Annotated in this window: 48 protein-coding genes (2 of these 48 running past the window's edge); 30 read left to right on the top strand and 18 right to left on the bottom strand. The window is 66.9% G+C overall.

Translation table 11 applies throughout. The annotated features are described in order from the left end of the window. Both BDW41_RS09695 and BDW41_RS09690 read left to right on the top strand, forming a co-directional pair. A protein-coding gene (locus BDW41_RS09695) for an LTA synthase family protein (RefSeq protein WP_074548286.1) crosses the window boundary here: on the top strand, positions 1 to 1,244 show its 3' portion. The gene continues 658 nt to the left of window position 1, outside the view; the window shows 1,244 of its 1,902 coding nt (coding positions 659-1,902); its start codon lies off the left edge, out of view; its stop codon occupies positions 1,242 to 1,244. Between the two features lie 243 nt (positions 1,245 to 1,487). Next, entirely contained in the window at positions 1,488 to 1,781 is a 294-nt protein-coding gene (locus BDW41_RS09690) for a hypothetical protein (protein WP_074548284.1), read from the top strand. 65 nt (positions 1,782 to 1,846) lie between these two features. Here BDW41_RS09690 and BDW41_RS09685 read toward each other — a convergent pair whose 3' ends face one another. From BDW41_RS09685 to groES, 6 genes are all read right to left on the bottom strand, one after another. Beyond that, positions 1,847 to 4,246, bottom strand: a complete 2,400-nt coding sequence (locus BDW41_RS09685) for a TonB-dependent receptor (protein ID WP_233496826.1) — start codon at positions 4,244 to 4,246, stop codon at positions 1,847 to 1,849. Positions 4,247 to 4,364: 118 nt separating this feature from the next. Continuing rightward, a complete protein-coding gene (locus tag BDW41_RS09680; protein ID WP_074548282.1) occupies positions 4,365 to 5,357 on the bottom strand; it encodes a FecR family protein in 993 nt (330 codons plus the stop codon). Then, on the bottom strand, positions 5,354 to 5,908 hold the full coding sequence (locus BDW41_RS09675) for a sigma-70 family RNA polymerase sigma factor (protein WP_233496825.1): 555 nt from the start codon (positions 5,906 to 5,908) through the stop codon (positions 5,354 to 5,356). Before BDW41_RS09675 ends, BDW41_RS09680 begins: the two co-directional genes overlap by 4 nt. After that, a complete protein-coding gene (locus BDW41_RS09670; protein WP_074548278.1) occupies positions 5,908 to 6,861 on the bottom strand; it encodes a DUF535 family protein in 954 nt (317 codons plus the stop codon). The genes BDW41_RS09675 and BDW41_RS09670 overlap by 1 nt, the downstream gene beginning before the upstream one ends. Before the next feature lie 352 nt (positions 6,862 to 7,213). Continuing rightward, the gene (gene groL / locus BDW41_RS09665) at positions 7,214 to 8,857 is read right to left on the bottom strand and encodes a chaperonin GroEL (protein WP_074548276.1); all 1,644 of its coding nucleotides are present in this window, start codon (positions 8,855 to 8,857) and stop codon (positions 7,214 to 7,216) included. A 96-nt stretch (positions 8,858 to 8,953) separates the two neighbouring features. Then, the gene (gene groES, locus BDW41_RS09660) at positions 8,954 to 9,247 is read right to left on the bottom strand and encodes a co-chaperone GroES (protein ID WP_019464457.1); all 294 of its coding nucleotides are present in this window, start codon (positions 9,245 to 9,247) and stop codon (positions 8,954 to 8,956) included. Positions 9,248 to 9,550: 303 nt separating this feature from the next. On the opposite strand from groES, the gene BDW41_RS09655 reads away from it, so the two are divergent. Then, positions 9,551 to 10,168 (top strand): class II aldolase/adducin family protein, encoded by a 618-nt coding sequence (locus tag BDW41_RS09655; protein ID WP_110301574.1) that lies wholly within the window; start codon positions 9,551 to 9,553, stop codon positions 10,166 to 10,168. Then, complete coding sequence (gene cutA, locus BDW41_RS09650; RefSeq protein WP_074548274.1) at positions 10,168 to 10,485, top strand: divalent-cation tolerance protein CutA; 318 nt, start codon at positions 10,168 to 10,170, stop codon at positions 10,483 to 10,485. The genes BDW41_RS09655 and cutA overlap by 1 nt, the downstream gene beginning before the upstream one ends. A 224-nt stretch (positions 10,486 to 10,709) precedes the next feature. On the opposite strand, the gene BDW41_RS09640 is transcribed toward cutA, so the two are convergent. From BDW41_RS09640 to BDW41_RS09630, 3 genes are all read right to left on the bottom strand, one after another. After that, positions 10,710 to 10,964: a hypothetical protein gene (locus tag BDW41_RS09640; RefSeq protein WP_074548272.1), complete on the bottom strand. Its 255-nt coding sequence runs from the start codon at positions 10,962 to 10,964 to the stop codon at positions 10,710 to 10,712. 2 nt (positions 10,965 to 10,966) lie between these two features. Further along, positions 10,967 to 11,977 (bottom strand): redoxin domain-containing protein, encoded by a 1,011-nt coding sequence (locus tag BDW41_RS09635; protein ID WP_083337627.1) that lies wholly within the window; start codon positions 11,975 to 11,977, stop codon positions 10,967 to 10,969. Between the two features lie 90 nt (positions 11,978 to 12,067). Further along, positions 12,068 to 13,516 carry a PLP-dependent aminotransferase family protein gene (locus BDW41_RS09630; protein WP_074548268.1) on the bottom strand — a complete coding sequence of 483 codons (1,449 nt, stop codon included), beginning with the start codon at positions 13,514 to 13,516 and terminating at the stop codon, positions 12,068 to 12,070. A gap of 107 nt (positions 13,517 to 13,623) precedes the next feature. Here BDW41_RS09630 and BDW41_RS09625 point away from each other — a divergent pair, with 107 nt between their 5' ends. The 14 genes from BDW41_RS09625 to purH all read left to right on the top strand — a co-directional run bounded on the left by BDW41_RS09625 (position 13,624) and on the right by purH (position 26,432). Continuing rightward, positions 13,624 to 14,322, top strand: coding sequence for a glutathione binding-like protein (locus BDW41_RS09625; protein WP_074548266.1), 699 nt, complete (start codon positions 13,624 to 13,626; stop codon positions 14,320 to 14,322). Between the two features lie 206 nt (positions 14,323 to 14,528). Beyond that, the gene (locus tag BDW41_RS09620) at positions 14,529 to 15,443 is read left to right on the top strand and encodes an EamA family transporter (protein WP_074548264.1); all 915 of its coding nucleotides are present in this window, start codon (positions 14,529 to 14,531) and stop codon (positions 15,441 to 15,443) included. 97 nt (positions 15,444 to 15,540) lie between these two features. Continuing rightward, entirely contained in the window at positions 15,541 to 17,730 is a 2,190-nt protein-coding gene (locus BDW41_RS09615; RefSeq protein WP_074548262.1) for a protein-disulfide reductase DsbD, read from the top strand. After that, positions 17,730 to 18,281 (top strand): TlpA disulfide reductase family protein, encoded by a 552-nt coding sequence (locus BDW41_RS09610; protein WP_233496824.1) that lies wholly within the window; start codon positions 17,730 to 17,732, stop codon positions 18,279 to 18,281. Before BDW41_RS09615 ends, BDW41_RS09610 begins: the two co-directional genes overlap by 1 nt. 151 nt (positions 18,282 to 18,432) lie before the next feature. Next, complete coding sequence (gene aroQ / locus BDW41_RS09605) at positions 18,433 to 18,894, top strand: type II 3-dehydroquinate dehydratase (protein ID WP_074548259.1); 462 nt, start codon at positions 18,433 to 18,435, stop codon at positions 18,892 to 18,894. A gap of 66 nt (positions 18,895 to 18,960) precedes the next feature. Next, positions 18,961 to 19,422, top strand: coding sequence for an acetyl-CoA carboxylase biotin carboxyl carrier protein (gene accB / locus BDW41_RS09600; protein ID WP_074548258.1), 462 nt, complete (start codon positions 18,961 to 18,963; stop codon positions 19,420 to 19,422). 18 nt (positions 19,423 to 19,440) lie between these two features. Continuing rightward, positions 19,441 to 19,824 carry a four helix bundle protein gene (locus tag BDW41_RS09595; RefSeq protein ID WP_074548256.1) on the top strand — a complete coding sequence of 128 codons (384 nt, stop codon included), beginning with the start codon at positions 19,441 to 19,443 and terminating at the stop codon, positions 19,822 to 19,824. 34 nt (positions 19,825 to 19,858) lie between these two features. Beyond that, the gene (accC, locus tag BDW41_RS09590) at positions 19,859 to 21,232 is read left to right on the top strand and encodes an acetyl-CoA carboxylase biotin carboxylase subunit (protein WP_074548254.1); all 1,374 of its coding nucleotides are present in this window, start codon (positions 19,859 to 19,861) and stop codon (positions 21,230 to 21,232) included. A gap of 46 nt (positions 21,233 to 21,278) precedes the next feature. Next, a complete protein-coding gene (locus BDW41_RS09585; RefSeq protein ID WP_146217337.1) occupies positions 21,279 to 21,644 on the top strand; it encodes a hypothetical protein in 366 nt (121 codons plus the stop codon). Between the two features lie 238 nt (positions 21,645 to 21,882). Beyond that, positions 21,883 to 22,782 carry a 50S ribosomal protein L11 methyltransferase gene (prmA, locus tag BDW41_RS09580; RefSeq protein WP_074548250.1) on the top strand — a complete coding sequence of 300 codons (900 nt, stop codon included), beginning with the start codon at positions 21,883 to 21,885 and terminating at the stop codon, positions 22,780 to 22,782. Positions 22,783 to 22,871: 89 nt separating this feature from the next. After that, entirely contained in the window at positions 22,872 to 23,672 is an 801-nt protein-coding gene (locus BDW41_RS09575; RefSeq protein ID WP_074548248.1) for a DUF3426 domain-containing protein, read from the top strand. A gap of 294 nt (positions 23,673 to 23,966) precedes the next feature. Beyond that, positions 23,967 to 24,254 (top strand): helix-turn-helix domain-containing protein, encoded by a 288-nt coding sequence (locus BDW41_RS09570; RefSeq protein WP_046970233.1) that lies wholly within the window; start codon positions 23,967 to 23,969, stop codon positions 24,252 to 24,254. A gap of 47 nt (positions 24,255 to 24,301) precedes the next feature. Continuing rightward, entirely contained in the window at positions 24,302 to 24,751 is a 450-nt protein-coding gene (locus BDW41_RS09565; protein WP_074548247.1) for a GNAT family N-acetyltransferase, read from the top strand. Positions 24,752 to 24,821: 70 nt separating this feature from the next. Beyond that, positions 24,822 to 26,432 carry a bifunctional phosphoribosylaminoimidazolecarboxamide formyltransferase/IMP cyclohydrolase gene (purH, locus tag BDW41_RS09560; RefSeq protein WP_074548245.1) on the top strand — a complete coding sequence of 537 codons (1,611 nt, stop codon included), beginning with the start codon at positions 24,822 to 24,824 and terminating at the stop codon, positions 26,430 to 26,432. Between the two features lie 771 nt (positions 26,433 to 27,203). Here the strand turns inward: purH and BDW41_RS09555 are convergent. Then, entirely contained in the window at positions 27,204 to 28,214 is a 1,011-nt protein-coding gene (locus BDW41_RS09555) for a bile acid:sodium symporter family protein (RefSeq protein ID WP_074548243.1), read from the bottom strand. Between the two features lie 96 nt (positions 28,215 to 28,310). Here BDW41_RS09555 and BDW41_RS09550 point away from each other — a divergent pair, with 96 nt between their 5' ends. Together BDW41_RS09550 and BDW41_RS09545 are read left to right on the top strand one after the other, a co-directional pair. Then, positions 28,311 to 29,201, top strand: a complete 891-nt coding sequence (locus BDW41_RS09550; RefSeq protein ID WP_074548241.1) for a LysR family transcriptional regulator — start codon at positions 28,311 to 28,313, stop codon at positions 29,199 to 29,201. Between the two features lie 80 nt (positions 29,202 to 29,281). Continuing rightward, complete coding sequence (locus BDW41_RS09545; RefSeq protein WP_074548508.1) at positions 29,282 to 29,992, top strand: glutathione S-transferase; 711 nt, start codon at positions 29,282 to 29,284, stop codon at positions 29,990 to 29,992. 3 nt (positions 29,993 to 29,995) lie between these two features. Here the strand turns inward: BDW41_RS09545 and BDW41_RS09540 are convergent, their stop codons facing one another. Both BDW41_RS09540 and BDW41_RS09535 read right to left on the bottom strand, forming a co-directional pair. After that, a complete protein-coding gene (locus BDW41_RS09540) occupies positions 29,996 to 30,427 on the bottom strand; it encodes an EamA family transporter (RefSeq protein WP_074548239.1) in 432 nt (143 codons plus the stop codon). 30 nt (positions 30,428 to 30,457) lie between these two features. After that, positions 30,458 to 30,985, bottom strand: a complete 528-nt coding sequence (locus BDW41_RS09535; RefSeq protein WP_074548506.1) for a DUF2782 domain-containing protein — start codon at positions 30,983 to 30,985, stop codon at positions 30,458 to 30,460. A 150-nt stretch (positions 30,986 to 31,135) separates the two neighbouring features. Between BDW41_RS09535 and polA the strand changes: the two genes are divergently transcribed. Both polA and BDW41_RS09525 read left to right on the top strand, forming a co-directional pair. Further along, positions 31,136 to 33,907 carry a DNA polymerase I gene (gene polA, locus BDW41_RS09530; RefSeq protein ID WP_074548237.1) on the top strand — a complete coding sequence of 924 codons (2,772 nt, stop codon included), beginning with the start codon at positions 31,136 to 31,138 and terminating at the stop codon, positions 33,905 to 33,907. 510 nt (positions 33,908 to 34,417) lie between these two features. Further along, a complete protein-coding gene (locus BDW41_RS09525; protein ID WP_074548504.1) occupies positions 34,418 to 35,449 on the top strand; it encodes a LacI family DNA-binding transcriptional regulator in 1,032 nt (343 codons plus the stop codon). A 60-nt stretch (positions 35,450 to 35,509) separates the two neighbouring features. On the opposite strand, the gene BDW41_RS09520 is transcribed toward BDW41_RS09525, so the two are convergent. The 5 genes from BDW41_RS09520 to BDW41_RS09500 form a co-directional block, all read right to left on the bottom strand. Next, complete coding sequence (locus tag BDW41_RS09520; protein WP_074548235.1) at positions 35,510 to 36,973, bottom strand: MFS transporter; 1,464 nt, start codon at positions 36,971 to 36,973, stop codon at positions 35,510 to 35,512. Next, positions 36,970 to 39,135 carry a Six-hairpin glycosidase-like protein gene (locus tag BDW41_RS09515; RefSeq protein WP_074548502.1) on the bottom strand — a complete coding sequence of 722 codons (2,166 nt, stop codon included), beginning with the start codon at positions 39,133 to 39,135 and terminating at the stop codon, positions 36,970 to 36,972. The genes BDW41_RS09520 and BDW41_RS09515 overlap by 4 nt, the downstream gene beginning before the upstream one ends. A 38-nt stretch (positions 39,136 to 39,173) precedes the next feature. Further along, the gene (locus BDW41_RS09510) at positions 39,174 to 41,504 is read right to left on the bottom strand and encodes a TIM-barrel domain-containing protein (protein ID WP_074548233.1); all 2,331 of its coding nucleotides are present in this window, start codon (positions 41,502 to 41,504) and stop codon (positions 39,174 to 39,176) included. Next, positions 41,504 to 43,078 carry an alpha-amylase family glycosyl hydrolase gene (locus tag BDW41_RS09505; RefSeq protein WP_074548231.1) on the bottom strand — a complete coding sequence of 525 codons (1,575 nt, stop codon included), beginning with the start codon at positions 43,076 to 43,078 and terminating at the stop codon, positions 41,504 to 41,506. The genes BDW41_RS09510 and BDW41_RS09505 overlap by 1 nt, the downstream gene beginning before the upstream one ends. A 178-nt stretch (positions 43,079 to 43,256) precedes the next feature. Further along, positions 43,257 to 46,172 (bottom strand): TonB-dependent receptor, encoded by a 2,916-nt coding sequence (locus tag BDW41_RS09500; protein WP_146217336.1) that lies wholly within the window; start codon positions 46,170 to 46,172, stop codon positions 43,257 to 43,259. A gap of 495 nt (positions 46,173 to 46,667) precedes the next feature. On the opposite strand from BDW41_RS09500, the gene BDW41_RS09495 reads away from it, so the two are divergent. The 8 genes from BDW41_RS09495 to BDW41_RS09460 all read left to right on the top strand — a co-directional run bounded on the left by BDW41_RS09495 (position 46,668) and on the right by BDW41_RS09460 (position 56,731). Further along, the gene (locus tag BDW41_RS09495; protein WP_074548229.1) at positions 46,668 to 48,281 is read left to right on the top strand and encodes an alpha-glucosidase family protein; all 1,614 of its coding nucleotides are present in this window, start codon (positions 46,668 to 46,670) and stop codon (positions 48,279 to 48,281) included. 110 nt (positions 48,282 to 48,391) lie between these two features. Continuing rightward, on the top strand, positions 48,392 to 48,610 hold the full coding sequence (locus BDW41_RS09490; RefSeq protein WP_074548227.1) for a hypothetical protein: 219 nt from the start codon (positions 48,392 to 48,394) through the stop codon (positions 48,608 to 48,610). Between the two features lie 192 nt (positions 48,611 to 48,802). Beyond that, positions 48,803 to 49,975 carry an FAD-dependent oxidoreductase gene (locus BDW41_RS09485; RefSeq protein ID WP_074548226.1) on the top strand — a complete coding sequence of 391 codons (1,173 nt, stop codon included), beginning with the start codon at positions 48,803 to 48,805 and terminating at the stop codon, positions 49,973 to 49,975. 131 nt (positions 49,976 to 50,106) lie between these two features. After that, positions 50,107 to 52,056: a serine hydrolase domain-containing protein gene (locus BDW41_RS09480; RefSeq protein ID WP_083337624.1), complete on the top strand. Its 1,950-nt coding sequence runs from the start codon at positions 50,107 to 50,109 to the stop codon at positions 52,054 to 52,056. Positions 52,057 to 52,116: 60 nt separating this feature from the next. Continuing rightward, positions 52,117 to 54,312, top strand: a complete 2,196-nt coding sequence (gene uvrD / locus BDW41_RS09475; RefSeq protein WP_074548224.1) for a DNA helicase II — start codon at positions 52,117 to 52,119, stop codon at positions 54,310 to 54,312. A 31-nt stretch (positions 54,313 to 54,343) separates the two neighbouring features. Beyond that, entirely contained in the window at positions 54,344 to 54,937 is a 594-nt protein-coding gene (locus tag BDW41_RS09470; RefSeq protein ID WP_074548222.1) for an FUSC family protein, read from the top strand. A gap of 79 nt (positions 54,938 to 55,016) precedes the next feature. Continuing rightward, positions 55,017 to 55,370 (top strand): hypothetical protein, encoded by a 354-nt coding sequence (locus tag BDW41_RS09465; RefSeq protein WP_074548220.1) that lies wholly within the window; start codon positions 55,017 to 55,019, stop codon positions 55,368 to 55,370. Positions 55,371 to 55,507: 137 nt separating this feature from the next. Continuing rightward, positions 55,508 to 56,731 carry a hypothetical protein gene (locus tag BDW41_RS09460; protein ID WP_074548218.1) on the top strand — a complete coding sequence of 408 codons (1,224 nt, stop codon included), beginning with the start codon at positions 55,508 to 55,510 and terminating at the stop codon, positions 56,729 to 56,731. Positions 56,732 to 56,935: 204 nt separating this feature from the next. Here the strand turns inward: BDW41_RS09460 and BDW41_RS09455 are convergent, their stop codons facing one another. Next, positions 56,936 to 57,671 carry the 3' portion of a heme biosynthesis HemY N-terminal domain-containing protein gene (locus tag BDW41_RS09455; protein WP_074548216.1) on the bottom strand. Its footprint extends 521 nt past the window's final position, so 736 of the gene's 1,257 nt are visible here — the last part of the coding sequence; the start codon falls outside the window, past its right edge; its stop codon occupies positions 56,936 to 56,938.

Below are 57,671 nucleotides of genomic sequence, written 5' to 3'. Positions count from 1 at the left end.
AGAACCATGCGCGCAAGAAACCCGATGCCGCGGCGGCACGGCAGTTGATAGCCCGCTCCGACGCGGCGCTGCGCGAACGCCTGCAGGCGCCCGCGCACGCCACCGGCGAAGCACCCGACATCGTGGTGGTGCAGAGCGAGTCGTTCTTCGACCCGTCGATCATGAAGGGTTACGAGCACGCCGACCTCACGCCGAACCTGCACCGCCTGGCCGCCCAGGGCGCCAGCGGTCCGCTGCATGTGCCGACCTATGGCGGCGGCACCATCCGCACCGAGTTCGAAGTGCTCACCGGCCTGTCGCTGCGCTATTTCGACGACCTGCAGTTTCCCTACCTGCAGTTGAACCACAAGGTGGTGCCGAGCATGGTGCGCGTGCTGCGCTCGCACGGCTACGAAACCATTGCGCTGCACGGCAACGATCCCGGCTTCTGGAATCGCACCACGGCCTTCCAGGCGATCGGCTTCGATCGTTTCGTGTCCCGCTCGTCCTTCCCGGCGCATGCGGCCATGGACGGTCAGTACATGGCCGACAGCGCGATGACCGACGAGATCATGGCCCAGCTGAAAAACGCCGGGCCGCCGCAGTTCCTGTTCGCCATCAGCATCGAGGCGCACGGCCCCTACGACGTGCCGCCCGCCAATACCGCCGAGCGCGACGCCATCCCCGTGCCCGAAGGCGTCACCGGCCAGAACAAGCTGGAACTGCAGAACTACCTCTACCACATGCGTCACGCGGACCAGGAACTGGGCCGGCTGGCCGAGCTGCTCGCGCATCGCGAGCGCCCCACCTTGCTGCTGTTCTATGGCGACCACCTGCCGGCGCTGACGGATACCTATCGCACCACCGGCTTCGTCGACGGCAAGGACATGCTCAGCCAGGCAGGCACCTGGCTGCTCGTCGACCCGCGCAACCCGACGCCGGCAAACACCGAATCGCTGGCGTCGTGGATGCTGCCCGGGCGCCTGCTGGAGCAGGCCGGCGTGCATGACGATGCGTACTTCGCGCTGACCCAGGTGATCGCCCCGCAGCTGGCCGCGCTCACCCGCGCGCCCGGCGCGCCGCTGGAAGCCGAGGATCACTCCGAACAGCAGGAAGACGACGACATGGCCAACGTCGCCCTGCTGCGCATGAAGGGCAAGCTGGATCCCATGTTGCCCAGGGCCACGCTGCAGACCGCAGGCGTTGTGGAAGACGCCCCGCTGCTACCTGCGGGCGAGAACGAATCGGCCGGCGCCCGGCAATAACGGCATCCTAACGGCGCTGACCGTATGGACGTCCAAACGAAATGAGCGTGGCGGCCGTTTCGCGAGCTTTTCAAGCGGTATGAAAGCGTTTTCCAACACGGTTCATAACGCGGATTCATCGATCTGTCTGCGCGCTAAAGGGAGCCGGTTCCGTTCAGGTTCGGTAGAGCGATCCGCGTCTAGCTTGGATCCCAGCCACGAAGCAACGCCTTCGCTGGCATTCCCACACTGGAGGTTTACCTCATGCGTAAGACCATGCTTGCCGCTCTCTTCGTCACCGCCGCTTCCGTCCTGACCGTTCCGGCATTCGCGCAGGACGCCGCTCCGGCCGCGAAGACCGAAGCCGCCGCGACCACCGCGGGTGCGGCAGCGAAGGACACGGCCAAGTCCACCACCGACGCCGCCACCACCAAGGCCACGGAAACCGGCCACAAGGCCAAGCACAGCGCCCACAAGGCGAAGTCGGCGGCCACCGACGCGACCAAGACCGAAGCCACCAAGGCCGAGGGCGGCGCACCGGCCACGCCGAAGCAGTAAGTCGTTCCGCACGAGTGAACCGAAAACCCCGGGAGGCGACTCCCGGGGTTTTTTCATGCTGCGAATCAGAAGTCGTAGGCGCCCGAGAGAACCACGCTGCGCCGCGTGCGCAAGGGCACAAAGGTTTCGTTGAAATCCGACGCGTACAGCGTGCGCGCGAACAGGTTCTTCACGCCCAGCGTCATGCGCCAGCGATCGGTGCGGTAGGAGACGTTGGCATCGACCTCGGCCTGCCCTGGCGACGGGAAGTAGGTGGAGTAATCCAGGCTTTGCCCCAGCGAGCGGCTGCGCGCCTGTACGCCGCCAGCGATGCCCCAGCCCTTCAGCGCGCCGCCCTGGAACCAGTAGCTGGCCCACAGATTGAAACGCTGCCGCGGCGCGCCGGTGGGTGCCGTGCCGTCGTGGTTGCTGATCTGGGCATTAGTGTAGCTGCCGGTGATGTCCAGCCCCGGCGCCACTCGTCCGGCGAACTCGATCTCCAGTCCGCGATTGGTCTGCCCCGGCCCGAAACTCGCGACGTTGGGCGTTTCCTCGAGAAACAGATAGCTGTGATCGAGCATGATGCGGTACAGCGACACCGCCAGCCACGCCTGCTCGTGAAAGAGGTTGAGCTTGGCGCCGACTTCCAGCTGGCGCGACAACGCCGGCACCAGCGGCCGGCCGTTTTCCCCGAGATACGACAGCGGCTGGAAACCGTTGCTCGTGCCACCGTAGAAGGCGATGTCCGGGGTGAGCTTGTAGACGATGCCCGCGTTGGGCACCCATTTGGTCCGTCGTGGCGTCCACGGATTGCCTTCCGAATCGGTGGACGACACTTCGTAGTACGAGCGGCGCGCCGCCACCAGCATGTCCCAGTGCTCGCCGAGCGAGAGCTGATCCTGCAGGAACAGGCCGCTGTTCACCGACCACGGCGAGCCGGCGATGGGCACGTTGTCGTCCGGCTGCATCACGGCGGACACGCGCGGCAAGGCGGGGTCGGCGAACAGGTTGTAGACGCCGTCGTACACGTGCACGGCATCGTCGGTGCGGCCCACGCGCGAACGCGAATAATCCATGCCCAGGGTCACCGTGTGCGTCACCGGCCCGGTGCCGAACACGCGGATGAAATCGTTCTGCATGGAGTAATACGCATCGCTGTACCGATAGGCTTCGGCATACGGCGACGTGTCGCCGAACAGCGTGGGGTTGTTCATTGTCCAGCCTTGCGAATCGTTGCGCTGCTGCACGTACTGCCCGCGACTGCGCCAGGTCCAGGCATGGCCCAGCTGCTGGTCAAGCAGGTAGTACAGGCGGTTGGTCTGGTAGTTGGCGTAGTCGTAGGCATTGCCCGTAAGCAGGCCGAACGGCGTCGTGCTGCCCGCCGTGTCGCCCAGCAGCACGGCGTGATCGGGCACCGGCAGGCGATTGAGGATGCGCTGCAAACCCACCACCAGCTGCGTGCTCGAGCTTGTCCAGCCGATGGATGGCGCGAGGTAGCCGCTGCGGCGGTTGCGATAGCCCTGCGGCGAGCGGTCGGCGTAGTCGCCGGAAACCACCAGCCGGTAGGTGAGCCGCGGGTCATGGCCCAGCGGGCCGGTGAGGTCCACCGCCGCCTGCACCTGTCCCCGCTCGCCCAGTGTGTAGCTGATCTCGTGCAGCGGCACGCTTTGCGGTTGCTTGGTGGTGACGTTGATCAGGCCGCCAAAACTGTTGCCATTGGAGTCGCCGAGGATCGACTGCGGCCCCTTGATCACCTCGACGCGATCCAGCGCGACCAGCGGCGGAAAATCACCCGAGCCCGCATTGCTGTTGGGCATGCCGTCGATGAGGCCGTTGCCGGTATAGAAGCCGCGGATCTGGAACAACGGCAGGCCGTCTGCGCCATCGACATAGGCCACGCCCGCCACGTTGCGCACCACGTCTTCCACGGTGACCGCCTGCTGCGAGGTCATCACGTCGCGCGTCACCACGCTGACCGACTGCGGCACGTCGATCAGGTCGGCGTCGTTGCGCGAGCCGATGCTGGTCAGCGACGCCTTGAAGCCGACGTCGCGCCCGATCAGCGCATTGGCTTCGACGGAGGTGAGTTCCCTCACCTCCGGCGGCTTGGCCGATGGCGATGCTTTCTTGCCCGGTGCTTCCGGCGCGGTGATCACCACGGTGCCCTGGCCGGTGAACTCGTAGACCAGGCCGGTGCCTTCCAGCAGCCTGGCGAGCGCCGCCTGCACAGTGAGGTTGCCCGTGGCGCCCAGCGAGCGGAAGCGCGCGACCGTGCAACCCGCCGTCAGCACCTGCACGTTGGCCTGCTTGCCAAAGGCCAGCAGCGCGGTGGCCAACGGTTGCGCAGGAATGGCGAAGTCGAGGCGGGATGCCTGGGACGAGGATTCCGCCGCGACGCGCGGAGCGCCGATGCAGCTGCCGGGCACGGCCAGGCAGACGCACATCGACAGGCTGCCCGACAGCAGCAGCGTCACAGCTTTCCTCATGGCCCCCGCTTCTAGGCAAGCGAAAGCTCCGAGTGTGACACGCGGCGGTCGCGTTGTGTCGTTACGACAAATGCATGAACGCTTTCTTTCGACGGGCTGTCACCCCGAGACGCGATCGTCAGTGCGGCTGCGCCTTGGGATGCGCATCGGAAAGCACGGTCTCGCCGCCGACCGTACCCACCCGCAACGGCAACACCTGCGGCAGGGCCTGCAGCCAATCGTCGATGGCGTCCGCCTTGACGGTGCCGGTGAAGGTCAGCGTGTTCAGGTCGGCATCGGCGATGCGCAATGGTTGTGCGCGATAGCGGTTGATGTTGGCCACCACCACCGACAGCGGCTCGTTGTCGAAGGCCAGGCGCTCGTTACGCCAGGCGGCCGCTTCGGCCGGGTCGCTGGCGGTGACGTTCATGGCGGCGTGCGCGGGGTCGTAGGTCACCGACTGGCCGGCCACGGCCTCCAGGCTGTTGTGCGAACCGCCGGTGGCGTCGGCCACGCGCACGCGGCCTTCGGCCATGGCGACGGTGACGTAGCTGCCCGTGCGGCGCACGTTGAACGCCGTGCCGATGTCCTCGATGGTCACGTCGCCCGCATGCACCACGAAGGGGCGGCGCGCGTTGTGCACGACCTCGAAGTACGCCTCGCCCGCGCTGAGCTCCACCTCGCGCCGTCCGCTGCTGAAGCGCGTGGTCAGTTTCGTGGCGCCGCCCAGCGTGATGCGCGTGCCGTCTTCCAGCGTCACGCTGCGCTGCGTGGCGATGGCGCTGGCGTAGTCCTGCGTGGCGACGCTGCCGGACATGGCCTGCCAGCCCATGACGCTGCCCAGCGCGAGCACCACGGCCGCCGCCGCGGCCGCGGGTATCCAACCGCGGCGCGGCGAAGCCTGCGGCGGGGCGAACTCCGCGATCAGGCGCTCGCGCGATACCTCGCCCAGCGCCTGCAGGCGCGCGGCCAGTTCGGTCACGCGCTCGAACGCGGTGAGGTGCGCGGGGTCTTCGTCGGTCCAGGCCAGCCACTGCTCGGTCGTCCGTTCCGTCGCAGCGGGGTCGCGCAGCCGCATCCACCAGTCGGCGGCGACACGCAGGTTTTGGTCGTGTGAGGTGTTGGCCATCATGGCATCTCCGGTTCGTCTACCCGCGCGCGGCAATGAGCCAGGGCGTTGGCGACGTGATAGCGCACCATGCGCTCGCTGATCTTCATGGCCCGTGCGATGGCGCTGATCTCGCGGCCCTCGATGACGTGCATGACGAAGGCACGTCCCGTCTTGGCCGGCAGTTCGCGCAACGCCTTGTAGAGCTCCTGCAATTGCCCGGTGGCGTGCACATGTCGCTCGGGAATGGGCGCCAGGTGCAGGTCATCGTCCGGCACCTCGATGGGGTTGTCCGCACGCACCTGGCGCGCGCGCAGCCGATCCACCGCCAGGTTCGAAGCCACGCGGAACAGGTAGGCGCGCAGCGAATCGACCTGTTCGGGACGCTCCATCGTCACCAGGCGCACATAGGCTTCCTGCGCCACCTCCTGGGCGTCGGACAGGGAATTCAGGCGGCACTGCAGGAACGCCACGAGCGCGCGGTTGTGCTCGCGGAACAGGTCGGTGATGCGCAGCGCGAACGCCGGATCGAGGTTCACGCCTGGGTGAGCAGGCGTGCTGTCGGGTTTGTCCACTAGGCTGCCCTGGTCACGTCCGGCAGCGGCGGCCACGACGCCATGGCCGCCGACGCCTCCGCCGCATCGCGCCACCATGCCACCGGGCGCAACGCGTCATTCAAGAGTTTCACCGCATCCCAGCGCAGTTCGGCGCGACGCCGGAACAAGGCGCGGCGCTTGCTTTCCAGTTCCGCTTCCGTGCGATGGTGCAAGGTGGGCGGCATCAGGAACCAGCCATCCTCGATGGCCACGCCGCCCTGCTCCAGCCAGTACGCATCGTAATCGGAGAACAGCCGCGTGCGCCCCTGCAGCGGATGCGCCAGATTCCCCACGGCGAGGATACGCCGCAGGCCGCACTGGCCGGCGAAGGCGTAGGCGAGCACCAGCATCAGCTGCTTGGGACGCATGCCATGCATGTTGCGCGTCAGCTCGCGCACCGACTCGCGTCCGTGCAGGCCCGCTGGTCCCTGGATGCAGCCGATGGCCAGCGTGTCGTCGTCGATGAGCGTGAGCACCAGGCGATAGAGCGTGCGGTCGTTGGCGTCGGTGAGCTCGATGACCAGCTCGCCCTCGCAGGCCATGTGCGCGGGAGGACGCAGGTGCAGCCGAGCCTCGCTGCCGTCCTTCAGCGTGAACGCGCCGAGCGTGGCGCGCCCCTGCACGTAGACCGATTCGAACAGCTCCGCCGGCCAGCGCTCGAGCAGTAGCCGGTAATGCGCCTGCAGCGCCTGCACGCGGTCCTCGCGATGCCACTGGCGGTTGACGAAACGATGCTGGTGGCGCTCCTGCAGGCGCGGATCGCAGGCCACGCAGGCGCGCAGCAAGGGGTGCGAGGCGAGGAAGGCCAGGTAACCGTGATGGCGCAGCGGCATGCTCATCGCGCGCACCACGTATTTGGCGGCCATCAGGGCGCGCTGGCCGGCATGCCCTTCCCAGTCGCTGCGCCCGCGCAACGAGCGCCACCAAAGCATGGGACCGGGTTGGCCGTCCGTGGCCTCCTGATCCCTGTGTCCAGTCGCCAGCGGGCTGGTTATCCCCGCCCACCGCAATTCGCGCTCCAGGGAGCGTTGCGCCGCGTAAGCGCAGCCGCTAGCGGCGAACACCAGATCGGCGTCCAGGGGTTCCTCCCCTGGCTGAAGATTCCGTTCGTTCAAGGCTCGCCAACCCGCTGATGACTGTGACAAGGGCTAAGACGTGCAAGCCCGCCGAAATGGAAATGGCCGGCGGAAAGTTTTTCGCCGCTTCGGCGACGCCTTGGGCGAGAAAAAGAAAACCCCGCCATGGCGGGGTTTTCCGGTGTTGCGATGCCTGGAAGGCCTGGACTTAGAAGTCCATGCCGCCCATGCCGCCCATGCCGCCGGCCGGGCCGTGCGAGTGGGCTTCTTCCTTCTTCGGCACTTCGGTCACGGCCGCTTCGGTCGTGATGATCGAGCCGGCCACCGAGGCGGCGAACTGCAGGGCCGAACGGGTCACCTTGGTCGGGTCCAGGATGCCGAAGGCAATCATGTCGCCGAATTCGCTGGTGGCGGCGTTGTAGCCAAAGTTGCCGTTGCCTTCCTTCACCTTGTTCAGGACGACGGACGGCTCGTCGCCGGCGTTGGCGACGATGGCGCGCAGCGGGGCTTCCAGGGCGCGACGGGTGATGGCGATGCCCAGGTCCTGGTCAGCGTTGGCGCCCTTCAGGCCTTCGATGGCCTTGAGCGAACGGATCAGGGCGACGCCGCCGCCCGGGACCACGCCTTCTTCAACGGCCGCACGGGTGGCGTGCAGGGCGTCTTCGACGCGGGCCTTCTTTTCCTTCATTTCCACTTCGGTGGCGGCGCCAACCTTGATGACGGCCACGCCGCCAGCCAGCTTGGCCACGCGCTCCTGCAGCTTCTCGCGGTCGTAGTCCGAAGAGGTCTCTTCGATCTGCGCCTTGATCTGCTTGATGCGCGCCTGGATGCGCTCGGCTTCGCCGGCGCCGTCGATGATGGTGGTGTTTTCCTTGGTGATCACCACGCGCTTGGCGCGGCCGAGATCCGTGATGGTGGCCTTGTCGAGGGCCAGGCCCACTTCTTCGGAGATCACCACGCCATTGGTGAGGATGGCGATGTCTTCCAGGATGGCCTTGCGGCGGTCACCGAAGCCCGGCGCCTTCACGGCGGCGACCTTGACGATGCCGCGGATGGTGTTGACCACCAGGGTGGCCAGCGCTTCGCCTTCCACTTCCTCGGCGACGATCAGCAGCGGCTTGCCCGCCTTGGCGACGGCTTCGAGCACCGGCAGCAGCTCGCGCACGTTGGAGATCTTCTTGTCGTGGATCAGGATGAACGGGTCGTCCAGTTCCACCTGCTGCGACTGCTGGTTGTTGATGAAGTACGGCGACAGATAGCCGCGGTCGAACTGCATGCCCTCGACCACGTCCAGCTCGTTCTCCAGGCCCGAGCCTTCCTCGACCGTGATCACGCCTTCCTTGCCGACTTTCTTCATCGCGGTGGCGATGATTTCGCCGATGGCGGAGTCGGAGTTGGCGGAGATGGTGCCGACCTGGGCAATGGCCTTGTCGTCAGCGGTCGGGTTGGAGAGCTTCTTCAGCTCGGCCACGGCGGCGGTGACGGCGTGGTCGATGCCGCGCTTGAGGTCCATCGGGTTCATGCCGGCGGCCACGGCCTTGAGGCCTTCCTGGATGAACGCCTGGGCCAGCACGGTGGCGGTGGTGGTGCCGTCGCCGGCCACGTCGGAGGTCTTGGAAGCGGCTTCCTTGACGATCTGCGCGCCGATGTTCTCGTACTTGTCGGCCAGTTCGATTTCCTTGGCGACGGAGACGCCGTCCTTGGTGACGGTCGGGGCGCCGAAGCTCTTCTCGAGCACCACGTTGCGGCCCTTCGGACCCAGGGTGACCTTCACCGCGTTCGCCAGGGTGTTCACACCCTTGAGCATGCGGGCGCGGACGTCTTCGCCGAAGCGGACTTCTTTAGCTGCCATAATTTTTTTGCCTCAAAAAAATTGAATTAGGAATGGGAACGCTGGCGACGGGGTGGCTACAAAGCGCGGATCTCGCGCTGGACCCCATCAAGCCAATCAGCCTTCAATCACAGCCACGATGTCGTCTTCCTTCAGGAAGACCAGCTCTTCGCCGTCGATCTTGATTTCCTGGCCGGCGTACTTGCCGAACAGCACGGTGTCGCCTTCCTTCACGGACATCGGGCGGACCTTGCCGTCTTCCAGGATGCGGCCGGTGCCGGCAGCGATGACCTTGCCGCGGGTCGGCTTTTCGGTGGCGCTGTCGGGGATGACGATGCCGCCAGCGGAGACGCGCTCTTCTTCGAGGCGCTTGACGATGACGCGATCGTGCAGCGGACGCAGTTTGCTCATGGTATGGGCTCCAGCTTCGGTTGGTTGAACAGGATTCGGTACCCCGGAGTGGCGCCTGTGCCGGCGCTGTTAGCACTCCCCGGAGGTGAGTGCTAATAATAACGACGCAAAAGCCCCCTGCAAGAGGCGCCCGTCCGATGGCTGGGTTCTCCAATGGGGGAGCCCCGGGGGCCTTTCAAGTCGCTTCGAGGGGAAATCTGCCGGCTTTTTGCTATCGACAGGGCCGGCGGGACCGACGACCATGCCGGCCTGCCCCCGAGAGACCCGCCCGTGAGCGATGAGCCGACGCTACGCCAGGAGCTCGTGACCCAAGGCGCTCGGCTGGCGGCCTCCGGCCTCAGCCAGGGCACCTCCGGCAACCTGAGCGCCCGCTGCGGCGAGGGTTTCCTGATCACGCCCAGCGGCACGCCGTACGAGGAAATCACTCCCGAGGGCATCGTGCTGGTGGACCGCGACGGCCAGTGGCCCGCCGGCCAGCGGCCCTCCAGCGAGTGGCGCTTCCATCGGGACATCTACCTGGCCCGGCCCGACGCCCGGGCGGTGGTCCATGTCCATCCGCCCTACGCCACGGCGCTGGCGATGTGCCGGAAAGCGATTCCCCCGGCCCACTACATGATCGCGGTGGGCGGCGGCGACTCGATCCGCTGCGCCGATTACCACACCTACGGCACCCAGGCGTTGTCCGACGCGGTGCTGGCCGCGCTGGAAGGCCGGCTGGTCTGCCTGATGGCCAACCACGGCATGATCGCGCTGGGCAGCACGCTGGCGCAGGCCATGTGGCGCGCGGTGGAGGTGGAGAACCTGGCGCGCCAGTACGCGCTGTCCCTGCAGGTCGGCACGCCGGTGATGCTTACCGATGAGGAAGTCGCCGACGTGCTCGCCAAGTTCGCCAACTACGGACTGATGTCGTCGAGGTCGTGATGTCCGATACCGTCCTGCTCTGCTATTGCACCTGCCCCGACGCCGCCAGCGCGCAGAAGCTGGCCGAGGCCCTGGTGGGCGAACAGCTCGCCGCCTGCGTGAACCGCATCCCCGCCGTGGCTTCCACCTATCGCTGGAAAGGCGAGGTAGTGACCGACAGCGAGGAACTGCTGCTGATCAAGACCACGGCTGCGCGCTTTCCCGCATTGAAGGAGCGGTTGGTGGCGTTGCATCCCTATGAGCTGCCGGAACTGATCGCCGTGCCGGTGGCCGAGGGGCATGGCCCTTATCTGGATTGGGTGCGGGATCCGGGGTGAGCGTAGCCGCAGGTACTCGCAGTCTTCGCTCGATTTCGCTGCGGGATATTTCTCTTCTCACCGTCCCTCGCCTCCCTCACCGTCATTTCCCCTCACCGTCATCCCCGCGAAAGCGGGGATCCAGTGTCTTTCAACCCGCCGTGAAATCGAAAGTCGCTGGATCCCCGCTTTCGCGGGGATGACGGTGAGGTAATGACGCAACGTTCTGGAATCATGGAATGGCGCTAGTTCGGCGCCTTTCCCACGAACACCACCAAGAAAGTGACGCGCTCGCTGTCGCTGGCGTTCGCACTTACCAAATGCCGCGCCGCCGCCGGCTCGAACCAGCTCTCGCCCGGTGCATACGTCACGCGCAAGGCTTCGAGCGATTGGCCGGGCGCGCGCGTCAAGGCGGCGGTGAGCAGCGATTCGTCGTGCGTGGCCATCGCCGGCGTCGCCGCGGCGAGCAGCATCCAGGCAATGGCGCGGGCGGCGCGCACGATCAGCGTGCCGTCAGTGCTGTCTGCCGTGCAGGCACCGCCGCGTCGACATCCTCGCTGCGGCGAAGCACCTTGCCCTGCGCATCCAGCACGATCACCGTGGGCACGTGCATCACGCGGAAACGCCGGAACAGCGCGCCCGAATCGTCCAGCGCCAGCGGCATGGCGATGTGGTGCTCGCGCTGGTATTCGGCCAGCTCGTCGTGGCTGGCCCACAGGCCCGAGGCGATGCCCAGCCAGCGTGCCTGGCCGTCGCGCGCCAGCAGCTCGGCGCGCTCGCGCGCCGTGCGGCAACTTGCTGCCAACGCCGGCCGGCTCTTGGCGAGGTAGGACTCGCACCACGGCGAGAGGAACAGCAGCACCGTGGTCTGTCCCGGCCGCACGCCAAAGGCCGGCAACGACTTTCCATCCAATGTGCGCACGTCGAAAGCGGGCACGCGGTCGCCGATGTCGTAGTGCGGTTCGTCCTTCGGCGTGGCGGCCGATGCGGTCTGCGCCGTCGAACTCGTGCGGGCCTGCGCCAGCGCGGCATCCAGCTTGTCGTTCGCCTCGTGCCCCACGTAGAGGATGCGGCCGTCGCGGCCGATCACCACGTGCTGCGGCGTCACGCGCAGATGAAAAGCCTCACCCAGCGAGCCGTCGTCGAACACGATGGGCATGCCGAGCCCCAGCTGCTTCTGCACCTTGCGCACTTCCTCGACGCTGTCGTCGAAGCCCACGTCGATGGCGATCACCGCCATGTCCGGACCGGCCTGCTCGTAGGTACGCTCGAAGTGCGGCATCTGCTCGCGGCACGGCACGCACCAGGTGGCCCAGAATTTCAGGTAGACAGCCTTCTTGCCATAAAGCGTTCCGAGGTCGATGGTCTGACCGTCGATGGTCTTGAGCACCATGCGCGGCGCGGGCTGGCCGACCAGGCTGCGGCCGGCGGTTTCCGCGCGCGACTGGCCGGACTCGGACGCATGCGCCAGCGCGCAGCACAACCACAGGCAAAGCAGGACAAAGGTACGCACGGGAACATCCTTGAAGGAGAGGCCCCGCATGCTGCGCCGACGACCCACGCGCCGACAGGTCCAGTTCGCGCGGAAACGAGGGAACCAGTGTCAGCGCGGGCGATGTGCGTCGAGCACGCGCGCCAGCACGCGCACCGCTTCGTCCATGCGCGTGGCCGGCACGCCGCCGAGGCCGAACAGCAGGCCGTTGGGCTTGTGCCCGCCGATGGCGTAGCCATCCAGCGCCTCGATGCGCAGATCCTGCGCCGCGGCGTGCTCGACGATCTTGCCCGCCGGCACGGGCCAGTGCAGTTCGGTGGTGATATGCAGCCCGGCGTCCGAGGCCAGCGGACGCAAGGCTTCGCCGGCGTGCCGCGACAGGGCTTCGAGCAGGGCATCGCGCCGCTCCGCGTAGATGCGCCGCATCTTGCGCACGTGCCGTGCGAGATGGCCTTCCGCAATGAACAACGCAAGCGTGTCCTGCGCCAGCAGGTCGCTGTGGCGATCCACGAATTGCCGCACGCTGCCCAGCGCGGCCATGGCCCAGGGCGGCGCCACCACGTAGCCCAGGCGCAAAGTCGGAAACAGGCTCTTGGAAAAGGTGCCGACGTAGAACACCGAGCCGTCGCGATCCAGCGTCTGCAGCGCATCGAGCGGACGCCCGCCGTAGCGGAATTCGCCGTCGTAGTCGTCCTCCACGATCACCGCGCCATGCCGCCGCGCAAACTCGAGCAGCGCGACGCGCCGTGCCGGCGACATCGCCATGCCGGTGGGAAACTGGTGCGAAGGGGTGACGTAGATGACGCGCGCCTCGGGTGGAATGCGCTCGACGATCAGGCCTTCCTCGTCTACCGGCACCGGCACCACGCGGGCGCCGGCGGCTTCGAAGGTCACGCGCAGCTGCGGGTAGCCAGGGTCTTCCACCGCCAGCACCGTCCGCCCCGGCGTCACCAGGATGCGCGCCAGCAGGTCGAACGCCTGCTGCGCGCCGCCGGTGACCATGATGTCGGCCGCGCTGCAGCTCACGGCGCGCGCAAATGACACATGCCCCGCGATGGCTTCGCGCAAGGCGGCTCGTCCTTCCACGGCGTCGTAGGCGGACATGGCGTGCGTGAGCGTGCGCAAAGCCCGGGCGGAGAGCTTGCGCCACACCTCGAACGGGAAACGCGAGGCGTCGGGCATGCCCACGCGAAAGTCATAGCGCGACGGTGGCAAGGCATTCATCGGCGCCGGCGTGATCGCATCGCGCCATCGCGGCTGCAGCCGCTCCTCGATCCGCGCCTCCGTGCGCGATGCGCCTGCTGGCGATGCGCTGGCGTGCGCCACCACATAGCCGGCGCCCTGGCGCGCCACCACATAGCCTTCGCTGAGCAGCAGGTCGTAGGCCGCCACCACGGTATTGCGCGACACGCCCAGCGAGCTGGACAGCGCGCGGGTCGAAGGCAGCGCCTGGCCCATGCGCAGCCGCCCGTCCAGAATCGCCGCCCGCAGCTGCCCGTGCAGCGCCTGCAGGCGGCCGCGCACGGGGATATCCAGCGGAAAAGCCAGGGGTTGGTCCATACCGGCGTCCGGGCGGCAACTGGTCCTAAAGAATTCCCGCGATCTGGACCTTTTTCAAGACCAGTGGAACCCGGACACTGCGCCCATCATCCTTTTGGAGCCGTGCCATGATCGAGCTGTACTTCGCCGCCACGCCCAACGGCCTGAAGCTCAAGCTGTTCCTCGAAGAGGCGGGCCTGCCCTACTTCATCACGCCGGTGAGCCTGAGCAAGGGCGAGCAGTTCAAGCCCGAGTTCCTGGCCATTTCGCCGAACAACAAGATTCCCGCCATCGTGGACCACGCGCCGGCCGGCGGCGGCGCGCCGCAGACCGTGTTCGAGTCGGGCGCCATCCTGCTGTATCTGGCCGAGAAGATCGGCCGGTTCATTCCCAAGGACACCGCCGGCCGCGTGGAGGTGCTGGAGTGGCTGTTCTGGCAAGTGTCCGGGCTGGGCCCGATGGCAGGCCAGGCCGGGCACTTCCATGTGTATGCGCCGGAAAAGGTGCCCTACGCCATCGATCGCTACACGCGCGAAGTGGCGCGCCTCTACGGCGTGCTCGATCGCCGGCTGGAGGGACGCGAGTTCATCGCCGGCGAGTTCTCCATCGCCGACATCGCCTGCTATCCGTGGATCGTGCCGCACGAGGCGCATGGCCAGAACCTGGCGGATTTCCCGCACCTGGAACGCTGGTTCATCGCCATGTCGCAACGCCCCGCCACGCTGCGCACCTACGAGGGCGTGGAGAACGCATACCAGCCCAAGCAGCCGCTGTCGGAGGAAGAACGCCGCGTGCTGTTCGGGCAGGGATCGAAGCCGCAGTCCTGATGCAACGGAAGGGTGAAGTCTGCTGACAGGTTCTGACACTATGGGCGGCTAGGCTTCCAAATGGATAGCCGTCTCACACACGTCGTCATTCCGGCGCAGGCCGGAATCCAGCAGCAGGAAGGACAGGCTGTCGCGAAGACCCGTTCCTGAGGCCACTGGATTCCGGCCTGCGCCGGAATGACGAACAAGAGCTACAGAGCAAAGCCATGAAAACCTCCGACATCGCCGCACTGCTGTTGCTGGGAGCCCTCTGGGGCGCCTCGTTCCTGTTCATGCGCATGGGCGCCGACGAGTTCGGCGGCATGGCGCTGGCGGGCATGCGCGCCATCGGCGCGGCGATCTGTTCCATTCCGTTGCTGACGCGCACGCGGCTGGGCGAGATGCGCAGGCATTGGCGCGATATCGCCATCGTGGGCATCGCCAATTCGGCGCTGCCGTTCGTGCTGTTCTCGTTCGCGGCGAAGAGCCTGCCGGCCGGTGTCTCCGCCATTTCCGACGCCATCGCGCCGCTGCTGGTGGCGCTGTCGGGCTGGATGCTGCTGGACGAGAAGCTGAGCGCCACGCAGGCCAGCGGCCTGGTGGTCGGTTTCACCGGCGTGGTGTGGCTGGTGGCCGGCACCGTGGGTTTCAGCGGCAGCGCGCATGCCGCCGGCTGGGCCATGGCCGCCTGCCTGGGCGCCAACGTCTGCTACACCTTCGGCGCCCATTACAGCCATCGCCGCCTGCGCAGCGGCGTCACGCCGCTCAGCGTCGCCACCGGCAGCCAGCTGGCCGCCGCGGTGCTGCTGCTGCCCTTCACGATCTGGATGTGGCCCAGCCATACGCCGGGCTGGATGTCCTGGCTGGCGGTGCTGGGCCTGGCCGCGCTCTGCACCTCGCTGGCTTATGTGCTGTTCTATGGCTTGATGGCCCGCGTCGGCGCGTCGCGCAGCATGGTGGTGATGTTCCTGATCCCGGTGTTCGGCGTGCTGTGGGGCCTGCTGTTCCTGCATGAGCCGGTGACGCTGGCGATGGGCGGCGGCTGCGTGGTGATCCTGCTGGGCGTGGCGCTGACCACCGGGCTGGTACGCCCGCGTAACCGCGGTAGCGTCCTGAACGAAGTAAGCACGGAACACGCCTGATCCCCGGTAGTCTCTTCGCTGCCGGGATTCCCCGGCTGCGCCATAATCCCGATTCGCCCTGCGCCCTGGCGCGGGCCTCTCCCCAGTCGGAGCCGCAATGCGCCTGATCCCTACCGGCCGGTGGGCCGCCCGTTTCCTCACCCTGCTCTGCCTGCTGCTCGGCGCCCTGCCCGCGCTGGCGCAGGACGATCTCGACGGCCTGCTGCCGGTCACCGAGGCCTACAAGCTCAGCGCCGATGCCTCCACGCCCGGCGTGGTGAAGCTGCACTGGACCATCGCGCCCGACTATTACCTCTATCGCGGCCGCATGAAGTTCAAGGCCGCCGACGGCGTGACCCTGGGCGAGGCGCAGCTGCCCGACGGCGAGAAGCATCACGACGAGTACCTGGGCGACGTGGAGACCTATCACCACGGCGTGGACGCGACGGTGCCGTACACGGTCGCCGCTGGCACCACGACGCTGAAGCTCAGCGTGCAGTACCAGGGCTGCCACGAGGTGGCTCCGAAGATCTGCTATCCGCCGCATACCGAGCAGCTGAGCTTGGCGATTCCCGCGGCGGGTGCGGCCTCGGCCGGCACGGGCGATTCGCTGGGCGCGGCGCTGGGCAAGCTGGGTTCCACCCGCGGTGGTGGCGATGGCGCTGCCCTGCCGGCCGAGCAGGCCTTTCATCTGGAAGCGCTCGCCAAGGACCGCCAGCACCTGCTGCTGCGCTGGACCATGCCCAAGGGCTATTACCTGTACCGCGATCAGACCGCGCTGAAGCTCAAGGATGCCGGGCTCTCGCTGGCCAAGCCGGAGTGGCCGGCCGGCGTGGAACACGAGGACGCCCACTTCGGCAAGACCACGGTGTTCTTCGACCAGGTCGAGCTGCCCGTCGCCATTCAGGGCGATACGGGCGGCCTTCGCACGGTGAACCTGGAAGCCAGCTTCCAGGGCTGCCAAGACGGCGGCATCTGCTATCCGCTGATGACCCGCGCACTGGCCATCGACCTGGGTAGCGCCGCGCCGACCAGCGGCACCGCCGCCGAGCCCGCGCCGGAAATGCCGCCCGCGCATGAGGAATCGCTGGGCCTTGCCCTCGCGCTGCTGTTCGCCCTGGCGGGCGGCCTGATTCTCAACTTCATGCCCTGCGTGCTGCCGGTGCTTTCGATCAAGGTCGTCTCCGTGATCGAAAGCGGCGAGAGCCACGCGCGGCGACGCAGCCACGCGCTGGCCTACACGGCCGGCGTGCTGGTCAGCTTCGTGGTGCTGGGCCTGGTGGTGATCGCCGTGGCCAAGGCCTGGGGCGCGCAGCTGCAGTACGCCCCGGTGGTGGCCGCGCTGGCGCTGATCATGCTCACCGCCGGCCTGTGGCTGTCGGGCGTGGTGCAGTTCGGCGGCTCGCTCGGCAACGTCGGCAGCTCGCTGGCCAACCAGCAGGGCTGGCGCGGCGATTTCTTCGTCGGCGTGCTCGCCGTGGTCGTCGCCAGCCCCTGCACCGGGCCGCTCATGGGCCCGGCCCTGGGTTACGCCTTCGCGGCCCCGGCGGCGCAGGCGCTGCTGGTGTTCTTCACGCTGGGCCTGGGACTGGCGCTGCCCTTCCTGGCCATCGGCTTCGTGCCCGCCCTCGCCCGCCTGCTGCCACGGCCGGGCGCCTGGATGGAAACGCTCAAGCAGGTGCTGGCCTTCCCCATGTATCTCTCGGCCGCGTGGCTGGCCTGGGTGCTGGCGAACCAGCGCGGTGCCGACGCGGTGGGCGTGCTGCTGGTGGCCGCGGTGTGGCTGGCGGCGACGCTGTGGTGGTTCGAGAAGAGCCGCTGGAAGAGCACCGCCGTGCGCGCCTGGGTGCTGGTGCCCGCGCTGCTCACGGTGCTCTCGCTCTACACGCTGGCCCGCCTGCCCGTGCCGGCGAGCGGCGACAAGGCGGCGCAGGTCGCGGAGAACACCGTGGCCTTCACCCCAGCCAGGCTCGCCGAGCTGCGCAAGGCGGGCACGCCCGTGTTCGTGGACATGACCGCCGACTGGTGCGTCACCTGCAAGGCCAACGAACACGCCGTGCTGAACACCGATTCCTTCCGCGACCTGCTCAGGAAGACCGGCGCGGTCTACATGAAGGGCGACTGGACCAACGAGGACCCGGCGATCACCGCCTTCCTGCAGGAGTACCACTCGCCGGGCGTGCCGCTCTACGTGGTGTTTCCCAAGGACGGCGGCCACGGCCAGCGCCTGCCGACGGTGCTCACCTCCTCGCTGGTGGAAGACGCCCTGACCAAGGCGGCGGGCACGCCGGTCGCCACCAATCCATGATGAGCCGCAGCAACTGGACCATTCTCGGCGCCGCCGTACTGGCCGCCGTCGCCGGCGGCTGGCTGCAGCACGCCAGCCAGCGCGCCCGCGTGCCGGACGGTGTGCATGTGGCGGTTCCGGGCGAGATCGTCCCCGATCTGGCGCTGGCCGGCCTGGACGGCAAGGAACATCGCCTCTCCGATTACCGTGGCCGCCGCGTGCTGCTCAACTTCTGGGCAAGCTGGTGCGGTCCCTGCCGGGAGGAAATGCCGGCACTGGTAAAGGCCCAGGCGAACGTCGGCGAACAGGCCGGCAAAACCGGGCCGATCATCCTCGGTATCGCGATGGACGACCCGGCGCAGGCGCGCGCCTTCCTGCAGGCCCATCCGGTCAACTACCCCATCCTGCTGGGCAGCCTGGAAAGCCCCAGCACCTCGCTACGCCTGGGGAACGTCGGCGAAGTGCTGCCTTACAGCGTGCTTCTGGACGATAACGGCCGCGTGCTGTTCAGCCGCCGCGGCGTGCTGGACGCCGACGACCTCAAGGCCTGGGCCGCACCAACCGCGCCCTGATGCGGTTTCCGGGGCCATACGTGGCCGCACGGTTTTTCCGTGACTTCTCCGTTAAACATCGCCGAACTGCGCCGAACTGGACAACATCCGCCGGGACGCGCACACTCCGCGCCGGACGCCGGCCCCGCCGGCGCAATCCATGGATAGTGGCGTGGCGAAGATCCTGGTCCTGCACGGGCCCAATCTCAATCTGCTGGGCACCCGCGAGCCGGAGGTTTACGGGCGCGACACGCTGGCCGATATCGACGCCCTGCTGACCCAGCGCGCGCAAGCGGCGGGCCACAGCCTGGACGCGCTGCAGTCGAACGCCGAGCACGTGCTGATCGACCGCATCCACCAGGCGCGCCTGGACGGCACCGCGATCATCCTGATCAACCCGGGCGCCTTCACCCACACCAGCGTCGCCCTGCGCGACGCGCTGGCGGGCGTGGCGATCCCCTTTATCGAACTGCATCTTTCCAACGTGCACGCCCGCGAGGCGTTCCGTCGGCACTCCTATCTCTCGGACATCGCCGTCGGCGTGATCTGCGGCTTCGGCGCGGACAGCTACCAGCTGGCGCTGGACGCCGCGCTGAACCGGCTGGACCGCGCCGGCGCATCCGCCGCCTCCTGAACGACGGGCCGAGTCCCCATACTCCATTCCGGCTGCCTGTGCGGCCCCAACGAAAAGGTTTGAAACATGGACCTGCGCAAGATCAAGAAGCTCATCGACCTGCTCGAGGAATCCAACCTCGCGGAACTTGAGATCAAGGAAGGCGAAGAAGTCGTCCGCCTGTCGCGCGTGCCCAAGGGCGGCGTGACCGTCGCCGCCGCGCCGGTGGTGCAGCCCGCCCCGGTGGCCGCCGCGCCCGTCGCCGCCGCAGCCGCGCCAGCCGAAGCCGCCCCCGCCGATGCTGGCCTGCCGGCCGGCCACGTGGTGAAGGCGCCGATGGTCGGCACCTTCTACGCCTCCGCCAGCCCGGGCGCCCCGGCCTTCGTGAAGGTCGGCCAGCAGGTCAAGGCCGGCGAGACGCTGGGCATCATCGAAGCGATGAAGATGTTCAACCAGATCGAGGCCGACGTGGCCGGCACCGTGAAGGCCATCCTGCTGGAAAACGGCCAGCCGGTGGAATTCGACCAGCCGATGTTCGTGATCGGCTGATAAGCGAGGGAATAGGGAATCGTGAATAGGGAATCGGCCAAGCGACCGCACGAAGACCTCACGGTCTGGCAGCGGGCCATGGTGCTGGTGGAGCAGGTCTATGCCTGTTCTTCGACGTTCCCGGACAGCGAGCGGTTTGGTTTGACCGCACAGATGCGACGCGCGGCGATCAGTGTTCCTTCCAACATCGCCGAAGGTGCCGCCCGTCGCTCGACTCCCGAATACCTGCGCTTTCTTTCGATTGCACGCGGCTCGCTCTCGGAGCTGGACACGCAGCTGCAAATCGCTGCCCGACTTGGCTATGGAAAGGTTTCGTCCGACATCAGGACGTGCATCGACGAGGTTTTCGCGATGCTCACCGGCCTGATGAATGCCCTGCAGACACGCGAGGCGACGCGATGACCCACCGATTCCCTATTCCCGATTCTCTATTCCCATGCCCTTATTAGAAAAAGTCGTCATTGCCAACCGTGGTGAGATCGCGCTGCGCGTGCTGCGCGCCTGCCACAGCCTTGGCATCAAAACCGTGGCGGTGCACTCCACCGCCGACCGCAACCTCAAGCACGTCGGCCTGGCCGACGAGGCCATCTGCATCGGTCCCGCGCCGTCGGCCGACAGCTACCTCAACATCCCGCGCATCATCGCCGCGGCGGAGATCACCGACGCCCAGGCCATCCATCCGGGCTACGGCTTCCTCTCCGAACGCGCCGACTTCGCCGAACAGGTGGAGCAATCGGGCTTCATCTTCATCGGCCCCACCGCGGACGTGATCCGCCTGATGGGCGACAAGGTGGAAGCCATCCGCGCCATGAAGGCCGCCGGCGTGCCGTGCGTGCCCGGCTCGGGCGGCCCGCTCGGCGACAACGTCGACGAGAACATGCGCATCGCGCGCGACATCGGCTACCCGGTGATCATCAAGGCCGCCGGCGGCGGCGGCGGCCGCGGCATGCGCGTGGTGCGCACCGAGGCGCACCTGGGCAACGCCATCACCATGACCAAGCAGGAAGCGAAGGCCGCTTTCGGCAACGATCAGGTGTACATGGAGAAGTTCCTGGAGAATCCGCGCCACGTGGAAATCCAGGTGCTCGCCGACGGCCAGGGCCACGCCATCCACCTAGGCGAACGCGACTGCTCCATGCAGCGCCGCCACCAGAAGGTGGTGGAAGAAGCGCCCGCGCCAGGCATCACGCCGGAACTGCGCGAGCAGATCGGCAAGGTGTGTGTGGAAGCCTGCCTGCGCATCGGCTACCGCGGCGCCGGCACGTTCGAGTTCCTCTACGAGGACGGCCGCTTCTACTTCATCGAGATGAACACGCGCATCCAGGTGGAGCATCCGGTGACGGAACTGATCACCGGCATCGACCTGGTGCGCGAGCAGCTGCTGATCGCCGGCGGCGAGAAGCTCTCGATCCGCCAGGAAGACATCCAGATCCACGGCCACGCGATCGAATGCCGCATCAACGCGGAAGATCCGGACAGCTTCCTGCCCTCGCCGGGCACGGTGAAGCGCTTCGAAGCGCCGGGCGGCCCGGGCGTACGCGTGGACACGCACCTGTACGACGGCTACCGCATTCCGCCGAACTACGATTCGATGATCGGCAAGCTGATCGTGCACGGCCCGGATCGCGAAACCGCCATCGCGCGCATGCGCCTGGCGCTGGCCGAAACGGTCATCGAAGGCGTGAAGTGCAACATCCCGCTGCAGCAGCGCATCATGGCCGACGTCGGCTTCCAGCAGGGTGGACAGAACATCCACTACCTGGAAAAGCGCATGGCCGAGCAGAAGGAAAAGGCCGCCACCGGCGGCTGACGTGCAGCCGGCGAGCCGCGCATGCGGCTCGCCGGTTCGTTCGACGATGTCCGAACTGCTCACACTCCGCGAAGCCATCGACGCCATCACCGAGGCGTTCGACGAAGGCGACGGCTGGGATCGCTACGCGTGGGTGTATATTCGCGGCGCGATCACCGAACCAACCTGCCGCCTGTACCTTTCGCACGTTTCCGACGAAGACGATGCGCTGATCGGCGATCACGGCGAGGCGCTGCCGCCGTTCGCGGCGCAGCATCACCTGCGCCATTTCCTGGAAGCGGCGGATTTCGCCGAAGTGCTGTTCGTGCATCGCCGGCACCATGCTTCGTCTACGCTGGACGATCTGGCGCGTGCGCTGGATTACTACCGCAGGCACGATGGGTTTATGGGTGTGGCGCCGGAGGCGCTCTGAGCATCACAGATGCCTCCACTACTTTTCCTCACCGCCATTCACCCTCACCGTCATTCCCGCGAAAGCGGGAATCCAGTGTCTTTGCTCTTCCATTGCGTGGCAGAAAGGCGAAAGGCGCTGGATTCCCGCTTTCGCGGGAATGACGGTGAGGGATACACGGCTTGAGGAACATACGGAGGTTCGCCCCAAGCCCGCGCCACATCGGCGACAATGCGCCCCTACACCGCAGGAACCACCCATGCCCTGGCTCGAACTTTCCCTCACCATCCGCGCCGAACAGCAGCCTCGCGTCGAAGAAGCGCTGGACGATCTGGGCGCGCTATCCGTGACGCTGCAGGACGCGGATGCGGAAACGCCGGACGAACAGGCCATCTTCGAGCCGGGCGTGGGCGAGCTGCCGCTGTGGCCGACCATCACGCTCCAGGCGATATTCGAGGAGGGCACGGACCGGCGCGGCCTCGGCGAAGCGCTGGGCGACCTGCTGCCCTGGCTGGAGCCCGATCACATCCAGTTCCGCGATGTGGCCGACGAGGACTGGGAACGCGCGTGGATGGATCAGTTCAAGCCGATGCCGTTCGGCCGGCGCCTGTGGATTTATCCATGGAACATCGAGCCGCCGGCCGATGAGGACATCGTGGTGGTGCGGCTGGATCCGGGCCTCGCCTTCGGCAGCGGCACGCATCCCACCACCGCGCTGTGTCTTGCATGGCTGGACAGCCTGGATCTGAAGGGCAAGAGCGTCATCGATTTCGGCTGCGGCTCGGGCATTCTCGCCATCGCCGCGCTCAAGCTCGGCGCCGCCAGCGCCGTGGGCGTGGACAACGATCCGCAGGCGCTCACCGCGTCGGCGGACAACGCCGAGCGCAACGACGTGGCGGACCGTCTTGCGCTGTTCCTTCCGGAAGACCTCGTCGCATCGCCGGCCGACGTCTTCATCGCCAACATCCTGGCCGGCCCGCTCGGCGAACTGGCGCCCACCTTCGCCGCCGCCGCGAAACCCGGCGCGCCGTTTGCCATTTCCGGCATCCTGCAAGGCCAGGAAGACGAGCTGCTGGCGCGCTACGCCGAGTGGTTCGAGGAGTTGCGCGTGGATACCCAGGAGGACTGGGTGCGCATCAGCGGAAAGCGTCGCGGCTGAGCGACCGTTCACGATATCGGCAGGTGCGCGGGTGATTTGTCGTCGCCGGTGCACTAGGCTTGCCGTCGAACCCGATCACTACGGCCCTCATGTACGCCCAGTGCACCGAATGCCTCACCGTGTTCTCGCTGAATGCGGAAACGATTGCACGCGCGTGCGGTATCGTGGCGTGCGGGCATTGCAACGCGACGTTCGATGCACTGTCCAATCTCAGCGACCAGCTGCCGCCGGAGCCCTTCCAGCAGCTGCCCGCGTGGGAAAAAGGCGGCCAGCCACCGCGGCTGGATCTCGCCGTCTATCGGCCAGCGGCTGAGCCACCCGCCATCGCCGAAGCGCCTGTCGTGGTGCCCGCGCCGCGCGACCAGCTCGACGAGTTCGCCGACCTGGTGGTGGCGCCGCGTTTCGCACGGCAGCCTGAAAAGAAGCGTCGCTGGCCGTGGATCACCGCGTGCACCCTGTTGCTGCTCGCCTTGGGCGCGCAGGTGGCCTGGGCCAAGCGCGACGCGCTCATCGCCGACGACACCATCGGCCCGATGCTGCGCAGCGCCTGCTCCACGCTCGGTTGTCAGCTGCCGCTGGTGCAAGACACCACGCGGCTGACCATGGTGGCGCGCGACGTGCAGGCGCACCCTTCCGTGCCCGGCGCCTTGCTGGTCACCGCGAACCTGCGCAACGACGCGCCCTTCGCCCAGCCTTACCCGGTGGTGGCGATCACGCTGTCCGATGCCAATGGCAACAAGCTCGCCATGCGGCGCCTGCGCCCCACCGAATACCTCAGCGACAACGCCGTGCTGCGCAAGGGCATACCGCCCGGCGGCAGCGCCGCGTTGATGCTCGAAGTGGAAGACCCGGGCGGCAAGGCCGTGGCCTTCGAGTTCGGTTTCGAATAGCCATCCATTCGACGGGCAGCACGGGAAAAACCGGTGCCCGGCGCGGCGGTCGCTTTGCCGCTTTCGCAAAGGCACAGGTCGTGCCATCAACGCAAGTGCATGTCCATAGGACATTTTGTAGCTGAAGGTTTGTCTGCCTCCGACGAACCGGGTACTTAAAATTCTCGGCACGCGAGGGTACACTCCGTCCTTCGTCTTATGCTGCACCCGGCGTTCCATGCGAGCCGCCGCCCGCGGTATTGCCATAAACATTGCGGTGGCCTACGTAGCCGCCGTGTCAGAACGTGAGGGGAAATGCCCGTGAACGCCGTAAGACTGCCTGCCAGCGAGTCTCCGAAAGAGACTTCGTCGCAGAGCGCCTTGAGCGAATGCGTCAGCCGTACCGTCCGCCGTTATCTCGCCGACATCGGCGACACGGAGTGTGACGAGGGCCTGCACGCGCTCGTCATTCGCGAAGTCGAAGGCCCCCTCCTGCGCGAAGTGCTGGCCTGGCACGACGGCAACCAGAGCCGCGCCGCCGCGGTGCTCGGCATCAACCGGGCCACGCTGCGCAAGAAGCTGGCCGCGCACGGCCTGCTCTGAGGCGACACCGCTCGCTCGCGTAACGCAACGCGACGGACCGCAACGTGATGTTTCCCGCCTCGATCCGCGCCGCGCTTGCCGCCGACGAACCCCGCATCACCGACGTATGGGAAGCGGCGGTGCGCGCCACGCATGATTTTCTTGCCGAAGACGACATCGTCTTCTTCCGCTCCTTTCTGCCGCAGATCTTTGGACGGCTAAACGTGCGCGTGATCGAATGCGCCGGCCAGGTGGAAGGCTTTATCGCCACCAACGCACACCACGTCGAAGCCTTGTTCGTGAACCCCGCGCTGCACGGCCAGGGCCTGGGCCGGCGCCTGCTCGACGAGGTGATCGCCGAAGCGCCTTCGCGCCCGGCCTGGACCACCGACGTGAACGAGCAGAACCCTCGCGCGCTGCGTTTCTACCGGCGCTACGGCTTCGTGGAGATCGGCCGCTCGGAGCTGGATGGCAGCGGCCGTCCCTTTCCCCTCTTGCATCTGGTGCTCCGGGCCTAAGGACGGCCAAACCGCGCGGGCGGGACGCCTGGGTCTATAATTGAGGTCTTTCCCCCAAGGAACCTGCCTCATGTCCGCCGCGTCCCCGGCACCGATCCGCCGTGCCTTGCTTAGCGTCTCCGACAAACAGGGCCTGCTCGAGCTCGCCCGTCGCCTGTCCGCCAAGGGCGTGGAGCTGCTGTCCACCGGCGGCAGCGCCAAGGCGCTGCGCGACGCGGGCATTCCCGTGAAGGACGTGAGCGAACTCACCGGCTTTCCCGAAATCATGGACGGCCGCGTGAAGACGCTGCATCCGAAGGTGCACGGCGGCCTGCTCGGCCGTCGCGCCATCGACGCCGGTGTGATGACGGAACTGGACATCGCACCGATCGACCTGCTCGTGCTCAACCTCTATCCGTTCGAGCAGACTGTGGCCCGTCCGGACTGCACGCTGGAAGAGGCCATCGAGAACATCGACATCGGCGGCCCCGCCATGCTGCGTTCCGCCGCCAAGAACTGGAACGACGTGGGCGTGCTCACCTCGCCCGACCAGTACGATGAGGCGCTGGCGGAAATCGAGGCGCACGGCGGCCTGTCGCGCGCCACGCGCTTCAAGCTCGCCGTCGCCGCGTTCAATCGCGTGTCCAACTACGACGGCGCGATCAGCGACTATCTTTCCGCGCTCAAGCTCAACGACGAGTACGACGCCATCGCCGGCCACGACGCGTTCCCTGCGCAGGCCAACGGCCGCTTCGTGAAGCTGATGGATCTGCGCTACGGCGAAAACCCGCACCAGCAGGCCGCGTTCTACCGCGACCTGTATCCCGCGCCGGGCACGCTGGCCACGTTCCGCCAGCTGCAGGGCAAGGAACTCTCCTTCAACAACATCGCCGACTCCGACGCCGCGTGGGAATGCGTGCGCAGCTTCACCAAGCCGGCCTGCGTGATCGTCAAGCACGCCAACCCCTGCGGTGTCGCGGTGAGCCTGGACGGCATCGCCCGCGCCTATGACCTCGCCTACCAGACCGACCCCACCTCCGCTTTCGGCGGCATCATCGCGTTCAACCGTGTGGTGGATGCGGCCACGGCGAAATCCATCGTGGATCGGCAGTTCGTCGAAGTAGTGCTGGCGCCGGGCTACGAAGACGAAGCACTCAAGGTCTTCGCCAAGAAAGCCAACGTGCGCGTGCTCGAAATCCCGCCGCCGGCCGACGGCGACCTGGCCAAGGCGCATCCCGGCAACGACAGCCGCCGCGTGGGCTCGGGCCTGTTGATCCAGACCGCCGACCGCGCGATGGTCAAGGCCGAAGACCTGAAGATCGTCACCCAGCGCGCACCCACGCCCGCCGAGATCGACGACCTGATCTTCGCGTGGAAGGTGGCCAAGTACGTCAAGAGCAACGCCATCGTCTACGCGAAGAACCGCCAGACCATCGGCGTCGGCGCAGGCCAGATGAGCCGCGTGTACAGCGCCAAGATCGCCGGCATCAAGGCCGCCGACGAGAAGCTGGAAGTACGCGGCTCGGTGATGGCCTCCGATGCGTTCTTCCCGTTCCGCGACGGCATCGACGCCGCGGCGGCAGCGGGCATCAGCGCGGTGATCCAGCCCGGCGGCTCGATGCGCGACGCGGAGGTGATCGCGGCGGCCGACGAGCACGGCATGGCGATGGTGTTCACGGGCATTCGCCACTTCCGTCATTGATTGCGGTTGTTCCCTCTCTCTCTTTGGGGGAGGGTTGCGATGTTGCCGCTTCATGGCGGCAAACTTTGTTCACGATGAGATTGCCGCCTTTGCGTTGGTGAGGTGGCAATCACGCCTCACCACTTCATTCTTAGCCCGCCATTCCTACGAACCCCGCAAAAAGGGGAGACGCTTTCGCGGGATGACGGTGAGGGAACCGGCGTTGCTCCGGAGATTTTGAATAGGCTCCAGGGCAGGCGCTCCGCGCCTGCCGCGACGCAATGTGCCGCGCAGCGGCACGAGCCGTCGGCTTTGGACTTTGGGCTCTTGATCTTCCGGGTCCCCGTATGAGGCGGCGGGCGGGTGGAGATCAGGCCCCGCAGGGGTGCCTGGCAGGAGCCAGGCACTTTTCGTCGGGGCGGGATGCCCCGTCGAAAAGCCCGGAACCCGTCCGCGAACCTATCGGGCTTCAGCCCGATAGGCGCCTCATCCGGGGGGCCCTTCTCTTTGGTTACTTTCTCTTGGGCAAGCAAGAGAAAGTGACCCGGCCTCCGGCAAGAGGTCGGAACGCCCGCCGCGCAGGCGGCCGGATCGCGAAAGCGCTGGTAAAGAGCCGATTAGCTCTACGCGATAACCGGCCACTACCGAAACTGGATCCCGGCCTGCGCCGGGATGACGGTTCTTTTGAAGTGATGAGGCAAGAGTGGCCCCTCACCCCGACCCTCTCCCCAGAGGGGAGAGGGAGACATACCACGTACCTACAACCGCTCCGCCACGACAAACAAATCCACTTCAGCGCGCCACGCGCGCCTCGTCCCCCACCACATCACACTTCATCTCCACCGGCCGCGCCGCATACTTCCGCGCCAGCACCGCACACGTCATCAACTGGATCTGGTGGAACAGCATGATCGGTAACACGATCGTGCCCAGCGGATGTCCCGCGAACAGCACCTTCGCCATCGGCACGCCGCTGGCAAGGCTTTTCTTCGAGCCGCAGAACACGATGGTGATCTCATCCTCGCGGTTGAAGCCCAGCGCGCGCGAGCCATAGCGCGTCACCAACAACGCAATCGCCAGCAACACCGCATTCACCACCAGCAGGCCACCCAGCACCGGCAGCGGAATCTGCTTCCACAGGCCCTGCAGCACGGCCGCGCTGAAGGCGGTGTAGACCACCAGCAGGATCGAGCCCTGGTCGACGTACGACAGCAGCGCGCGATGGCGTTCCACCCAGCGGCCGATCCAGCGCTGCGCGATCTGCCCGGCAACGAACGGCACCAGCAACTGCAGCACGATGGCGCCGATGGAATCCCAGTTCATGCCGCCCTGCCCGTGCGACTCCAGCATCACGCCCACCAGCAGCGGCGTGATGAAGATGCCCAGCAGGCTAGAAGCGGACGCCGAACAGATCGCGGCGGGAACGTTGCCGCGCGCCATGGAGGTAAAGGCGATGGACGACTGCACCGTCGAAGGCAGCGTGCACAGGAACAACACGCCCAGATACAGCGAAGGCGTCACCAGCGGTTGCAGCAAGGGGCGCAGAGCCCAGCCCAGCAACGGGAACAGCACGAAGGTGCTGGCCAGCACGGTGAGGTGCAGGCGCCAGTGAGTCATGCCGGCGACCACCGCCTCGCGCGAGAGTTTGGCGCCGTGCAGGAAGAACAGCAGCGCGATGGCCAGGTCGGTAAGCACGTTGAACACGCTGGCCGTGGTGCCGCGGCAAGGCAGCAGGCTGGCCAGCAGCACTGTGACGATCAGGGCACAGGTGAAGCGATCGGGCAGGAAGCGACGCAGGAACATGGCCGTCGGAACACGCATCAGGGGAATGCGTCTATTGGACCGCCGGGACATTGATTAATCAAATCGTTTTATCTGATCTATTGATATCCTGTTTGCATGAATATCAGCCTGCGCCAGCTTCGCGCCTTTCTCGCGGTGGCCCGCCAGCAGCACTTTCGGCGGGCGGCGGAGAGCCTGCACCTGAGCCAGCCGGCGGTGAGCCGCTACATCGCCGACCTGGAAGCCGAGCTCGGCATTCGCCTGTTCGACCGCACCACGCGCGAAGTGGTGCCCACCGACGCCGGACGCTACCTGGAGAGCGCCATCGGCCGCGTGCTGGATGAACTGGAAGGCGTGCTGTCGCACGTGCACTCGGAAAGCGAGCGCAAGCGCGGCAAGGTGCACGTCGCCTCGGTGCCTACGCTCTCCGCAGGATTGATGCCCCAGTGCATTGCCGACTGCGCCGCCCGCTACCCCGAACTCACCATCCAGCTGCACGACCAGGCGCAGACGATGGTGCTGGACAGCGTGCGCGGCGGCGAGGTGGATTTTGGCGTGGCCATCGATCCGCCGCTCACCGGCGAGTTCGATATCCAACGATTGCTGCGCGATCCCTTCGTGCTGGTGTGCCGGCCCGATCATCCGCTCGCGAAGCTCGATCGCGTGCCCTGGCGCAAGTTGCAGGGGCAGCCGCTGATCCTGCTCGACTACTCCTCCGGAAGCCGCCGGCTGATCGACCACGCACTGGCGAGCCGCGGCATCGCGGCGAACGTGGTGCAGCAGACCGGACACACGCTCACCACCTTCCGCATGGTGGAAGCCGGCCTGGGCATCAGCGTCAGTCCCGCGCTGGCGCCGCCGCCGGCGACGCTGGTGACGCGTCCGCTCACGCCGCAGGAGAGTCGCGAGGTGGTGCTGATCAAGCGCCGGCAGCGCTCGCTGTCGCCACTGGCGACGCTGGTGTGGGAGCGGCTGCGCGCACTGACCGGTTCCGCGCCGGCGCCATAGGCACGATAGGCACACTCGCCGCTCACGCTTCGTTGAATGCCGCGCGCCTAGCCTTCGGCTTTTCCGTGAAGGTGTTCGTCATGCGCTACGAGCTTTACTACTGGACCGGCATCCAGGGCCGCGGCGAGTTCGTCCGCCTGGCGTTGGAAAACGCCCGCGCAAGCTACACCGACGTCGCCCGCATCGAGGGCGACCAGGCCATCATGCCGTTCCTGCGTGGCGAACATGCCGGCGCGTTGCCGTTCGCGCCGCCCTTCCTGCGCGCGGGCCGTCTGCTTATCGCGCAGACGGCGAACATCCTGGCCTTTCTCGCTCCGCGGCATGGGCTGATACCCGCCTCCAGCGCCAGCCAGATCTATGCGATGCAGCTGCAGCAGACTATCACCGATATCGTGGCCGAAGCGCACGACACGCATCATCCGATCGCGGTCGAGCAGTATTACGAGCAACAGCGCGCGGAAGCACGCAAGCGCTCGGCATCCTTCTGCGCGCAGCGCATACCGAAATACCTGGGTTATTTCGAGCAGGTGCTGGAACGCGGCGATGGACACCATGCCATCGGACGCAGGCATTCGTATGTGGACCTGTCGCTGTTCCAGCTGATGTCCGGGCTGGACTATGCCTTCCCCAACGCCATGAAGGGGCTGAGGCGCCGTACCGCGCGGCTGCGGGCGCTGCGCGATCGCGTGGCGGACCGACCGAACATCGCCGCTTACCTGGCGTCGGAGCGACGCATCCCATTCAACGAGGACGGCATCTTCCGCCACTACCCGGAGCTCGACGAGTCCTGAGTGTCAGAACACCGCGATGATCACGGCGCCGGCCACGATCAGCCCGCCGCCGATGGCCAGCGGCCAGCTGAGCTGCTCGCCCAGCAGCAGCACGCCGAGCACGATGGCGATGGCCACGCTGAGCTTGTCGATGGGCGCGACCTTGCTGACCGGCCCCAGCTGCAGAGCGCGGTAGTAGCACAGCCACGACAGGCCGGTGGCGACGCCCGAGAGCACGAGGAACACCCAGCTGCTCGCGGGCAACCCGGAGGGGCGCGCCCATTCGTTCCGCAGGCTGAGGATGCCGGCGGTCACCAGCAGGATCACGATGGTGCGGATGAAGGTGGCGAGGTTGGAGTTGATCCCCGCCACGCCCAGTTTGCCGAACAGCGCCGTGAGCGCGGCGAAGAACGCCGAGCCCAGCGCGAAGAGCAGCCAGCTCTCGCGCGGGTTCATGCCGGCTCCTTCGGCATCCGCATGGATGGCTTACTGGCCACCGTTGTCCTGGTCATTCGCCGGGCGGCTCTTGCCCCACTCCATGACCTTGTACATGACCGGCTTCACATGCTCGCCGGCCTGGTTCGTCCACGCGCCTTTCTGGTCGACCATGTAGGTCTGCGGAATGCCGCCCTTGGGCGTCACCACCACCATATAGACCTGGCCGCTGCGGCTGTATTCCTGGATGGTCTGGTCGCCCTCGGTGTGCACCTTCACCTGCGGCGGCGTGTTGCCGTTCGCGTCGCGCGGCTGGGCGTCCGAAGTGGCCGGCGTGCTGGTGGCCGGCTGGCTCAAGGGGGCGGCCGTATCGGCGGATACCTTGCCTGTCTTGGACGAGGACGAGGCGGCGGACTTGGCCGGTGCCTTGGGCGCCGGCGGGGGCGGCGTGGCGGTCACGCCGGGATCGTTCATGCCCGGCGGCGGCGGCGCGGGCGGAAACTGGCTGGGGGACGATTGCGCGAGCGCATTCGACGCGACGGCCACACCAAGAACAGCGAGCAGAACAACGGGTTTCATGATGACGGCCTCCTGTGGAAAAAGGAGCATAACAGCGCAGAACCGCATGGCTCGTGAAGCGGCCGTAGGCCCCGCCTGCCGTCATCGAAGGACGATGCGGCCCCCGCCTGAACGGAGAACGCCACATCCGGCACCGTGCGAGAATGCCCCATGGCCAAGCTCATTCTCATCGACGGTTCCTCCTACCTTTACCGCGCCTTCCACGCGCTCCCGCCGCTCACCAATTCGCAGGGCGAACCCACCGGCGCCCTGTTCGGCGTGGTGAACATGCTGCGCGCCACGCTCAAGGCGAAGCCCGACTACGTCGCCTTTGTCAGCGACGCGCCAGGGCCCACCTTCCGCAACCAGCTCTACGACCAGTACAAGGCGCACCGCCCGCCCATGCCGGACGACCTGCGCGCCCAGGTGGACCCCATGCTCGCCATCGTGGGCGCGCTGGGCTTTCCCATCCTGCGCGTGGATGGCGTGGAAGCGGACGACGTGATCGGCACGCTCGCCGAGCAGGCGCATGCGCAGGGCATCGAGGTGGAGATCTCCACCGGCGACAAGGATCTCGCGCAGCTGGTGCACCCGGGCGTGACCCTGGTGAACACCATGACCAACACCACCACCGACAGCGCGGGCGTGGTGGAGAAGTTCGGCGTCGAGCCCTCGCAGATCGTGGATTTTCTCTCGCTCACCGGCGATACCGTCGACAACGTGCCGGGCGTGCCCAAGTGCGGCCCGAAGACCGCGGCCAAGTGGCTGGCCGAGTACGGCTCGCTGGACAACCTGATGGCGAACGCCGACAAGGTTGGCGGCAAGATCGGCGAGAGCCTGCGCGCCGCGCTGCCGCAGCTGCCGCTGTCGCGCGCGCTGGTGACCATCAAGACCGACGTAGCGCTGGATCAGTCCGTCACCGGACTCAAGTTCCGCGAACGCCACGTCGAGCAGTTGCGCGAGCTGTACACGCGCTATGAGTTCAAGGCGGCGCTGAAGGACCTGGATGCCGAAACCAGCGGCACCGCCAACGCACCCGCCGCAGGCGATGCCGGCGCGCCGGCCGCTGCCACCAGCGCCGGCAAGGCGCAGGGCGCACTGCAGCCGCAAGCCCACACGCAAGACCTCTCGATGGCCGGCCAGTATGAACTGGTGACCACGCAGGCGCAGTTCGACGGCTGGCTGGCGAAGATCGCCACGGCGCCGCTGGTGTCCTTCGATACCGAAACCACCTCCATCGACTCGATGCAGGCGGACATCGTCGGCCTGAGCCTGTCGGTGGAACCGGGCCATGCCTGCTACGTGCCGCTGGCGCATGACTATCCGGGCGCGCCGGCGCAATTGCCGCGCGAGCACGTGCTCGCGGCGCTCAAGCCGTTCTTCGAGGACGCCAGCCGTCCCAAGATGGGCCAGCACGCCAAGTACGACATCAACATCCTGTCGAACTACGGCATCCGCCTGCAGGGCCTCAAGTACGACTCCATGCTGGAATCCTACGTGTGGAACGCCACGGCGACGCGGCACGACATGGATTCGCTGGCCAAGAAATACCTGGACGTCGACACCATCAAGTACGAGCAGGTGGCCGGCAAGGGCGCCAAGCAGATTCCGTTCTCGCAGGTGGACCTGGACACCGCCTGCCGCTACGCCGCCGAAGACGCCGACATCACGCTGCGCCTGCATCACGCGCTGTGGCCGAAGCTGGAAGGCGAGCCCACGCTGCGCTCGGTCTACGAGAACATCGAAGTCCCGTTGATTCCCGTGCTGGCCTCGATGGAGCAGCGCGGCGTGCTGATCGACGTCAACGAACTGCGCAAGCAGAGCCAGCAACTCGGCAAGCGCATGCTGGAACTGCAGCAGGAAGCCTGGAAGGGCGCGGGCCACGAGTTCAACCTGGATTCGCCCAAGCAACTGCAGGCGGTGCTGTTCGACGAGCTGGGCCTGCCGGTGAAGGTAAAGACGCCGACCGGACAGCCGTCCACCAACGAGGAAGCGCTGGAAGCCATCGCCGACGACCACGCGCTGCCGCGCCTGATCCTGGACTACCGCGGCCTCGCCAAGCTGCGCTCCACCTACACCGACAAGCTGGCGGAGATGGTCAATCCGCGCACCGGCCGCGTGCACACCAGCTACCACCAGGGCTCGGTGGCCACGGGGCGCGTGTCCTCGTCCGACCCGAACCTGCAGAACATCCCGATCCGCACCGAGGAAGGCCGCCGCATCCGCCAGGCCTTCGTGGCGCCGGAGGGCTGGGTGGTGCTGGCGGCGGACTACTCGCAGATCGAGCTGCGCATCATGGCCCACCTGTCCGGCGACGAAGGCCTGCTCAAGGCCTTCCACGAAGGCGGCGACGTGCACCGCGCCACCGCCGCCGAAGTGTTCGGCCTGCCGCCGGAAGAGGTCACCGCCAACCAGCGCCGCGCCGCCAAGGCGATCAACTTCGGCCTGATGTACGGCATGAGCGCCTTCGGCCTGGCCCGCCAGCTGGGCGTGGACCGCGGCGAAGCCAGCGACTACATGGCGCGCTACTTCGCCCGCTACCCGGGCGTGCACGCCTTCATGGAAGCCACCCGCCAGCAGGCCCACCGCGACGGCTACGTGGAAACGCTGTTCGGCCGCCGCCTGTACCTGGAGAACCTGACCTCCCGCAACCAGGCCCTGCGCGCGGGCGCCGAGCGTGCCGCCGTGAACGCACCCATGCAGGGCACGGCGGCCGACATCATCAAGCGCGCCATGATCGCCGTGCACGGCTGGCTGCAGACGCGCCCCGACGACGCCCACATGCTCATGCAGGTGCACGACGAACTGGTGTTCGAGGTGCGCAAGGACGTGGTGGACGAGGTGCGCGCGGGCGTCATCGAGCGCATGTCCGGCGCGGCGACGCTGTCCGTGCCGCTGCTGGTGGAGGCCGGCGTGGGCAGGAACTGGGACGAGGCGCACTGAGGGCGGGATCAAGGTCTCCTGAGCGGCGGCCGTTCCCCCACCGTCATCCCCGCGAAGGCGGGAGACGCTTTTCAACAGCCGAAGGCTGGTCATCCAGTGTCTTCAGGCCTTTCCGCAGTAAGTAAAGTCGCTGGATCCCCGCCTTCGCGGGGATGACGGTGAGGCAGGATGTTGGGTTTTCGTCAAATGAACGATGCCTGACCAAATTCGGCCTCGCGCGTGCAACTTTCGCCCGCTGGCGCGTTCTTAGTTACCGGATGCACGCAACGGCATCCGCGGGCTCGCCACCTCCCTGGACGAGCCCAAACCGGCCAGCGAACCTCTCCCCTGGGTTTCGCTGCCACCCCGGCCCCGAGGATTCCCCCCTAATCCTCGGGGCTTTTTTATGCCCGCGACGCCGGATGGCGGCATGAAAGGACAGCGAGCACTCAAGCGGCTAGGATTTGCGCCTACCAACCGTCGGATCACAGGGACCGCGGCCGGCACGGACTCAAGGGTCGCTGCGTGCAGATCAAGGGAAAAGTCACTTCATTCGATATCGCCCACCTGGCCGGGGTCTCCCAGTCCACGGTGTCGCGCGCGCTGCGCGGCAGTCCGCTGGTCAACGAGGAGACGCGCCGGCGCATCCAGGCGGCGGTCGATGAGCTGAACTACAAGGTCGACAAGAACGCCTCGGGGCTGCGCGCCAAGCACACCGGCACGTTGGCCCTGCTGCTGTTCGAGGACCCGACCGCCGACGAGTCGCACATCAACCCGTTCTTCCTGTCCATGCTGGGCTCCATCACCCGGGCCAGCGCGCAGCGCGGCTACGACCTGCTGATCTCCTTCCAGCAGTTCTCGCGGGACTGGCACGCCGACTACGCGGACAGCAAGAAGGCCGACGGCATCATCCTGCTCGGCTACGGCGACTACCTCGCCACCCGCGACAAGCTGCAGAAACTGGTGGACCAGGGCACGCGCTGCGTGCGCTGGGGCGCGGTGCTGCCCGACCAGCCCGATGTCTCCGTGGGCTGCGACAACGTCAGCGGCGGCCGCGAGGTCACCGCGCACCTGCTGGCGCAGGGTTGCCAGCGCATCGCCTTCCTGGGCGACGCCTCCAGCCACTATCCCGAGTTCTTCGACCGCTACCGCGGCTATGCCCGCGCGCTGAACGACGCCGGGCTGGATGCCGAACCGCTGCTGCAGGTGAACGCCGAGAGCACCGAGCAATCCGGCCACAACGCTGCCGAAACGCTGATCGCGCGCGGCGTGGCGTTCGACGCCGTGTTCGCCGCCAGCGACCTGATCGCCATCGGCGCCATGCGCGCGCTCGCCGCCCACGGCCTGAACGTGCCCGACGACGTGGCGCTGGCCGGTTTCGACGACATCCCCGCCGCCAGCTTCGTCAACCCGCCGCTGACCACGGTGCTGCAGGACACCCAGCTCGCCGGCGAGATCCTGGTCGACAACCTGCTGGCCCTGATCCGCGGCGAGCCGGCGGAAAGCGCGATGCTGCCGGCCAAGTTGATCGTGCGCAAATCCTCAAGAGCTAGAAACGAGTGAAGAGGAGTGAGAAGTGAGAGAAAGCATGGCGGCGCCGGCTCTTCTCTCACTCCTCTCAACTCACTCCTGGCTCTCCGCCACGCGCAGCGTGCACAGGCCGGCGATCACCAGGCTGGCGCCGCCCATCGCCAGCGCCCAGATAGGCTGGCCGTGGAAGAACAGGCGCAGCAGCAGGCCCAGCACGCTGGCGGCCATCAGCTGCGGAATGACGATGAAGAAATTGAAGATGCCCATATAGACGCCCATCTTCGTCGCCGGAAGGTTGTCCGACAGCAGCGCATACGGCAGCGACAGGATCGACGCCCACGCAAAGCCCACGCCCACCATCGACAGCAGCAGCCAGTGCGGGTCGCGGATCACCAGGAATGACAGCAGGCCCGCACCGCCCAGCCAGCAGTTGGCGAGATGGCTGGTGCGCAAGCCCCAGCGCCGCACCATCCACGGAATCACCGCGGCGGCGACGGCCGCAAAACCGTTGTACGCGCCGAACAGCACACCCACCCAGTTCGCGCCTTCGTTGTAGAGCGCCGAATGCGTGTCGGTGGTGCCGTAGTGCACCGACGTCACTGCGGCCGTGGTGTAGATCCACAGCGCGAACAGCGCGAACCACGAGAAGAACTGCACCACGGCGAGACGGCGCATGGTTTCGGGCATGCCGTAGAGATCGCCCATCACCTGCCGCAACATGCCGCGCGTGCGCGCCACCGACAGCCACGAGAACAGCGCGCCGAACAGCACCAGCCCGCCGCCCAGCAGGTAGAGCTCCTTCTCCAGCGCGTAGTGCCAGATGACCGCCAGCAGGGCGATACCTGCCACGATCAGCGCAACACCGGAGCGCCATGCACCCGAGACGTCCGTCTCGCCGGTATCCGTGGGGCTATCGGTAAAGGCTTCCAGCTCCCCCGGCGGATACTCCCGCGTGGTGAGCACCGTCCACAGCACCGAACCCAGCAGCACCACGCCGCCCAGGTAGAACGCGTACTTCACCGTGTGGGGAATGGCGCCCTCGTCCGCCACGTTGCTCACGCCCAACTTGGCAAGCAGCCAGGGCAGCAGCGAGGCCACCACCGAGCCCAAGCCGATGAAGAAGCTCTGCATGGCGTAGCCCTGCGGACGCTGGCGCGGCGGCAGCTGGTCGCCCACGAAGGCGCGGAACGGTTCCATCGACACGTTGATCGACGCATCCATGATCCACAGCAGGCCCGCCGCCACCCACAGCACGGGCGAGTTGGGCATGCACAGCAGGGCCAGCGTGGTGAGCACGGCGCCGATCAGGAAATACGGCCGCCGCCGGCCCAGGCGCGTCCAGGTGCGATCCGACAGGTAGCCGATCACCGGCTGCACCAGCAGGCCGGAGAACGGCGCAGCGATCCACAGCGCGGGGATGTCGCCGACGTCCGCGCCCAGGGTCTGGAAGATGCGGCTGACGTTCGCGTTCTGCAGCGCAAAGCCGAACTGGATGCCCAGGAAACCGAAGCACATGTTCCAGATCTGCCAGAACGAGAGTTCGGGCTTGCGTGTCATGGCGCGGAAGCACCCTTGGGCGCGGGCGACACGCGCATGGCGTCGACCGCCGCCTCGTTCACCGGGCCGGTGGCACCGCCCTGTTCGCCGGTGTAACGCGCGTTGTGGCGCAGGTCACTCATGTTGAACCCCTGATCCAGACGGAAGCGGCAAAGCGCCCCCGCCTGCGCCGTGAAGGTGGCCGTGGTGGAGCGTTGCATGCCCACACTATGCGGCATCACGACGGCCACGCGCTGTGGCGCTGCACCATCGCACGCGACGTCGAGCAATTTCACCGCGGCCGTCACGCCGGTGTTGATGGGGCCGTGATCATTGGCGTAGTCGAACGAGACGTCATAGCGGCCGCCCTTCGCCGCCTTCCATTCCCACGGTCCCTGCCCCGCGATGCGCGCTTCCTCGCCCTTGCAGGTCGGCAGGCTCGGCAGCGATTCAAGGCCGCCCTCGCCCACGCGCGTGAGCTGGAAGCACTGGCGCGTCGCGCCCTTGGGCACGGTCAGGCTGCCGTCGATGGGGCCAATGCGCTGGCCGTCGAGATACAGCACGCCCTTGCCGGCAAAACTCACCTGCCAGCCCTTGGCCGTGTCCGCCACGGCCGGCGCATCCGGCATGTCGGGACCGAACAATGGCGCGCCGGTGCGCAACGGCTTCGCGCCCGACTGGATGGCCTTCAACTGGACGATGGTTTCGTTGCCCTCGCGGTGCTGCGCCTGCGCCACCAGCAGATCGCCATCGGCCTTCGCCGGCCGCAGCAGCGTGATGCGTCGATCGCCGAGGTCCAGCGTGATCTTGGCCTGATCGCCGAACAGCGGCGCGAGCCACGAGCTGGGCAGTTTCGGATCGATGCTGCCATCGCCACCCAGGCCGAACACGCCGGTGACGACCATGTCGAGATAGCCCGCCACCGACCACAGCTGGCGCGGCGAATTCACCACCGGGCCGCTGAGCTTGCCCTCGTCGACGTGCACCGCCTGCGAGACCAGCTCGTAGTTCTCCATGTTGGAGGCAGCGAGCGCCGCGCCGCGCAGCAGCGAATCCATCTCGAGCGCGATGCGCGGCGCATCGTTCACCGTGCGCGCGGCGCGCAGCGAGTACGCGCTTACGAACGGCCAGATGGCGCGGTTGTGATACACCGGCTGGTCCTTGCGTTCCGGCCAGATCACCGGGCTTCCGGCCGGCCAGGCGGGATAGTTCGCCAGCGTCTGCTTCGCCTTCGCCGCATCGGCCACGCCGCTGGTCACCGCCAGTGCGATGCCGAGCAGGTCATAGCTGTCCACCGGCATCGCGCCCGGCCCGATGTAGCTCATGTACATGCTGCGATCGGCGCGCCAGAAATGCGTGTTGATCGCCTGCTTCAATGCCTGCGCCTGCGCGCGATAGTCCTTCGCTGAAGGATCGTGACGCTGCTCCGCCATCTGCGCGGCGAGCTGCAGCGCCTGGTAGTGCAGCACGTTGGTGGACAGCGCGAAGGATTCGCCGATATAGCGCACGTCCTTCTCGGTCCACGCGGGATAGGTCTGCTCGCGCCAGTCGAGGAACGAGGTCTCGCCGCGATACAGCCCCAGCGCAGGATCGAACACATACAGGCGATCCTGCGCCAGCGTGTCCTTCAGCGCCGTCCAGGTGTCGTCGGCAAAGGCCTTGTCGTCGAGCAGATGACGCGCACCGAGGAACCACACCACGCGATCGGTGCTGATTGGCCAGCTGCCGCCGGAGCCCGTGTCCTGCATCACGTACAGGCCCTGCGGCTGCGACGGCTCGCGCACGTCGGACAGCTTGAAGCGCAGGGACTGGCGCGCACGATCCGGATCCATGCGCCATAGCGCCAAGTCGATGGAGTAGGACAGATCACGCGTCCACACATACGGCCACTTCTCGCCGGTGGCGAAGCAGTGGCACGGGATGTCCTTGCCGTGGTCGTAGGCGCCATCGCGGATGGCGGACACGGCATCGTGCGCCAGGTCATCCTGCGCCATCGCGAACAGGCCGTCGAACAGCGGACTTGCCGTGTGGACGGTGAGCTTCTGCGCGGCGATGGCGCGATCGCCCGCCGGTGCGTGCAGCACGAAGCCGCCATCGGCCTGCGCGCTCATGCTGGCCGAGCGACCGTTCCACTGGATGTCATCGTGCGCGCCGATCACGCTGGCGTGCGCGCCGGAGGCCATCGCCAGTGCGCAGGCGAGCGCAAGCCGCTTGCGCGCGCTCACGGCTGCACCGCCGCGGTGTCGATATGGATGTCCCTGGCCTGTCCCGACAGCAGCTTCACGTACGTCACCTCTCCGAATCGATCATGGCCGCGCGCCCAGCCTTCCGTCGCGGACGCGCGCAGGGCATCGACGGTGCCCAAATCCGGCAACGGCTTGCCATGCGCCGTCACCGCCTTGCCCCGCTCGCCATGGAAAGCCAGCACGTAATCATGCAACGCCGGCTTGTAGCTTCCCACCGCCGCGCCGGCCTTGAAGGCCACGCCACCGGCGTCGCGCTGCACGGAAAGCCTTTGCAGGACATAGGCGCCCTTCTCGTAGCCGTAGGTGTCGCCGTCATCGTCGTACATATCGAACACGGTTTCGGCACGGGAGGAAAACACCTGCACGTCCAGCGACGTCACCGGCTGCTGGCCGACGTAATCCATCACCGGCTGCTGCGGGATGATGGCGCCCTCGCGCACGAACAGCGGGATATCGCTCCAGTTCGTCGCATCGACCGCGAGCGTGATCTCCTGCCCGCCGTCGTACGCCTTGGCATCGAACCAGTTGATCCAGCGGCCCTGCGGCAGGCGCAGGCGCTTGGTGGTCTGCCCCTGTTCCACCACCGGCGACACCAGCAGATAGTCGCCGAACATCCAGGCGTCGATGCGATCCCGCTGCGCCGGATCGTTCGGATAGGCGAACTGCAGCGGACGCACCAGGCCCACGCCATCGGCATGCGCGTGGTACTCGTAGCTGTAGATGTACGGGATCAGCGAGTAGCGCAGGCGGATCGCCTCCGTCGCAGCCTTCTCAGCGACCGGGCCATACACCCAGGGCTGGCGCTTCTGGCCGAAATCGCCATGCACGCGGAACACCGGCGTAAAGGCGCCGAACTGGATCCAGCGCGCGTAGTTCTCGTCGGTGGGACGCGGCGCCTTGAAGCCACCGCCGTCCATGCCCCAATGCATCGCGCCCACGTCGAACGCGGCGAGCATGCGCTGGCGTTGCGCCGCCATGCTGGCGAAGCCGCTCTGGATATCGCCCGACCACACGCCATAGGCGTAGCGCTGCGCACCCAGGTAGTAGTTGCGGTTGATCGACCACACGCGCTGGTCGCTGATGGCGCGCTGGCCATCGTACATCGCGCGTTGCATGTTGAGGAATTGCGTATCGACGCCGCTGTCGTCGGCTTCGTCGTTCCACCAGCCGACAATGCCGGTCTCGAAGGAATGCTTCAGCGCATCGTTGAAGAACCACGCGCGCACTTCCGGCTTGTCGAAGTCCACGTCGCGCACGGGCTTGTGCGAGAAGTAGTCGGGCGCTTCCTTCGACTGCGCCAGCCAGTAGCCGCGCGCGGTGGCCTCGCGACCTTCCACCGTGTTCACGTGCAGGCGCGGCTTCATGATGCCGGTCATGTGCATGCCGCGCGCATCCATCATCTGCTTGAGCTTGCCGTCGGCGCCATCCGGGAACTTGTCGTTGTTCCAGCGGAATTCGCCCATGTCCTCGCCCCACGCCTTCCAGTCGAAGTCGAAGGTGAAGTTATCGATGGGAATATGTTTGGAACGATAGGTGTCGACCAGTTCGAGCGCTTCCTTCTGGTCGATGCCCCACTGGCTGTTGGTGAAACCCATGGCCCACTTGGGGAACATGGGCGCCGCACCGCTGAGCTGGCGCACCTGCGCAAACAACGCGCCGGGTTCGCCGGCCAGCAGATAGATGGTTTGCACCGGCTGTTTAGCCTCGATGCGTATCTCGGTCGGCGAAAGATCGAAGCGCGCCGGCTCCGCATCGGCCAGCACGCCGTAACCCGCCGTGCTCCACACGAACGGCGCGCCAGTGTGGCCTTGCTTGCCGGCCGTGGCGATCTGCCTGCCCTGGCGCAGCAGGTTGCCGGTGGCCGCGTCGAAGGCATTGAGTCCGCCAATGCCGTACTGCGGATCGTCCTTGGCGTGCCGCAGCGTCCAGCGGCCGGCGGCGGCGCGCGAAAGGTCGGCGCTGAGCAACAGATGGCCGCTGGCGTCCTCCACCTTCAGTTCCGCATGACGGGGATTCCAGCGCGCGACCAGCGCGCTCGAGCGCAGAATCTGCTCCTCGCCTTGCGTCTCCCGCTTCACCTCGACCGGATCGAAACTGGCCTGCTCATCGATCACCGGCGTGGCGGGCTCGCGCGTGCCGTCGACCCGCAGCTGGACGATGCCCGGCGCCAGCAGGCGCAGCTCCAGCCTGCCCTTGGGCAGGTTGAGCTCCATGCGGTCGGCGCTGGCGTCGCTGTGCGTCGCCAATGCCGCCGGCGCGGCGGTCAGGGCGGACAGCAAGGCCAGCGCGAGCAGCCTCGCGCGCATCAGTGCAGCACCACGGTGCTGTAGGCGGGAAGGCTGAGGCTGCCGCTATCCAGCGCGGCCTGCGGCTTGGTGGTCATGAGCACGGCGGTGTCCTTGGGCAGGAGATCCGCCTTAGGTTTCCACACCACGGCCTTGCCGGAAAGGTTGTGCACCACCAGCAGCTTCTGCTTGCCATCGTTGCGCCAGTACGCAACCACGCTCGGCTTGCCGGTGGCGAGCACGGTGAGGTCGCCGTCGCGCAGTGCGCTGTTCTGCGCGCGCCAGCCGATCAGGGTGCGATACGTGTTGTACAGCGAGTTCGGATCGTCCTGCTCGGCCTGCACGGACACCGCGCCGCCCTGGTTCACGCTGGACGGTTTCCAGCGCGACTCGCCCGGGCCGGGATCGCGCGTCCAGCGCATCGGCTCGCGCAGGTTCTCGTCCGGTTTCTTGCCTTCCATGCCCAGCTCTTCGCCGTAGTAGATGTACGGCCGGCCCGGCAGCGTCAGCAGCATCGCCGCTGCCATGCGCATGTGGTCGAGGTTGCCGTTGAGGCGGCTCATCACGCGTTCCTGGTCGTGGTTGGACAGGAACGTGGAGTCGATGTGTGGCGTGTCACCCGCCACCTTGTAGTCGTCGTAAGTGTCCTTGAGCAGTTGGGCTAGCTTGCCGGCCTTCTCGCCCTTGGCGCTGACGATCAACTGCTCGGCCAGCGGGAAATCGAAGATCGAACCCAGCGGCTTGAGGTACGGCGCCAGCTCCTTGGGCGAGGTGGCGCTCACCTCGCCGACCAGGGTCACTTTCGGGTTCGTCTTTGCCAGCGCGTCGTGGTACTGGGTCCACCATTCCACGTTCTTGCGCAATGCCTCGGCGCTGTGCACGTCCGACTTGAAGTCGACGTAGATGTGCTTGGCCGCATCCAGGCGGAAACCGTCGACGCCCTTGCCCAGCCAGTACTGGCCGACCTTGATCATCTCGGCGCGCACGGCCGGATTGTCGTAGTTGAGGTCGGGCATGTGGCCGCCGAAGTCGCCGATGTACCAGCCGTCGTCCGCGGCGTGCCAGATCGGCGTGTCGGTGGCGCTGAGCGCCGCGAGGTTCGGCTGCTTGGGCGTCCAGGTGTACCAGTCGCGATGCGCGCCGTTCGCCTTTCGCGCATCGATGAACCACGGATGCTCGTTGCTGGTGTGGTTGATCACCATGTCCATGGTCACCGCGATGCCGCGCTTGTGCGCCTCGGCGACCAGCTTCTCCAGGTCGGCCGTGGTGCCGTACTGCGGGTTGATGCCGTAGTAGTCGGTGATGTCGTAGCCGTGGTAGCTCGGCGAGCTGTTGATCGGCATCAGCCAGATGCCGCTGATGCCCAGCGACTTCAGGTAATCGAGCTTTGCCGTGACGCCGTTGAGGTCGCCGATGCCGTCGCCATTGGTGTCGTACCAGGCGCGCACGAAGATTTCGTAATAGACGCCCGAAGACGCCTGCGTGTTCGCAGCGGGTACCGCAGCGGCTTCGGCGGCGCTTGCGGGTGGCGTGCCCGCGCCAAGTGCGAGGGACAGGGCGAGCGCGAGAGTGCTGAACAGGCGATTCCGGGACATGCTGTGCTCCATTCGAAGGCCGCAGGCCTATCGACGGAACGGTACACCGGAACGCGGATTTCGCATCGGACCGGAAACCGCCACGCCGGGCCTCGCGAGGTGTATGCCATGCCGGAAGGCCCGGCACGGCCGCAAAAGCATCGCGCCGGCCCCTTGCGGAGGCCGGCGCGATCGTGGCTTACAGCTTGAACTCGACGCCGAGGTAGGTGGTGCGTCCGAAGTACTGGATCGTACCGGTCTGCGACGGGTCGGCACCGAAGTAGGTGCGCGTGGGCTGGTTGCTCAGGTTCAGCACCTGCACCACCGCGCGCCACTGCTTGCTGATGTCGTACGAGGCCTGGAAGTCGTACACCGTTTCGGCAGCGAACGTGACCAGCTGGTTGGTCACGGCGATCTGCGTATCGGAGGCGAACTTCGAACGGTAGTTGCCCGACACGCGCGCCGAGAACGGACCGTAGTCGTAGAACACCGCCATGCTGGCCACGCGCTTGGACAGGCCCGGCAGGCTCAGGTTCGATTCCGGGCCGCCCAGGTTGTCCGGGTTGCGCACGTTGCTGGTGGTCAGCGCGAAGTTGGCCTGCACGCCAAGGCCCGCCCAGATGCCCGGGAAGATATGGTTCTTGGCGAACGACATCTCCAGGCCCTTCACGCTGCCGCCGGTGGCGTTGTACGAGGTCTGGTACACGCCATTGAGGTAGGGCTTGCCGGTGTTCGGATCGGTCGGCACCGGAATGCCGGCCGCGGCGAAGTCGAAGTTGTTGTACTGGATCGACTGGATGAACGAGTCGATGTGCTTGTAGAACACGCCGCCGCTGACCATGCCGGACTGGTCGTCGAAGTAGTGCTCGTAGCCCAGGTCCCACTGGAACGCACGCAGCGGATCAAGCAGCGGGCTGGTGCCGCCCCACACGTTGTACTGGCCGTTGGACACCCACGAGCCGGAACCCGCCAGCATCTTGTTGATCGGCGGACGCGACAGCACCTTGGCGGCGGAGAAGCGCATCTGGTCGTCGTCGGTGAGGTGGTACACCAGGTTCAGCGACGGCAGCCAGTCGGAGTAGGTCTTGCCGACATGCAGCGGCGCGTAGTCGGTGCTGGTGTAGCCATTGCCGTCGGTGATCGGAATGCCCGCACCGTTGCCCACCTGCTGCAGGCCATCGCTGTACTGCTTCTGGTGCGAGTAGCGAATGCCGATGTTGCCGGTCAGCTCGTGGCCGAACACGTTCTGCGAATCGATGTCCGCCTGGAAGTACAGGTCGCGGGTCTGTTCGTCGACCGAGCCGCTCTGGATTTCCGACCAGCTGTTGTTGTTGATGTCCTTCACCGGGTTCGCGGTGATGCCATGCGCGGCGAGGATGGCCGGGCCATTGAGCTGCAGGAAGCACGGCAGGCCGGAGAACTTGCCCTTCCAGCAACGCACGCTGGCGGCGCTGGCGGGAATGCTCAACGCTTCCTGCTGGTAACCGGCCGAGCCCTTGTTGTTGAAGTCCGTGCCCCACTCCGAACCGTAGACGTAGACCTCGCGGTCGGCGTTGTACGTGTGGTTGTTCAAGTACACGCCCGCTTCCAGCGCCGAGAACCACGAGCTGTTGGGCAGGTCGTACTTCACGTCGGTGCGGAACGCCTTCATCTTGTCGTGGTAGATGTAGGGGTACACGCCGTAACGCGACAGGCCCATGTCGCTGAGGTTGGTGTAGGCGTCCGGGTTGCCGAACGACACCGAACCCACGCTGCGGCCGGCCAGCTGGTACGTGGTCGACTGCGCCATCAGCGACTGGTTGGTGGTGCCCAGGTTGTTGTACGGATCAGCCGTGGTGTCGACGTTGATCTCGTTGCTGGTCGCGCGCGACATCGACAGGTCGGTGTTGACGTGCCACGGGCCGTGGTTCCACTTCATGTTGAGGCCGCCGGAGAACACGCTGGTGTTCGTCGTGTAGTTGTCGGCGGTGGTCTCGTTGGAGAAGTTGTTGTTGCCGGGGCTGTTGATGGTGCCGCCGGTCATGGTGCCGTACGGACCAAACACGGCGTTGGAAATCAGGTCCTGGTTGCCGTAGATGTTCTGCGTGCGGAAGCCGTAACCGAACGAGACATCCTTGAACTTCGAGTAGAACGCGTCGGCGCCGAACTGCAGTTCGTCGGTGGCCTTCCACACCACGGTGGCCATCTCGCCGGTGCGGCGCTCGTTGCCGCCGTTCTGCTGCACCTGCAGGCCCTGGGTCAGGTAGCCGTACTGGCCGGTCTGCTTGAGGTTCACGAGGTTGCCGTCCGACGCCTCGCCCACGAACTGCTCGGCCACGTGCGGCTGGTACATCTGCGCCACGCCCAGGCCCACGCCCAGCGTGTCGTTGAGGAACTTGCCCTGCCATGCGGCGCTCAGGCGGTAGCCGGTGGAGTTGGCGCCGGCCACGTCGTTCGCCTGGCTGTTGTAGCTGCCGCGCGCGTCGATGTTGAGGTTCTGTTCCTTCGGCGCGTTGAGCGGGTTGGCCGTCTCCATCGCGATGGTGCCGCCCACGCCGCCGGTGATCAGCGACGCCTGCGAGGACTTGTACACCGTCGCCATGTTGATCAGCTCGGACGGGTACTGGTCGAACTGGATGTAGTTGCTGCCGCTGGTGGACGGCTGCTCGCGACCGTTGAGCGTGGTCTGGATGAAGTTGCCCGAGAGGCCGCGGATGTTGATCTGCGAGGCCTGGCCCGCGATGCGCTCGGCGGAAACGCCCGGCAGGCGCGTCAGCGCGTCGGCGATGGACTGGTCCGGCAGGCCGCCGATGTCGGCCGCGGTGATGACGTTCTGGATGGTGTCGGCGTAACGCTGGTAGTCGATCGACTTCTCCATGCCCTGGTTGTAGCCCGTCACCGTGATGGTGGCGAGGCTCTTGGCCAGCTGCTGGTCCTGCGTTTCCTTGACCTGATCGTCTTTCTTGGCGTTCTGGCCGCCCTGCTGCGCAGGCGTGGCCTGATCGCCCGTTGCGCCGTTCGCAGCGGCCGTGCCGCCTGCGTTCGCGCCCGTATCCGTCGGCATCGCTTGAATACCGGCCGTGAAACACAGGCCGGAAGCCAGCGCCAGGGCCAGCACATTACGTTTCAGTTCCACCGTCTTCCCCTCCCACGGGTATGCACTTCATCTTTGGTTTTGTAGTTGCCATCGCGGTCCCCACAGACCGCGATGGCCTACGCGCCAGCGCAAGCCGAACATCGGAGGGCCCCGTCGCGTGGCGGCCATGGTAGGGCCGTCAAAAAGGGCGAACAGGCCTATGCATACGTATTCATGACCCCGTTTTTTTGTGCACCTTTGACAAAATTCTGATGGCGCTGCGTCGTCCGATGACGTATTCGCCGCGCCTTTCCGAGCAAAGTGGTTTTCTTCGCAAGTACGCCATACCGCGGTTTTTCGCGCCTCCGACAAGACCACTTGCTTCCTGTTGGGTGCATGCGCCCGCACGCCCTGCTGCATCGCAATATCGCGATTTTTTGAATACGTATGCAAACGAAGCGTCCGCTTCGCACTCTGCCTTTAAGCTGCCCCCCGCGCTTTGCTCGGGCCTGTCCTGCACGCAATGCGCGCATTGGGTGGGAACGGGACATGCGAATGAGTCAGGCACCATGGTGGCGCGGAGCCGTCACCTATCAGATCTATCCACGCAGCTTCATGGACACCAACGGCGATGGCGTCGGTGACCTGCCCGGCATCGTCGACAAGCTCGACTACGTCGCGAGCCTGGGCGTGGACGCGATCTGGATCTCGCCCTTTTTCCGCTCGCCGATGGCGGACTTCGGCTACGACATCGCGGACTACCGCGAAGTGGACCCGCTGTTTGGCACCAACGCCGATTTCGACCGCCTGCTGGCCAAGGCGCATGCGCTGGGCCTGAAGGTGATGATCGACCAGGTGCTCAGCCACACCTCGGTGGAACACGCCTGGTTCAAGGAAAGCCGCGAGAGCCGCGACAACCCCAAGGCCGACTGGTACGTGTGGGCCGACGCGAAGGACGACGGCACGCCGCCCAACAACTGGCTGTCGCTGTTCGGCGGTTGCGCCTGGCAATGGGAGCCGCGCCGCGGGCAGTACTACCTGCACAACTTCCTGACCTCGCAGCCCGACCTCAACTACCACAACCCCGACGTGCGCCGCGCGGTGCTCGCCGAGGTGAAGTACTGGCTGGACAAGGGCGTGAACGGCCTGCGCCTGGACGCGATCAACTTCTGCTTCCACGACCGCGAGCTGCGCGACAACCCGCCCAAGCCCGAGGAAAAACGCGTGGGCCGCGGTTTCAGCCCGGACAACCCGTACGCGTTCCAGTACCACTACTACAACAACACGCAGCCGGAGAACCTCGCGTTTCTCGAGGAACTGCGCGCGCTGATGGACCAGTACGAAGACGTCGCCGCCATCGGCGAAATCTCCTCGGAAGACTCCCTCGCCACCACCGCCGAGTACACGCGCAACGGCCGCCTGCACATGGGCTACAGCTTCGAGCTGCTCACCGACGATTTCAGCGCGGCGTACATCCGCGGCACGGTGAGGAACCTGGAGGCGCAGATGCTGGAAGGGTGGCCGTGCTGGGCCATTTCCAACCATGACGTGTCGCGCGTGCTCACCCGCTGGGGCAATGGCGACGCCTCGCCGCAGCTGGCCAACCTGCTCACCGCCATGGTGTGCTCGCTGCGCGGCTCGGTGTGCGTGTACCAGGGCGAGGAACTGGGCCTGACCGAGGCCGAAGTGCCGTTCGAATCGCTGCAGGATCCCTACGGCATCACCTTCTGGCCGACCTTCAAGGGCCGCGACGGCTGCCGCACGCCCATGCCCTGGGACGGCGGCGTCAACGCCGGCTTCAGCATCGGCGAACCCTGGCTGCCGGTGCCGGCCGAGCATCGCGCGCTCGCCGTGACCCTGCAGGACAGCGCGCCGCAGTCGGCCCTGAACGGCTTCCGCCAGTTCATGGCGTGGCGCCGGACGCAGCCGGCGCTGCGCTGGGGCGACATCCAGTTCCTCGACACGCCCGAACCGGTGCTGGCCTTCACCCGCAGGCACGGCGAGGACACGCTGCTGGTCGCGTTCAACCTGTCGAAACAGCCGGTCGAACTGCCGCTCGCGCTGGGCAAACTCAAGGTCGTGAACGGCCACGGGCTCAGCTCGGGCAACGCCACCGACAGCGGCATCCGCCTGCCCGGCCACGGCGCGCTGTTCGCGCGCGTGGACTGAATCAACGCTTACCTCCCTCGACGGCGGACGATCGAACTTCCCTGCCGCCGTCGACTTTTCCCTCTGCCTCGTGCTCCTATGATCGGCGTCCCGATCCATAGGAGCTTTCTATGCGTGCTGTCCTGATCCTTGTTGGTCTCGTCCTTCTGGCCGGTGGCATCTGGGTTTTGGCCGGCCACGGCAGCTACCAGGCCACCGACACGCTCGTGCAGATCGGCTCGGCCAAGGTCACCGCCACCCATGACAAGGCGCTGCCGCAGTGGGTCGGCATCGCCGCCGCCGTGGTGGGTGCGGTGCTGGCGCTGGGTGGGTTCCTCAAGAAGGGGTGATGCCCTTGCTCGTCATTCCGGCGTAGGCCGGAATCCAGTTGCGGTGTGTTGGGTTTTCGCGTCTGCGCACAGGCTCTTGTGCAAACTGGTGCGAAAACTGAGCCGTTCCGCCACTGGATTCCGGCCTGCGCCGGAATGACGAGCGTGTAGGCTTAAGGCGGCCCTTCCGCCCCTTTTCCACGAGACGCCACCATGGAACGACGCCAATTCCTGCGCCAGGCTGGCACCACGCTTGCCGTCGCCTCCACGGCGGGCATCGCCGCCTGCGCGGGACCGCGCGTGGATTCCCGGCCGGCGTCGACGGGGGGCACGTTCTCGCTGCCGCTTATCCGTGCCACCACCGACCGCATCACCGGCGTCTACGTGTGCACGCGGCCGTACCGGGCGGAAGGCCCGCGCATCGAGACGCAGAAGCTCGGCAAGAAAACCGTGGTGCACAACTACGGCCACGGCGGCAGCGGCTGGTCGCTGTCGTGGGGCTCGGGCACGCTGGCCCTGCAGATGGTGCAGGCCACGGGAGCGAAAGAGCTGGGGGTGATCGGCTGCGGCGCCATCGGCCTGACCACGGCGCTTCTGGCGCAGCGCGCGGGGCTGTCGGTGCGCATCTACGCCAAGGCCTTGCCGCCGGATGTGTTCTCCATGCGCGCGTCGGGCCTGTGGACGCCCGACTCGCGCATCTGCGATGCCGCGCATGCGCCGGCGCTGGCCGATCGCTGGGAAATGATGGCGCGCATGTCCTATGCGCGTTACCAGAGCCTGCTCGGCCTGCCGGGCAAGCCCATCGAATGGATCGATGGTTACTCGCTGTCCGACGCGCCCTTCGGCAAGTTCCACGGCGACGTGCCGGACGAACCCCAGTACGGCGAGTTCGAGGACCGCGTGCGCGACCTCACTCCGCGGCCGGTGGAACTGGCGCCGGGCACGCATCCTTTCCCCGAGCCCTATGTGCGCCGCTACACCACGCTGATGTTCAACATCAGCAGCTACGCCGATTACCTGATGAACGAATATCGGGCGGCGGGCGGCAAGATCGAGATCCGCGAGTTCGAGCATCCGGAGCAGTTGCAACAGTTGCCCGAACACACCCTGGTCAACGCCACCGGCTACGGTGCACGCGCCCTGTTCGGCGATACGTCGGTGATCCCCGTGCGTGGCCAGACGGCACGGCTGATTCCCCAGCCCGAAGTCACCTACGGCTTGCGCGCGCAGGACATCAGCGTGGTGCCGCGCAGCGACGGCATCATGGTGCAGGTGATCGGCGACAGCGGCAATTTCAACAACGCGGACATCACGCCGCACCGCGAAGCATCGGAAGCCGCCGTGCGCGAACTGGCCGACATCATGGCGAAGATGAAACGCACCTGATGCCGCACGGCGGCGCCCCGTACGCCTGACTGAAAATGCGCTGACGCACGTTGACGCCATGCAGACGCCGGGCCAGGGTTGGCGCGGCATACTTGCCGCTCGTCCCCGCGCCATGCACCAAGGAGCCGCCCATGTTCGCCAACGCGTCCGCCTTGATGCGCCGGCTTTCGTGGACACGACGCGCGACAGCGTTGGCCGCGCTGCTGATGCCCATGGCGCTGTGGGCACAGGCGCAGATCCAGATCACGCCATTGCCGGAGACCAGGCACGCCGCCGTGACGCAGCTCGGCGCCGCCGAACTCAGCGCGCGCGACGTGCAGCCCTGGCTGGACGGAGAAATGAGCAGCGTCATGCAGAAGGCTGCGGTGACCGGCGCCGTGGTAGTCGTGGTGAAAGACGGCGAGGTGCTCGTCTCCAAGGGCTATGGCTACGCGGACCCGGACGAGAAGAAGGCGGTCGATCCCGCCAGCACGATGTTCCGCGTGGGAGCGATGTCCGGCGTGGTGACGTCGACAGCGGTGATGCAACTGGTCGAACAGCACAAGCTCGAGCTGGATGCAGACGTCAACCGCTATCTGGATTTCACCATTCCGCCGCGCGACGGCAAGCCGGTGACGCTGCGTGATCTGTTGACGTATACGCCGGGTTTCGAGGACGTGACCAAGCGCGTCTACCTCACGGACCCGAAACAGCTGGAACAGAACGAGGACTGGCTCAGGCACGGGGTTCGCGTGCCCGCACGCATCTATCCCGCAGGTGACGTACCGGCGTATTCCACCTATGGCATGGCGCTGGCCGGCCACATCGTGCAACGCGCCTCGGGCCAGCGCTTCGACGAATACATCGAGCGGCACGTGTTCGAGCCGCTGGGCATGCAGCACGCCACGTTCCGGCAGTCGACGCCGCTCTGGGAAAACCTCGCTTCCAACGCGGGGCCTGCAGGCGCACCGACGCGAAAGCTCGTTCTTCCCACGCCTGCCCTCGGCCTTGCGATCAGCGGCGGCGACATGGCCCAGCTCATGATCGCCCAGCTTCAGTACGGCCGCGCCGGCAACGCGCAGCTGCTCGAACAGGCCACTGTCAAGCAGATGCAGGATGAGCAACGCGCCGCGATTCCCGGCCTGCCCGGCATGGCGCTGGGCTTCGCGCACATGGATCGCGACGGTCAGGCCGTGCTTGGCCACGAGGGCGATTTCAATGGCTACCACAGCCTGCTTGCGCTGCTCCCCGAACATCACGCCGGCATCTTCATCGCCACGGCCGGCGGCGATGCGCAGCCTTTGCTGCGGCCACTGGTCGAGCGTTTCTCCGACCGCTATTTCCCGCCGCTGCCGCAACTGAAACCACCGACGCTGGGCACGGACAAGACGCATGCCGCGCAACTGACGGGCCGTTACACCTCCAGCATTACGTCGCAAGGCAACATGCTCGCGCTGCGCGATCTGTTCCGCCAGCAGGCGATCAGCGTGGCCGCCGATGGCTCGTTGATCGCGCCCATGTTCGGCGCGGCGCATTGGCGCGAAGTGAAGCCGTACCTGTGGATCGACGACGCCACGGGCCGACGCCTGGGCGCTGTGGTTCATGACGGCCAGGTGCGCATGGTGTCCACCGATGCGCTGTCTCCGATGGAGGTCTATCTGCCCGCTACCGGCGCCTCGCCGGCCAGCGTCGCGCGTATCGCCGCGCTGCTGGCCACGGTGTTCGCGCTGATCGTGCTGTCATGGCCGCTCGTCGGCTGGCTGGGTCGCCGCCATGCATCGCTGGCGCTGCCCGAGCAGGACGTGCGCGGATATCGCCTGAGCCGCCTCACCGCCCTGCTCTACCTGCTGTTCGCCGGCGGCTGGTATCTCATCCTGCCGCGACTGGGCATGCCGCACCTTGAAACGCGCCTGAGCCTGCTGTTCCTGCTCGGCTGCCTGGCCGTGCTCGGAACGGTGCCAGCAGCATGGGAAACATGGCGCGCATGGCGGAGCGGCGCGTGGTGGCGCAGGATCAGCAGCACGATCCTGCTGCTGGCCTGCCTGGGCGCCATCGCGTTCATCGCCTGCTGGCACCTGCTGAGCTACGACCCCAGCTATTGATGCGGCGCGCGGACGGGCATCCTCCGGGACCGATCCGGCCCCGCCCGCTACAATAGGTAGATGGATGTCTCCCACCTGATCGACAAGCTCAACGACGCGCAGCGCGAAGCCGTCTGCGCGCCGCCTGGCAATTACCTCGTGCTCGCGGGCGCCGGCTCCGGCAAGACGCGCGTGCTCACCCACCGCATCGGCTGGCTTACGCAGGTGGAAGGCATCTCGCCGTGGGCGATTCTCGCCGTCACCTTTACCAACAAGGCCGCGGGTGAAATGCGCGCGCGCCTGGATCAGCTGATTCCGGGCGGCACGCAGGGGCTTACGGTAGGCACCTTCCACGGCATCGCGCATCGCCTGCTGCGCCGCCACTGGCGCGAAGCGGGCCTGCCGGAAGGTTTCCAGATCCTGGACGCGGACGACCAGCAGCGCATCGTCAAACGCGTGATCGCCGGCCTGGGCCTGGACGAGGCACGCTTTCCGCCGCGCCAGGCCACCTGGCAGATCAACCAGTGGAAGGACGAAGGCAAGCGCGCGGACACCATCGAGCATCGCGATCATCCGATGACGCGCACGCTGGTGCAGATCTACCAGGCGTACGAGGAAGCCTGCCGCCGCGCCGGCCTGGTCGATTTCGCCGAACTGCTGCTGCGCGCGCACGAGCTGTGGCTGCACAACCCGGCCATCCTGGAGCACTACCGCGACCGCTGGCGCTATCTGCTGATCGACGAGTTCCAGGACACCAACACGCTGCAGTACGCGTGGATCCGCGTGCTTGCCGGGCAGACGGGCCAGGTGTTTGTCGTGGGCGACGACGACCAGGCCATCTACGGCTGGCGCGGCGCCAAGGTGGAGAACGTGCAGCAGTTCCTGCGCGATTTCCCGGGCGCCAAGACCATCAAGCTGGAACAGAACTACCGTTCCACCTCCACCATCCTCAAGGCCGCCAACAGCGTGATCGCGCGCAACGGCGGCCGCCTCGGCAAGCAGTTGTGGACGGAGGGCGGCGAAGGCGAGCGCATCGCGCTCTATGCGGCCTACAACGAGCAGGACGAGGCGCGCTTCGTGGTGGAACGCATCCGCGAATACGTCGCCGAGCATGGAGAGGCGCGCGACATCGCCATCCTGTACCGCTCCAACGCGCAGTCGCGCAACTTCGAAGAACAGCTGATGCAGCGGGACATCCGCTTCCGCGTGTACGGCGGACAGCGCTTCTTCGACCGCGCGGAAATCAAGGACGCACTGGCCTACCTGCGCCTTTCCTCCAACCGGCAGGACGATGCCGCCTTCGAGCGCGCGGTGAACACGCCGCCGCGCGGCATCGGCGATCGCACGCTGGACGTGCTGCGTCGCCGCGCGCGCGCCGAGGGCAGTTCGATGTGGGAGGCCGCGCTGAGCGAGCTGAGCGGCGGCAAGGAACTGGCCGGTCGCGCGAAGAACGCGGTAAAGGCCTTCCTCACCATGATCGAGGACATGGCGCGCGCGTTTGCCGGCGCAGGCGCCGGCGATGCACTGGCCCTCGCCGAACAGATCGACCACGCCATCACCCACACCGGCCTGCGCGACTTCTACGAGAAGGACAGCCGCGGCAACGCCGAATCGCGCGTGGAAAACCTGGACGAACTGGTCAACGTCGCCAGCCGTTTCGAGCTCACGCCCGACGACGAGGAAGCCGGCCTGAGCGAACTGGCGGCCTTCCTTTCGCACGCCGCTCTGGAAGCGGGCGAAGGCCAGGGCGAAGCCTGGGACGACTGCGTGCAGCTGATGACGCTGCATTCGGCCAAGGGCCTGGAATTTCCCGTCGTGTTCCTGGTCGGCATGGAAGAAGGGCTGTTCCCCAGCCAGCGCTCCGTCGAGGACGAAGGCCGCCTGGAGGAAGAGCGCCGCCTCGCCTATGTCGGCATTACCCGCGCGCGCGAAAGGTTGTTCATCACCTACGCCGAATCGCGCCGCATGCACGGCGTGGAAATGCTTGCGCGGCCCTCGCGCTTCCTCGCGGAGATTCCACCCGAGCTGATCGACGAAGTGCGCCCGCGCGTGCAGGTCAGCCGTCCGCTGTACGGCGCGCGCCCCACCGGCGGTTCCATGTCGCTGGAAGAGAGCATGCCGTTGAAGCTCGGCCAGCGCGTGAGCCATCCGAGCTTCGGCGAGGGCACCGTGGTCAGCGCGGAAGGCAGCGGCGCGCACATGCGCATCCAGGTGAACTTCTCCAGCAGCGGCAGCAAGTGGCTGGTCTACGCCTATGCCAACCTGACGCCGCTGTAGACAGCCACGCAAGCACCAAGGGCCGACGACCATGAGCGACCAGCCTTCCCTGCGCGACAACATCCGGCAGCTGTTCGACGTCCAGCAAGGCCTGGCCTTCGTCTATCGGCACCTGCCCTGGACGCATCGCCTGATGCAGGGCGCATGGTTCGCCCTGCTCGCGCTGCTGGCGGCGAGCGCGTCGTACGGCCTGGGCATGCTGCTGCATACCCAGCAGGCCTTCTGGGCGGCGCTCACCGCCATCGCGGTGACGCAGCAGACCTACCTCGACACGCGCTCGTCCTCGCGCGACCAGATCATCGGCGCCCTGGTGGGCAGCGTGGCCGGCTTCGGCGCCGTCCTGCTGCTGGGCGAGCAATACCTCGCCTACGTGGTCGGCCTGGTGGCCGCCATCGGCGCCTGCTGGCTGTTTGGCGTAGGCAGTGCGGCGCGGTTGAGCGCCAGCACCACCACCATCATCATGCTGGTGCCGCACACCGGCTCGTTCTGGCTGATCGCGCTCACCCGCGTGGGCGAGGTGGCGCTGGGCATCGGCTGCGCGCTCGCGGTGGTGGCCGTGGCCGAGCGCGTGCAGCACTGGTGGATGGGCCCGGGCGACACCAGCGATATGGCATCCGACAGCTAAACGCACGAAGCTTCGAGCGGAACCTGCGCCACGCGGCCAGGCTCCCTGTTTCCAGACTTTCGATACCGGACTCGCCACCATGAACGACCGCTCCGGAGACACCCGCGACACCGCCCGCGCACGCCTGGACCACGACATCTGCGTGCACATCTTCACCGCCTCCGCCGCCATGGTCGGCGTGTGCCTGACGGTGATCGGCATCCTTCGCGTGGTGATTTCGCTGCGCAAGGAAGACCTGCTCGGCGACGACCTGCTGGCCGTCAACGCCATGCTCTACCTGGCCGCCTGCCTGTTGTCGTACTGGGCGCTGCGCACGCGCAGCATGGGCCGCAACCACCGGCTGGAACGCATCGCCGACGCGATCTTCCTGGTCTCGCTGGTGTTCACCGCCATCAACGCGGGCTTCATCACCTGGGCGATCTCGGTCAGCTGACCGGGTGACAGCCGGCGGCGGACACGCGATGATCCCGCCCATCGCCAGGGGGAATGGCGGCCACGCCACCGATGCCACGACGGGCCTTGCGGGCCGGCGCCACGGTGGTCGAGTTTCGACGGAACGCCAGGGCACACATGCAAACACCATGGTTTCTGGATCACCTGGGCCTGGATGCGGAGACGGACCTCGCCGCGGTGAAGCGCGCCTATGCGCAACGCCTGAAGCAGATCGACCAGGCGACCGACATCGACGGCTTCATGCGGCTGCGCGAGGCCTATGCCGCGGCCACGGCGTGGTGCCGACGCACCGCCGACGTTCCTGTCACTGTTGCACCGGAGCAGGCCCGAGCCGCTGAAACGCCGGAAGCGGTACCGGCGACGGAGCACGCACCCGCCATCCCGACGCCGATGGACGCGGCCACCCAGGCGCTGCAGGACCTCGCCCATCGCCTCGGCAATGGCGAGGCGCCCGCGGCCGCGCTGCCGGCTTCGCTACAGCGGCTGTCGGGCGAGCACCTGCACGCCACGGCGATCTCCGAAGCCATGCTGATCGACCAGCTCGCCTCCGCGCACCTGCCGCAGCGGCTGGCGTTGTTCGGTGTCGCGCATGAACGCATGGGCTGGGGCGACATCACTCGCCTTCGGCAGCTGGGTGGGCGCGGCCAATGGATACGCGCGGTGCTGGAGCAGGAGGCGCTATGGAAGCGCACGTCCGAAGCCATGGGCTGCCACGACCTGTTCGACCGCCTGGGCGGCGCGCCCGCGCTGGATCGCACCGACCTGTCGCCGGCGCAGTTCGGCCGCGATGCCGTGCTGCGATGGCCGGACATGCAGGACCTGTTGCGCCGCTATCCGCAGTATCTCGTGCTGCGCGTGGAACGTTCCGCGCTCGACGCCTGGAAGCAGGCATTCGAAGCCCTGCCGCTGCGCGACAAGACGATGGCCGAGTCGTTCTCCAACCTCAACCTGCCCTCGCCCGCCGCCTACCGGCGCGCGGCGCCGCCGCGCCAGCGCGAACATAACGGTGGACGCATCGGCCTCGTGATTGCGGCCGTCGTGGTGTTCAACATGATCAGCCATCTGCTCGGCAGCGGATCCACGCCGACGCCGGCTCCGGTGGTGGCGCCAGCGCCGCTGGTCTCTCGCGTGCCGCTGGTGCTGCCCGAGCACGTGCTGGCCAATCCGGCCAATTGCGGGCGCATCGAGCGCGTCGTGCACGAGGCGGATTGGGCGCCGCCGCTGGACCCGACGCAACTGCACCGCCTGCGCGATGCGGTGTCCTCATGCCTGACGACGCGGCAATGGCCGCATTGGCGCATGGCCGATCCGCAACTCGCGCGGCTGGGCATCCAGACTTGAGAGGCTGTTGAACCTCTCGCTTGAGTGCACATTTTTCCTCGCCGTCATGCCCGCGAAAGCAGGACGAGCGCGTAGCGCGAAGAACGCCTGCAAGGCGACCCCACGAGTGAGCGCAGAGAGCAAAGGCGCTGGATCCCCGCTTTCGCGGGGATGACGGTGAGGGAGTGGGCGCTGCTCAGGCTATTTTGAACAGGCTCTCAGGTTTTATTCCGGCAACCTCGGCACGCCGTGCTCGCTGCGCTCCTCCACCGCGATGGGACGCGTGTCCAGTCGCGTGGAACGCGCGCCCTGCGGCAGCGGTTCGATGGCTTCGCCACGGGCCAGCGCCAGCGCATTGCGATAGCAGCGCTGCGCCAGCGCGGCATCGCCCTGCCCCGCGTGCACGTCGCCCAGCGCTTCCCATGCGCCGCTGCTCGGCGACAGCGCCAGCGAACGCTCCAGGTACTGCGTGGCCTTGCCCCACAGCTGCTGGCGCACGCACATGCGGCCCAGCGTGAGCAGCAGCGCGGCATCGTTGGGATGGGCGTCGAGCCACGACTCGGCGCGGCGCAGGCGCGCTTCGATGTCTTCGCCGCCCAGCGAGCCGTAGGTTTCGATCAGCAGCGGCGACCATTCGCGGCGCAGCGCGGATTCCACCTCGTCCATGGCCGGCAGCATCATGCCGAACGACGCGGCCTTGCGCGCATAGGCGTCGATGGCGGCCGGCACGCGGCGCTGCGCCTTGGGCAGCTGCGACCACAGCGTGTTCAGCGCGGCGGCATCCGGCGCGTTGCGCAGGGAGGCATTGAGCACCTGGGCTTCCAGCGCGGCGAAGGAGCGCGCGCCCAGCGCACCGCTCTTCTGCAAGGGCTCGAGCGCCTGGCGCGCGCGGCGCGTGTCGCCCGCCGCGAGCGATGCCAGCGCCAGTTCGCGCCAGCCGCCCGGCGTCAGGTTGCCGGCA

The organism is Dyella sp. AtDHG13, assembly GCF_003201105.1.
GTDB classification, from domain to species: Bacteria; Pseudomonadota; Gammaproteobacteria; order Xanthomonadales; family Rhodanobacteraceae; genus Dyella; species Dyella jiangningensis_B.
Note: the sequence above shows the minus strand (reverse complement) of the source record. Positions and strands in the feature narration are given on the sequence as shown.

Coding starts and splice junctions, on each gene's coding strand:
- BDW41_RS09510 (WP_074548233.1), bottom strand. CDS start 41,504: ATGCGCGCGAGGCTGCTCGCGCTGGCCTTGCTGTCCGCCCTGACCGCC.
- BDW41_RS09570 (WP_046970233.1), top strand. CDS start 23,967: ATGCCCGTGAACGCCGTAAGACTGCCTGCCAGCGAGTCTCCGAAAGAG.
- BDW41_RS09535 (WP_074548506.1), bottom strand. CDS start 30,985: ATGAAACCCGTTGTTCTGCTCGCTGTTCTTGGTGTGGCCGTCGCGTCG.
- BDW41_RS09585 (WP_146217337.1), top strand. CDS start 21,279: ATGTCCGAACTGCTCACACTCCGCGAAGCCATCGACGCCATCACCGAG.
- BDW41_RS09625 (WP_074548266.1), top strand. CDS start 13,624: ATGATCGAGCTGTACTTCGCCGCCACGCCCAACGGCCTGAAGCTCAAG.
- BDW41_RS09555 (WP_074548243.1), bottom strand. CDS start 28,214: ATGTTCCTGCGTCGCTTCCTGCCCGATCGCTTCACCTGTGCCCTGATC.
- polA (WP_074548237.1), top strand. CDS start 31,136: ATGGCCAAGCTCATTCTCATCGACGGTTCCTCCTACCTTTACCGCGCC.
- BDW41_RS09515 (WP_074548502.1), bottom strand. CDS start 39,135: ATGGCCTCCGGCGCGCACGCCAGCGTGATCGGCGCGCACGATGACATC.
- BDW41_RS09565 (WP_074548247.1), top strand. CDS start 24,302: ATGTTTCCCGCCTCGATCCGCGCCGCGCTTGCCGCCGACGAACCCCGC.
- BDW41_RS09505 (WP_074548231.1), bottom strand. CDS start 43,078: ATGTCCCGGAATCGCCTGTTCAGCACTCTCGCGCTCGCCCTGTCCCTC.
- BDW41_RS09540 (WP_074548239.1), bottom strand. CDS start 30,427: ATGAACCCGCGCGAGAGCTGGCTGCTCTTCGCGCTGGGCTCGGCGTTC.
- BDW41_RS09470 (WP_074548222.1), top strand. CDS start 54,344: ATGAGCGACCAGCCTTCCCTGCGCGACAACATCCGGCAGCTGTTCGAC.
- cutA (WP_074548274.1), top strand. CDS start 10,168: ATGTCCGATACCGTCCTGCTCTGCTATTGCACCTGCCCCGACGCCGCC.
- BDW41_RS09670 (WP_074548278.1), bottom strand. CDS start 6,861: ATGCTTTGGTGGCGCTCGTTGCGCGGGCGCAGCGACTGGGAAGGGCAT.
- BDW41_RS09480 (WP_083337624.1), top strand. CDS start 50,107: ATGTTCGCCAACGCGTCCGCCTTGATGCGCCGGCTTTCGTGGACACGA.
- BDW41_RS09615 (WP_074548262.1), top strand. CDS start 15,541: ATGCGCCTGATCCCTACCGGCCGGTGGGCCGCCCGTTTCCTCACCCTG.
- BDW41_RS09690 (WP_074548284.1), top strand. CDS start 1,488: ATGCGTAAGACCATGCTTGCCGCTCTCTTCGTCACCGCCGCTTCCGTC.
- BDW41_RS09495 (WP_074548229.1), top strand. CDS start 46,668: ATGAGTCAGGCACCATGGTGGCGCGGAGCCGTCACCTATCAGATCTAT.
- BDW41_RS09520 (WP_074548235.1), bottom strand. CDS start 36,973: ATGACACGCAAGCCCGAACTCTCGTTCTGGCAGATCTGGAACATGTGC.
- BDW41_RS09490 (WP_074548227.1), top strand. CDS start 48,392: ATGCGTGCTGTCCTGATCCTTGTTGGTCTCGTCCTTCTGGCCGGTGGC.
- BDW41_RS09460 (WP_074548218.1), top strand. CDS start 55,508: ATGCAAACACCATGGTTTCTGGATCACCTGGGCCTGGATGCGGAGACG.
- BDW41_RS09685 (WP_233496826.1), bottom strand. CDS start 4,246: ATGAGGAAAGCTGTGACGCTGCTGCTGTCGGGCAGCCTGTCGATGTGC.
- BDW41_RS09620 (WP_074548264.1), top strand. CDS start 14,529: ATGAAAACCTCCGACATCGCCGCACTGCTGTTGCTGGGAGCCCTCTGG.
- BDW41_RS09575 (WP_074548248.1), top strand. CDS start 22,872: ATGTACGCCCAGTGCACCGAATGCCTCACCGTGTTCTCGCTGAATGCG.
- purH (WP_074548245.1), top strand. CDS start 24,822: ATGTCCGCCGCGTCCCCGGCACCGATCCGCCGTGCCTTGCTTAGCGTC.
- accB (WP_074548258.1), top strand. CDS start 18,961: ATGGACCTGCGCAAGATCAAGAAGCTCATCGACCTGCTCGAGGAATCC.
- BDW41_RS09610 (WP_233496824.1), top strand. CDS start 17,730: ATGAGCCGCAGCAACTGGACCATTCTCGGCGCCGCCGTACTGGCCGCC.
- uvrD (WP_074548224.1), top strand. CDS start 52,117: ATGGATGTCTCCCACCTGATCGACAAGCTCAACGACGCGCAGCGCGAA.
- groL (WP_074548276.1), bottom strand. CDS start 8,857: ATGGCAGCTAAAGAAGTCCGCTTCGGCGAAGACGTCCGCGCCCGCATG.
- BDW41_RS09545 (WP_074548508.1), top strand. CDS start 29,282: ATGCGCTACGAGCTTTACTACTGGACCGGCATCCAGGGCCGCGGCGAG.
- BDW41_RS09485 (WP_074548226.1), top strand. CDS start 48,803: ATGGAACGACGCCAATTCCTGCGCCAGGCTGGCACCACGCTTGCCGTC.
- BDW41_RS09550 (WP_074548241.1), top strand. CDS start 28,311: ATGAATATCAGCCTGCGCCAGCTTCGCGCCTTTCTCGCGGTGGCCCGC.
- groES (WP_019464457.1), bottom strand. CDS start 9,247: ATGAGCAAACTGCGTCCGCTGCACGATCGCGTCATCGTCAAGCGCCTC.
- BDW41_RS09630 (WP_074548268.1), bottom strand. CDS start 13,516: ATGGACCAACCCCTGGCTTTTCCGCTGGATATCCCCGTGCGCGGCCGC.
- BDW41_RS09465 (WP_074548220.1), top strand. CDS start 55,017: ATGAACGACCGCTCCGGAGACACCCGCGACACCGCCCGCGCACGCCTG.
- BDW41_RS09680 (WP_074548282.1), bottom strand. CDS start 5,357: ATGATGGCCAACACCTCACACGACCAAAACCTGCGTGTCGCCGCCGAC.
- accC (WP_074548254.1), top strand. CDS start 19,859: ATGCCCTTATTAGAAAAAGTCGTCATTGCCAACCGTGGTGAGATCGCG.
- prmA (WP_074548250.1), top strand. CDS start 21,883: ATGCCCTGGCTCGAACTTTCCCTCACCATCCGCGCCGAACAGCAGCCT.